The following is a 57,671-nucleotide window of genomic DNA, read 5'->3' on the forward strand; positions in this document are numbered from 1 at the left end:
AGAGCATACCCATGTCATAATTGTATACTATGGAAGAATCCTTGATGATATTACCGGGTTCATAGCAGTCGCGCAGGATTTCGTAGGTCGGCGCAAACGTGGTAGGCGAAAAGCTGTTATCAGTAGCATAAAACAAATTATCAGCAGCTCCGACCCCACTGCGCACCGGCATCCTGGCGGCTTTAGGAAGAGCCAGCAGGGAGCGGTGGTCTTCGATATTACTATTGTATTTAAGCGCTTCCGTTACAGCTTCCAGTGCCGCCGGATAGTTACGCATGGACATTAGTATCTTCGCTTTTACCGCATAGGCAAATGCTTTACCTATACGCATGCCATTTTTAGGCTGCTCCGGAAGTGATTCCAGTGCCAGTGCGGCATCTACATCTCCCAGTAAATTATCATAAACCTCCTTAACGGTGTTCTTGTTATTTACCGACTCAAAATCAATATCCTTTACATAAGGTACTCCCCCGTCGGTAGCCGCTGTAGCCGGGTCATAGGCTTTGGCGTATATATTTACCAGCAAGTAATGTGAGTAGGCCCGAAGTATGTATGCTTCGGCTTTTAATTGTTTTAAGAGCAGCGGGTCGCCACTGGCTTTATCGGCATTAGCCAATACAATATTTGCCACTGTTGAGATGAGGCGGTACAAGCCTTCATAAGGGCCGTCCGTGAGCGTTAGGGCGGCCCTGTTGGCCGACTCATCATACGTCAGCAATATTTTATTTATCGTTTGCACATTCGATGAAATGGTATTGGGCACATTAACCGCCTGTAAATACATGTCATTATCCAGGATTGCCTGCTTTTGAGCAGTGAACGGCGTGCCTGAATAGTTTACATTTAACAGCAGATCTAAATCAGCCGCCCGGTTCAACAGGTTTTGGCCCTTGGGAGTGATGTCTGTATACTTTTTGCAACCGCTGGCTACTAACAACAGCACTGCCATTGCCCATCCGTAAAAATAATTTCTCATAAAAACTCGAATTAGAAATTAGCATTGATACCAAAAACAAAAGAGGCTGGTATTGGCGCAGCACCGGTTTCAGGGTCCACGTGTACATCTTTTTGCTTTATCCAGATGGAATTGGGATTATTTACCTGTGCCCTCACCCGCAGTTTAGTGGCTTTGATTTTTGACGAAACAGTTGCGGGCAGCGTGTAGCCAAGTACGATATTCCTGATTTTTATAAAATCGGCCGGCCTAACCAGATTATTGGAGTAATAGTATTGGTTAGTAATTGGCACCTGGTAGTATTGGCCACTGCCGGGGATGTCAGTATCAGTGTGGGTAGGCGTCCAGCTGTCCAGCAAATACGCCGGCAGCGGGCCATAGTTAGCATAGGGATAAGGCACAGGTACCGGGCGTGCCCGGTAATAGTGACCGCCGTAGTACACAGCGAAAATACCCAGGCTGATGCCTTTAAAACTGAAGTCGTTATTCAGTGCAAAATTCACTATAGGATCGGCGCTACCGGAATACTCCACGGCGTCTGCATCATTGGCTCCCAGGGAAGCCTTACTTGGTATCCCCTTGGCATCATACCATTGGGGTACACCATTGGCATCAAGCCCTGCAAAGCGGAAGGAGAATAATGAATGTACCGGATACCCCACGCGGTAAGAACCTCCACCTGCGAGCGTTAAAGGATTTCTCGTCAGTTCATCTACCTCCGTAATTTTATTTTTGTTCCAGCTTCCCGTTACATTAGTGGACCACCTGAAGCCTGCTGCGCTGGCTGGTCTTAACCAGTCGTATGCCAGGTTTAATTCAATCCCGAGATTAGTCATGCTGGCGTTGTTGATGACCATGGAAGTAAAGCCTTCTGAGGGATCGAGGCGTTTCTGGGCAAACAAATCGGTCCCTTTTCTGACATACCAGTCCAATGTGCCTCTCAGGCGCTGCTGACACCAGCTGAAGTCGACTCCGAAATTGGTGGTAGCCGTTTTCTCCCATCTCAGCTTTGGATTGGGGGGATTGGCAACTGTTGCGTTGGGCAGTTGGGTAATATTATTTACGCCGGTGGTTGCTGCCAGTACTGCGGTCACGTTGCGGATATTGCCGGTGAGCCCATAAGTAGCGCGCAGCTTCAGGTAATCCAGGTTAACCGCGTTTTTCAGGAACGATTCATTGGAGGCTACCCACGATGCACCAACGGACCACAATGGCTTTCCGCGATACTTTTCATCCCCACCGAAGAGGTCCGCATAATCTTTTCTTAACGAACCAAAGAGATTATATTTTCTATCAAAGGTGTAAGTGAGGTTGGCGTATCCGGATGCGAAGCGGTGCACTTCGTCACGGACCAGGCCCATATCGGCTATTTCGTTGAAGTGATATTGCCGCACAGGATAACTGGGATTCCAAAAGGTACCGGTATTGATACTGTACAGATTTCCGAAGTTCACATTTTGGGTAGACTGTGTTTGTAACTGATCATCATAGCCCAGTAAGATGTTGTTGTTACCATTCGTCCGGGTTTGCCTGAACTCCATACCAGCAAGAGCAATAAAGCCATTGTTACCAAATTCGCGGTTGTAGTTGGCCTGAAGCCTTGCCGTGTAGTTCGGGCTCTTTACTTCTGAGGTGGCCAGTTTGCCACCTTTGGGCAATAAGTTGGTGTATTTGTAGCTGCCGGCAGTACCGGTACGGGTGGTGTACACATCCTGTAGCCACCGCATGGTATAGCTTTCCGCTTCCGCGTAAGCGCTCACGCTCCTGCGCAGGTCCTCATACTGGATCATTGGCTGTATAGAAAGGCCGCTAAATACTTTAAAATTCATATTGAGGTAATAGCGGGTATTCAGGGTGGAGGTATTTGAAAAATCCCTTTCCAGTTCATCCAGGTGGTTAAATTTGGCGGAATAGAGACCAGCAGTGGTTTCCATCAGTGGGTTATAACTATTGAACTGGTTAGTGGAATATTGTGCCCTGCTCCCATCGGCATTAAATAAGCTCAGGTAGGTGGGCACGGAATATGGCGTAGTGGCGAAGTCGTTATTATGCGCACGTATTTTACCTATTACACTATTTACACCATAATCCAGTTCCAGCCATTTGGCGATATGATACCCCCCTTTATAAAAAAGATTGATCTGGTGATTGCTGGCATTAATTATGCCGGTATTATCTGTGGTATAATTCACTACCAGGCTGTTTTGCGATTTCCCATTATTGGTACGTAAAGCGAGGTTATACTGTTGCAATACCTGGCGCTGTAGTGCATTTTCCCGGTACTGGGCCACGAAATTATTTTTCCGGTAGGCGTTAAGTAGATCATCCAGCTGTTTCTGGTTGATTTTACCGGTTCTTACCTGGTACCAGGCATACTGCACCGGAGAAACAGGTACGCCTGTGGCAATATTATTTTCAAAACTCCCGACAGGGTTGGTTACGGTACCACTACCACCATCAAACCACCAGCTGTAGTAATCTGATTCCCAGTCCACCTGCTGTGTGGGTGTCATGTAGTTCTGATAGCTATAATCCGGTTTATCCGTTACGGTTATATTGGAAGATAGCTCAACAGCAATTTTATTATTTTCCTTTGCCTTTTTGGTAGTCACCACCATTACGCCGTTGGACGCCCTGGCACCGTAGATAGCTGACGCGGCTGCATCCTTCAATACAGTCACATTTTCAACTTCATAGGGATTGATTTCTGCAATCGATCCTTCAATCGGCAGGCCATCCACCACTACCAGGATATTGGCATTTGCCTGGATGGTGCTTACGCCACGGATAGTAGCATTACCGCGATATTGCACGAGGCCGGGCACCAGCCCTTCCAGGTTCTGCAAAATATTCTGGGTATTACGTTTTTCAAGCTCCTGGCTACTTACACTGGTAACGGCGCCGGTGAGGTTACCCCGGCTAATCCGCTGGTAGCCGGTGTTTACCACGGCTATTTCTCTCAGTTCATTCAAAATTGGCTTTAGGGAGATAACAAGGCTGGTGGTATCAGAAAGTACCAGTTCCTTAGTTTCATACCCGATGAAACGTACCACCAGCATATCGCCGCGGCTGGCGGGAAGTGTGAACTCGCCACTTTCACCAGATACGGTACGGTCGTGCGTGGATTTATTACTGATGGACGCGCCGGTGAGCGGCTTACCGGTGGAATCAGTGATATGTCCGTTCACCGGTGCCGTTTTAACCCCTTCGTTGGGGCCGGGTACATTAGTTGTTTTTTTAGAGATAAAAATTGTTTTGCCTTTGATGACGTACTGTAATTGTTGGCGGGCCACTACTTCGGTGAGCACTTCGGTTAATGGTTTATTGACCACATTTAGTGTTATAAGTTTAGCTCCCGTATATATATTCCGGTTAGCCAGCACGCCATAGCCCGTTTGCTGCTGTATAGAAGCAAACACCTGTTGCAGGCTAAGGTCCTTCCCGCTGATGGTAACAGTTTGCGCGTTAACAGCAAGACTACTGATGCAGATAAAAAATAACAATAACAATCTTTTGTACCCTTTCCATTGGGCTTGTTGAGATCCGGGCATAGCAAGTCCGGACCTGAAAGTAGTTTCTGGCATACCTTCGGTAATTTGGTTGATAATTAATTACTGTCCTGCAGATTAGCTGCTGCCCGGTAGGGCAGCCATGCATAGTCAGATAAAATAGTGATGGTTGGTTTTAATTCATATATATAAATCATATATATATAAAATATCACGGATGCTGATGTAAAACAAGTAATTTTCTTCCTTCGAGCCTGGTATATAATCCCAACTTTTCCAATCCTTCCATCAGGTCGTGGAGCGATACGTCCCTTGTCATATTACCCACCAATTCTACGTTTGGCACTCCCTGTTCGTATACAACTTCTATATCATACCATCTTTCCAGCTGGCGCATAGCTTCGGCCAGACTCACATTTCCAAAATCGAAATAGCCGTTTTTCCAGGCGAGTACGTTGGTCATATCCGCTGCTGCCAGCTGTTTTACAGTTATGGAACCGGCTATGAATTGTGCCTGTTCGCCAGGATGCAGTTGTAAATATTTATGGCCTGCCCATGCCGTTTTAATGCTTCCGTTTACCAGTGTGGTTTTGATAGCCGGTTCATTGGTATAGGCATTTACGTTAAAGCTGGTTCCCAGTACCTGAATGGTGACGCTGTCGTTAACCACTACTTCAAAAGGCCGATGCGAATTTTGCGCTACTTCAAAGTATACTTCTCCGGTAATGTTTACCTGCCTTTGTTTTCCTGCGAAAGTTGTCGGAAACCGGATGGAGCTGGCTGCATTCAGCCAGGCGATGCTACCATCTGGCAATCCTACGGCAATTTGGCGGCCTTTGGGTGTGGTTAGGGTGTTATAAATCAGGCGGTCGCTGTTTCCTTCATATACGATCTTACCGTTTACCATGCGGGCCTTAACGCCGCCCTGTAAGGCAATGAGTCCATTTTGTACCGTATCCAGCAGCACCTGTGATCCGTTGGCTAAGGTTAAAATGGCGCCGGGCCTGCCCGCCGGGATATCCTCCTGAGAGGTGCCGGACTGATTGTGTAGCGAAGGTTGATCCTTCCACATGTACCCTCCGGCCGCGATCAACAGCGCAATTACAGCTGCCGCGGCCCAGCGTACTACCATCCTGCGGTATCGGCCACTGGCGGTTCTTCTGCTATTCACATAGGCCGCCCAAGCGGTGCCAGCGTCAAATTGCTTCATCAGCCGCAGCTCTTGTTTCAGTGTGGCAGGGCTTGTGAGGTCCATAAACAGTTGTCCATTTTCCGGCGACGCTTGCCGCCACTGCTCCACAAAAGCCCATTCGGCGTCTGTGACCGGCTCACTGTTTAAATGCCTGATGATGATGTCGTCAATCTGCATACAATAATATTAGCATTGCGCTTCTCATCTATAAATAGCAGAGAAGCGCATAAATTCCCATGGAATGTTCAACTTTTTTTTTAGAGTTTGCCCCAGATAGCTATGAAAACCGCCAGGAGCCCCTGTTTCAGGAGGGCAGCTTTCAGGATTTTAGCTGCGTTGAGCTTTTGGTTGAGGACAGTTTTAACAGAAATCCCTAACATTTCCGCCACTTCATTACTGCTCCTTCCTTCAAAATAGATGAGTTTAAATACTTCGGCGCATCCTTTCGGCAACAGTTCCACCTGCTCATAGATAGCCGCAATAACGGTAGCACGTACCTGCTCCACGTCCGACTGCCCGGCGAACAGCTCCGTCAACTGTCCCAGCTCATCGTAGGTGGCTTGTTCTTTTTTTAACTGGCCCAGCAACCGCAAGCTGGCATGGCGGGTGGCCAGAAATAGGTAATTTTTGAGATGGTATTCGCTGTCGAATGTTTTTGGTTGCGATGCTACCCAGATCAGCAGGTCGGAGACTATGTCCTTGGCTGCTTCCGCATCATCCAGCAGCTTAAACGCATAATAGCTGAGTGATGTGAAGTATTTCAGGTAAATAAACTCCAGCACACTTTCGTTACCCGCTTTTAAAAGGGATAACAACTCCTGTTCCTCAATTGGTTTACTTACTGTCAATGTTGATAGGAATTTAGCCGGGGCGCAAACTAAAATAAATAATTCATAAACGATAATTGTCCTACCACTCCCGCCATTCTTCGGTTATATCCTCCTCCTGGGTATTGAATCCTTTCTTAAAGCCTGCATTAATAATAAGTTCAGCTATCATTTCCCGCTGGTCAGTTTCAATTAGCTGCCCGCCAGATTTTTCATTCAGGTCATTTAGTTTCAAAACAGTTTTCTTTACTATATCTAAGCCTGAAGATGGGTCCGCCGCACTCCCTAAGGTGGTTAAATATTCTTCAAGTATCACCACGCAATGATCCACATCAGCTGCGGTATATTCAGGATGGGCTATTTCCATATAACCTAACATGGATGTTTTGATATCCCCAATCAGGGAAACCATAGCGCTATCATGGCGCAGATCTAATTTTGTATTGACAGACATATGCTGATGGGTGTTTTCGTTTGAAATATCATTGTTTCTCGTTTGTGTACAAGAAAACAGATAAATGGTGAAAAATAGGAATAAATAACGTGTCATGGAAATATAAATATTTGTAAAGATATTTAATTCAGGGTAACTCCTTACAACCTCAGATACCTGCAAGTAAGCAATTACTACAAACCACTTGACAAGAATACACCAACCACGTCTCTCCCCTTCTCCTCAAAATTCATCTCGATAACCCTACCGCCTACACGCGCCACTGCTGGCAAAGCCGCCTATCCACCGTCAAATTAGCCGCAGCAACGAAATTTACCATTCACTTTTTTCTTTATCTTAATGATGCCGGAGAAATGACCGGCAGCAATCAGCACGGAACAGTAACAATGTAAATATGAAATGTACTTTGAATGTGGCAACACCTGGTTTTCCTTACCTACTAATTGTGAACGCCTCATCATGTTCATCTCTCTAATACCCAATATTCATGTACAGCAGAATAATCGGAACCCTACTTCTCCTGGCAGGCTTTATGCTTCCGGCACTCGCACAAAACAGCGTGATCAAAGGCAAGGTGGCTGACAGCAGTTTAAACATCCCGCTTACGCAGGCCACCGTAGTGCTGCTGCAGGCAAAAGACTCCTTTATCATTGCCAGCACCAGGGCTGCAACAGACGGCAGCTTTGCATTCCAACAACTCTCCGACACAGGCAGATACGTAGTGTATTTCTCCTACCCTAAATATGCCAACTACGCCCACATCATTGACATGCGGCAGCTTCCTGAAAAGCTGGCAGATATGAAAAGTGTTTACCTCATCCCCAAAGGCAAACTATTACAGGAAGTAATCGTAAAATCCCAGGTGGCCGCCATCAAAATTAACGGGGACACCACCGAGTACAATGCCGGCAGCTTTAAGGTACAGCCCAATGCCTCTGTAGAAGAGCTGTTGCGGCAACTCCCGGGCCTGCAGGTGGATCAGTACGGGAATATTACCGCCCATGGGCAGAAAGTAAAAAAAGTACTGGTAGATGGAGAGGAATTTTTTAGCGATGACCCTACCCTTGTGACCCGTAACCTGCGGGCCGACATGATTGATAAAGTGCAGGTCTACGATAAAAAGTCGGATGCCGCAGCCTTTACCGGCATCGAAGATGGTATAAAAGATAAAACCATTAACCTGAAAATTAAAGAAGATAAAAACCACGGCATTTTCGGAAAAGCAGAGGCCGGGGCCGGGCCGGACGGTAAATATAACCTGCAGGCCATGGTCAATTTCTTCAAAGGTAAACGCAGAATGTCCGCTTACGCCACCACCGGCACCATCGGGCGCACAGGACTGGGCTCGGCCGACAAATCCAAAATCGGCGATGATACCGATGGAGACGATACCTACAACGGTAAGGGCCTCCCTAACAGCACCAATGCCGGGTTTCATTATGATAAAAAATGGAATAAGGATAATAGCTCCTTTAACGGCAACTATAAATTCAGTCACATGGATATTGACGGCACGGAGGAAACGATTTCCCGCAACAACCTGCCCACCGGTATTATTCTCAGCAATTCCACAGGCAGCTTCGCCTCTTCCAGCTGGCACCACGAGGCTACCGGGAAATATATTCATAAACTCGACAGTAACACCACCTTTACATTGCTGGCCGGCGGGTCTGATTACCAGAGCAACAACCGCAACATCAGCGCCAGGCAAAACCGCAGGGGCGATTCCAGTGTGCTGTACAATAACGTGGCCTCCTCCGGCAACGAGTATAACTTTAATAAATTTGACTTAAATCTCTCCCTGGAAAAAAGATTGAAAAAGAAGGGCCGAACCATTTCGTTTTACCTGAACAACAACTTTTCCCATGATGGCGGCTCGGGTAACAGCAGCTCCTATAGCAGCTTTTATGATCCTGCCGGCCATGAGGATAGCACCGCGCAGCTCCTGCTGGCAAAAGAAATGCACGACAACTGGCGTACCCTTCATTTCCAGACGCTGTTTACAGAAGCCTTCAGCACCAAATTTTCCATGGTCATCAACTACAGCCTGGATAATGAAAGTGCGGACGACAATAAACGCTCCTACAATACCGCCGCTGCAATTCCCAAAACACTCGATACAGCGTTTAGTACCCGCATATCGTCCTCGGCACTGGGTAACCAGGCAGGGCTGGCATTTAATTTTAATACCAGGAAGATGAATGTGAAACTGGGAAATAATGTAAAGTTTTTTCAACAATCCATCGATAATCTGTATTCCGGCGAGCACCTGCACAAACACTATACAAACCTGAACCCATCCGCCAGGTTTGATTATAAATTCAGTAACTACGAGAGCATGAGCATGGGGTATAACGGTTACGCCACTACGCCGGGGCGCACACAACTGATGCCATTCAATTACAATAATAGTCAGTTGACCACATCCCTGCCCAACGCCGACCTCCACAACAGCTTCACCCACAGTCTTGACGGCCGCTATCAGGCCAGCAGGGTTGTAAAACAGGTGTACTACGGATTTAACGGGAGCTATAATCTTACAACCAGCGCCATAGTACAGTCCACCGAGGTGGACCCTTCCGGCGCCTACACCTATCAGTTCATTAACATGAACGGTTATACGAATACCAATTATAATCTGACTACCTATTATTCCAAAAAAATAATTCCCCTGGATTTGCAGGCCGGTGTAGGCCTGAGTACAAATGGTGGCAACACCTACAGCTCCATTAACCACGCCGTGAATAAACTGGATTACAGCACCTACAGCCTCTCCGCGGAATTATTCAAAAACAAACCTTATAAATACAGCATCTACCTGGTGGCAGTGGGCGGCTATACAAAAAATACCTCCTCCCTGCAGCCGGAATCAAAAAATAACTATTTCTACTACACCCTCAATCCATCCGTGGATATCCACTTCGGGAAGAAGTTCCAGCTGCATACAGATGCCACTTTCCTCTGGCAGCAGCAGTCGCAGGCGTTTTCCGACAACTTCAGCCGGCTGACCTGGAATGCCTGGATCGGCAGGAACTTCTTCAAGAATGATCAACTGACGGTGAAAGTTTCCTGTAACGATATCCTGAATCAGAATAACGGCTACGACCGTACGGCTACCAATACTTATTATTCCGAAAACAGGTATACCACCATCCGCCGGTTTTTTATGCTGGGCGCCACCTGGAATTTCACCCGATTCAACAACATTAAACAGTAAGCTACTTGAAAAAGATCCTATTCATATATACGTGCCTGTTATTAACTATCAGTGCATTTGCACAACAGGCCAACTTTGTAGGTAAGGGGAAAATTACCTTTGAGCGCAAAATTAATACTTTCGCTACCATGCCCATTTTCCTGCGGGAAACAGGTATGATTAAGGGAGATGACGTAGCCACTTTTATGCAAAACTACCGTAACGGAACACAGTTCTGGACGGACACCTTCGACCTTTACTTCGATCAGACCCATAGTTTCTACCAACCCGCCAATCCAGATATTGATTTCTGTAAAACCTTTGCGGTACCGGTATCTTACAAGAACAAAGTCTATAATAATTTTGAAACTTCGGTGGTAAATATTGAAAAGCAGGCGTTTGAAAACGCTTATTTCATCAGCGATACTATTCGGCGGCTCAAGTGGAAGCTCACCGATGAAACCAGGGAAATTGCGGGTTTTGAGTGCCACCGCGCCAACGCACTGGTGTTCGATTCCATTTATATCGTTGCATTTTATACGGACCAGATCCCCACAAAGTCAGGCCCGGAAACATTCAACGGCTTACCGGGAATGATACTCGGCATTGCCATTCCGCATCAGCACATTACCATTTTCGCACAAAGCGTAACAGGTGTAAATACAGAACCGCAGCAATGGGCAGTACCGGTGGCTGGCAAGCGTACAACCATGGATAACAAAGCGTTTAACACCATGACGATGAAGCTGCTGAAGCAATTCAACCTTTCATCCGCCTGGGTACAGTTTTTTATGGACCTGTAAGTTTAAAAAAGGGCCGCCTCCCCGAAAGGAAGCAGCCCACATTCACCGTTAGTCTATCGACTTATTTTACATCCCACCAAACGCGGGTGGTCGCATTATTTTTCGCAGCAACCTTACTGAAGTTCTCCGAATTATTGGCCGCTTCAGCGGTAGGATACCAGTATCTCACCGGGTAAGTGCTGTTGCGCTGTTGCCCTTCGTAGATATCTGCAGGCAGCTTGGGAAGGTCCAGCCTTCTGAACTCTGCATACGTTTCTCCCATTTCCATAAAACCGGTATTCAGGTATTTCTGTAATGCTATCTGCTCCATCGCCTTATTGGGGTCAAAGGTATAGGATGAGGAGGCCAGCAGGGTATTGATCACTGTTGCATTTGGCTGGGCAGTAACTCCCGGCTTCTTAGCCACCGGGCTATTCAGGTAAATACTGTAATACCATTCAATGGAGGCTTTCACACCGTTTTCATAGTACGTTTTGGCGTCGCCGGTAGTAATCAGGTTCTGCTGCCGCGCTTCGGCCAGCAGGAAATACACATCCGCGGCATTGATGGTAACACCGGTGGGCAAATTGGTATTTCGTACGAACGTTACCGTATCCAGCACCGCCGCTTTAGTAATCGCAAAGGTGCGGTCGGCAAAAGTAGCAGGCAGCCCTACAATGGCAGTAGTATCGCTGGAGCCACGGTAAAATACCTGTAAGCGTGGATCGCCCGACTGCGTCATCTGATCTACTATAAACTTAGGGGCGTACTGATAGTTGATGGCTTCGTAAAACGCACGCACCAGTGTACCTCCGGCGCTGGTGAAGGCTTGCCCACCCTGGAGCAATGCCCCATTGTCCGCGTTGGTAGTTATCAGGGGTTTATTCCCACCTACCAGGTCGTCCAGCTCCTGTTTGGCACGGGCCGGGTCCACCGCGGAAATACGCATGGCATAACGCAGGCGCAGGGAGTTAGCCATCTTCTGCCAGCGGGCCAGATCCCCTTTGTACAGGATATCCTGCACCGCAAGCGATTTATGACTTTCATATAAGGCAGGCTGCAAAGTGGCAGTGCCTAAAAATTCAGCAGCGGTTTTAAGGTCATCCAGAATACTGTAATAGATGCTTTTCTGATCATCGTACTTCGGATAGTAGTTTACCGGCTGACCATACAGGGAGTTTTGTGCATCAAAGCCCTGGGTATAAGGCATATCATCAAACAAATCCGTAGCCTGCGCGGTGCTGTAAGCTCCCAGTACTTTGGAAAGGTGGTAATATACTTTATACTCTTCCTGCTGACTCTTGTCGATTTTATAGTTATAATAGTTCTGAATACCGATTACATTCAGCATTCTTGTGAGGTAGTAAGCACTCCATTCCGCACGGTCGGAAGTAATGTTATATACGTTCCCGCTGATCGGGTCTACTGTGGATGCATTTAACTGCATCATTGGGCCGAGCTGGCGGAAGCTGTTGTTGTAAGCCTGCACATATTCCTGCCTTACCACTGCTTCGATGGCGGTAGGCAACAGGTATTCTATCTTCGTATTGGTGAATGTTTCCGGGTTGGCAAACAGGTCATCCATGCTTTTTTTACAACCGGTACCCACCGTAGCCACCAATAATCCTGCTAAAATTAATTTGCTGTATTTCATGTCGGTTGATTTAGAAGTTTACTTTAACGGAACCGCCGAGGTTGCGTACAGAAGGGAATGCACTGTATTCAAAGTTGCTGTTGATCGCATCTGTACCCAGGCCACTGTTAGGCGTTACATTTGGCAGCGACTTATACAGGAACGCGACGTTGCGGGCAATGAGCGAAAACGTTATATTCTGTACTGACAAGCGCTGGCAGATATTATTCGGCAGCCTGTACGCCAGGGAGATTTCACCGAGGCGGATGTAGTTATTGTCGAATACCGCATCCTCTGTAGCAAAGCCACCATAGCGACTATTATAGTAGTTAGCAGCCGATACGATCATATCGTTTGGTGTGCCATCCGGCTTAATACCATCGATGAGCATACCATCCGTGCGGAGCACCTTGCCTGCTGGTGGCTGTTCTCCATTGGCCAGGCGAATATTTTTACCGGCATCGTTGGTGTAGAAAGAGATACCACCATGTTCTGTATCACGACCGTACAGGGATTCTTTTGAAACACCGGCACCGTTCATGAGGGTATTGGAGTATGATACAATCTTGCCACCATAGCGGTAATCAATGGCAATGGTGAGCAGGAAGTTTTTATAGTTGAAATCATTGATGAAGCCACCATACCATTTTGGCAATGCATTACCCATATTGGACAGTGTTCCTTCAAACTTCCAGAGTCCGTTAGCATCTACCAAAGGCTTCCCGGTTTTTTCATCACGGGCAATTTTATTCATGTAGATATCATATGGCGCATCGCCAGGTACCGCCTTAAATACAGCACTAAACGGATTTCCAATCACTCTTTCCTTAATGCCATCTGCCAGGGACAGTACTTTTCTTTTGATCTGTGTACCGTTGAGGGTAGCCTGCCAGCCGAAGTCCTTACCACGAATGATATCCCCTTTCAGCTGGATTTCAATGCCTTTGTTGGATATGGAACCGGAGTTGATACGAATAGTGGAAGCGCCACTGGAAGGTGTTACATTCACCGCATTGATCAGGTCCACTCCCTTATTGCTGTAGTAAGTCAGGTCCAGTTTGAGGCGGTTATCAATGAAAGCCGCTTCCATACCAAACTCCAGCGAGTAGTTTTTTTCTGCCCTGATATCCAGTGGTGGTACGCTGGTGGCTATGCTTGATTTCACCGCGAAGGTGCCATCCGCACGCTGGTAGTTGGAATAGGTATATCCTTCATTGGCAAAGTAGCGGGAAGGCACGGTATTACCCACCTGCGCATAGGAGCCACGGAATTTCATATAGTTGATTACTTCCGGTAATTTCACTGCTTCCGACAGGATGTAGCTCAATCCTACAGAAGGATAGAAATAGCTGCGGTTTTGAACAGGGAGCTTGCTGGACCAGTCGTTACGCCCCGTCACATCCAGGAACAACCAGTCGCGGAAACCTAACTGGCCAGATCCGAATAGGGCCATGTAACGCTCGCCGCCATCGCTGCCGCGAGGAGCGTTGTTGTCTACTGCCTTGTTATTGTTCAGTGAGAAGATATCTCTGAAGCGCAGCCCTCTCACATAGGCAGTATTGACGTAACCGTAAGAATCGTCGCCGGAAGCACCTGCCGTGAGGGAGAGTTTGAAATCTTTGCTGAGTGATTTGTTATACGTCAGCAAGGCTTCCATGTAGTTACGGTAGCTGTTATCGAGGGTACGTACATAGTTCCCCTGCAGGTCGGTGGCGTTGGTAGGGTCGGAAGCCTGCAGCCATTTTTCCCTGGTTTCATTGAGGTTAAAATACCGGTTGGTACCATAACGCAGGCGCAGGCTCAAGGGCTTTGCCAGCTCAATGGTAGCCGTTACGCTTCCCAGTATTTGCTGCTGATTGGAAGTATAGCGGTTTTCCAGCTGGTCCCAGAACAGCGGGCGCAGGATGTTATCCCGGAAATTACTGGAGATCTTGCGGATAGAATCGGTCATATAATACCCCAGCGCATTTTTGTAGTTGCTTTCGAAGAGCGACGTGATTTCGTTTCTCGGCATGGGATAATTGGATGCACGGTCAATCCTTTGCGGAGGATTGGTGTTGTTGATGTTGTTGTACATCAGCTGTACATCCACTTTAATCCTGCTGGATACCTGGTAGCCGCTGGCAAACGACAGGGAATTTCTGCCCTGCTTCATATTCGGCATAAATCCGCCATAGTTGAAGTTGGTAAACGACAGGCGGAAGAAGCTCTTGTCGTTGGAGCCGTTCACACTTACGCGGTTGGAGTTGGTATAACCATCCTGGAAAATATCTTTGAAGTTATCAGGCTGCCCTACCCACGGGCGTTTCTGACCATCCCACCACTGTACCGTTCTGCCATCCAGCTTAGGGCCGAAATTGAGTGTAGACGTACCCGTGTAAATCGGCGTTCCGTCTGCAGCGAACGTAGTGAAGTAAGGCGTGGTGCCGGAGCCGAACTCATTCTGGTATTCCGGCATAAAAGCACGCTGGTTGTAGGTATAATCCGAATATACTTCTACACCCAGGCCTTTCTTATCGCTCTTACCTTTTTTGGTAGTAATCACCAGTACACCGTTGAGTGCCTGTGAACCATAGAGTGCGGCAGCGTTTGCGCCTTTCAATACCGTGATGGTTTCAATATCATCGGGGTTAATATAGTTGAGCAGGGAGCCCTTGGCGTTGTTGCCACCACCACGGCCTGCAAAGGAATCATCGTTATCTGTGATGGGGATGCCGTCGAGCACAATGAGCGGGCGACTATTACCATCAATGGAGTTGATACCCCGGATATTGATGCGGGTACCGTTCATGGGTCCGCCCGTCATCCCTACCAGGTCCACACCTGGCAGCTTACCTACCAGGGCACTGCCGATATTATCAGCACCAGCATGCATGATTTCCGCCGCTTTCACTTCGCTTACAGCATAGGTTAGCGAGCGTTTCTGGCGGGTAATGCCCATGGCCGTAACCACTACTTCATTGAGGCCTTTGGTATCTTCCTGCAAAACAACATCAATATGCGGGCGATTTTCTACCGGTACCCGCTGCGGCAGGTAGCCGATGAAACTGAAGATCAGCGCGCCTTTTTCGGAGGCTGCCAGCGTATAGGCACCCTGTGCGTCAGTGGTGGTACCCACGGCGGCGCCATCTACTTTAACAGTAACGCCAATCAGTGGCATCCCGTTTTTATCGGTAACTTTTCCGCTCACTTTAAATGCCTGTTCCCCATCCGCTGAAAGGATGACAATCATTTTATCGGACATGATTTTGAAATCCAGTCCCATCGGCAGCAGCACGCGGGATAGGATTTCCGGAACGGTCTTTTCCTTTACCCTGACGTCAATCTTTGACGTATTCAGCGTAAGCTTGTTGTTGTAAACAAAAGTATAATCACTTTTTTTCTCAATACTGTCCAGAAGACTGTTCAGACTTACATCTGAATAATTCAGAGAGAGTTTGACCTGGGAATAGCTCTTGGCGGATACCTGCATCAAAGCGCCGCAGATCAGGAACGTTGTCAGCTTCATAAGCAACAAAATCTTTTTAATTGCCTGCTTTTTCTTCATTATCTTTAGATTCTGGGTAATAAAATGCCATTTACATCTCCCGGTGTTCAAGCATGGAGATATATGTAGATGGTGTTAATCCTTTGGGCGGGGAGTGGGCCAACACTTCCTGCCTTTTTTCATGTAGAATGTTGGTGGAATCTGCGTTACAGCATAGTAATTTTTATTTGGTTAATAAATGTGGACTCCCAAACTGTCAGTATGAAATTTGAATCCTGCAGAAAGTTGCAGGGCTTGCAAAACCTGGTATAGGTCTTTGTCTTTGAATGTTCCGGTGATAATTTCCTGGTTGTAGCTATCGTTTTTCAGTTCTATATGAATGCCATACCACCTTTCTAATTCCTGAAGGATTTCGGGCAGACTTTGTTGTTTAAAGGAAAGCTGGTTATTTAACCAGCCGGTTTCTGCCAGCTGGCCGGTGCTGGTATCTGTTGCCATATTTTTGACGGAATAGTCAACAGTTGCAGGCTGATCTGATGTGTTGGCGCTATTGGTGGCAATCACCGCCTTCTGACCTGGCAGCAACAGAATTTTTCTGCCGTTGCCTTCTTTCAGGTCCACTTCCAGTTTACCCTGTATCAGGGAGGTTTCAACTGCCCCCTGACCCGGATAGGCTTTAATATTCAGGGTGGTTCCCAGCACACGTACATCTATTTTCCCCACATGTACGATAAAAGGGTTATTGGCATCACTCACCACATCGAAATAGGCTTCACCGGTAAGCGTAACTTCCCTTTTGCCCTGTACAGATGCAATACGGCTATCTGCATTTAACCATACCCGTGTACCGTCTTCCAGCACTACATTCGTCCTGGAACCAGGCCTGGTCGATATTTCCCGGGCGGTGATAGATTTATAATTCTTCTTTCCATAGAAATGCCAACCGGCAGCACTTACGATCAACGCTGCTACGGCAGCTGCTGCAGCCCATTTCAGGAAAGGCAACAGGCGGCGGTGTGGTGCAGGTGTTTCCTCACTTAAGTGGAGTTGTGCCAGGCGGGACTGCAACATCCGCTCTTCCTCTCCCTCTGCGAGCATAGGTGTACTGTCCAGCTCTTCCAGCAGGGATGCGCTGTATTGCATGGCTGTATCCTGCTTCAACAGTGCTTCCAGCTCTTCCAATTCGGAAGGCGTGGCTTCACCGGCGAGCTTACGTGTAATCAGATACCACCCTCTTTCGTTTTCCATATGCATAAAGGAGTGTGAAATCTGAAAAAACCCCTAAAAGAATTTTAAAAAAACAAAATAACATCAGGTTAGGACAATCAAGCATTATCCTGCAAGGCATAATAATGATTACTTTACAGCCGAGATGACCAAAATCGCTATTAGTGAATTAATTGAGAAGATTGTTATGTTTGATGATCAGCAGGCATTTAAGCTGATCTATCAGCATTACTTTATCCGTTTGTTCCGACTAAGTTTTTCTATTGTTAAAACAAAAGAGCTGGCAGAAGAAATTACCAATGATGCCCTGGTAATGCTGTGGCACAAGCGTACACGACTGCCCGCCATTCACAACCTGGACATATATCTTTACACAGCAGTAAAAAATGATTCTGTTACCAAACTGAATAAGGAGCAGGCAAAATACACCACCGACATCAGCACCGTGATGGGTGAAATGGTACAGATCACCGCTGATCCGGAGAAACTTATGATTTCCGCAGAAATGGCCAAACAACTCACTGCTGCCATTGCCAGTCTCCCACCCCGCTGCCGGCTGATCTTTAAACTGATCAAGGAAGATGGCATGAAATATAAGGAAGTTGCGGCATTGCTGGATTTATCCGTTAAAACGGTGGAAGCACAACTGACCATTGCCGTGAAGAAAATTATGACTGTCACACAGCTGCGCGTCAACTCCCGGAAAACATCCCAACTTTAAAAATATCTTGGTGACGCCACTCTCGCCCGTGGAGGGTTGAAGAAATAGCTGATTGAAATTTCATTCGTGGGATACCCTCCCATCCCCACTACATTCGTTGTATATTCATAAGCGTAGCCCAAACGTATTTTATCAGCAATAAACACCTGTGCCATGCCTATGATAGCACCGGATTTATTCAGGTCCTTCTGAATCCGCTCCTTTTGAAAAATGGCCGTGCGATAGCCGGCGCCGATCCAGAACATACTCTTGAGTATTAAAAAGGCATTTACATCCAGGCTGGTGGGGCCTGCGAAATCCTCCTTCACCAGCATAGCAGGCTTTAATTGCAGATTTTCCGAAAAAGTGAGTAATGCACCTGCTGTAGCGTACAAGTGTACTTTACGCTCCGCAAATATATTCCCGGGGTCTTTTTTGGCATCATAGGCGGAGGTGAGCAGGTTATCAACGGACAATCCGGCAAAAAAGGTATTGGAGCTATAATATATCCCAAACCTTGCATCGGGAGTAAACTTATTCCGGAGTGAGTTATGGAGTAATGGATCACTGTCAACCGGATCAGTAGGATCATATTCATCTACCCGTATCCTGCTTTGTATAAAACCAGCACTAACGCCAATGGATAAACGCTTTTCCAGTTCATATGCGCCTATGGGTATCCGGAAGGCGAAGCTGCCGTAGAGGTTGGTGGTACCCTGCAATCCAATTTCATCGTTGGACATATTGAGTCCAAGGCCGTATTTGCCTTCACGCGCCACACCGTCAACCGCCAGTGCCACCGACCGTGGTGCACCCGGGAAACCGGTCCACTGGTTGCGGTAAAATGCATTGATGTTCCAGGTTTCCCTGTAGCCTGCATATGCCGGGTTGATATATAAGCCGCTGAAAACATACTGGCTAAGCTGAGCATCCTGTTGTGCGTTTGCGGATAGTCCGCAACCAATATAAAGTAACAACATCATCAGGCTCTTTTTCATAGCTTACGATTTAACTATAATCAATAATGACTTACTTTCTTAAGATCAGCACATTCCCTTTATAGGTATGCCAAACATTATTACTGTCTTTCACTTTCAGAATATAGAAGTAGGTACCCTCATTCAGGCCGCTGCCGTCCCAGTCGTTGCGGTAGTTTTTCTGGTGGTATACGTTCGCATTCCAACGGTTAAAGAACAGGATTTCATTTTCTGAATAGAGCTCCAGTCCTTTGATCACGAACCTGTCGTTTTGCCCGCTGCCATTAGGCGTGATCACATTCGGAATATGGAATGGAATCACTTCCTTCACTACCGAGGCTTTATTATTGGATAGATCCTTATCTACCTGAGGACTGGTTACGGAAACGGTATTGACGATATTGCCCATTGCATCCGCCTGTACTTTCAGGGTAAGCAGCTCACTGGCGTTGTTAGGCAGCGAATCCAGCGTCCAGGTGAGTACGCGGTTACTGTTGTTGTAACTGGCCACACCCTTGCTGGCAATACTGGTGATGTAAGTCAATCCCGCCGGCAGTGTATCCAGTATGATCACAGGATGTGCAGTTGCACCAGTATTATTAACAATAATCGTATAATCATACCTGTCGGGCACCGTCACTGGTTTATTTTCTGTTTGTTTGGCAATGCCCAGGTCTACTTCCTGAACCGGTGCAGTTCTTAACACGGGTATATCAATAAATGGCCTGATAATACAATCTGCTGTACCACCGGCATTGGCCCTTACTTCTGCCGTGTTATCAATTTTGGTTACGCCCTGTAGATCTGCATTGGCCTTTACAGTGAACACATAGTCACGCTGCTGCCCTGCGGCCAGGTTGGTATCATTAATGGTGAGTACATTATTTATTACCGTACCGGCGTTCGCGCTTACAAAGGTGGTATGTGCAGGTATTGCATCAGTAACAGCAATAGTACTGAGTGCAACCGTTCCGGTATTACGTACACGGATGGTGTAGGTAAGCGGTTCATTTTCTTCTGCCATATTATTACCACTGGCATCGGTTACCAGTTTAGATGCTTCCAGGCTGGCAGCCATTACGATGGTATTTACTTCCACCGCACAGCCATTGGCATCTGTTACCTTACAGGAATAATTACCCGCACTCAGATTAGTAATAGCGGCAGTGGTGGCGCCATTGCTCCACAGGTATGTGTATGGTAGTACCCCGCCGGTTACGGCAACGGTAGCAGTACCGTTATTGCCTGTGCCGCAATCAGCATTGGTACGAGTAACGGTGGCGGCCAGTACTGCTGGTTCCGTAACAATTACGGTACCTGAGGTATCGCAGCCATTAGCATCTGTAATGGTATAATTGTAGCTGCCGGCCGTTAAATTATTTACGGTAGATGTTGAAGCTCCGTTGCTCCAACTATAGGTGTATGGCGTAGTGCCGCCTGTTACCGTTAATGTAACGGTACCCGTATTACCGCCATTACACAGTACGTTGGTTTGTGTAACAGCTGTAGCAATTACTGCTTTTTGTGAGATGGTAATGGTAGTGGTAGTATCACAACCGTTCGCATCTGTAATGGTACAGGTATAAGTACCGGCTGTGAGTCCGTTGACGGTAGCGGTGCTGGCCCCGTTACTCCACAGGTAGGTGTACGGACTGTGTCCGCCTGCAGGCGTTACGGTTGCCGATCCGGTATTGCCTCCGTTACAATTAATGTCTGTTTGACTAGTAGTGAAGCGCAGTAATTCCGGTTGGGTAATAGTAGCACTAACGGTAGTATCACAGCCATTTGCATCTGTGATGGTGGCGGTGTAGGTACCTGCTGCCACGTTACTGATGGTAGCAGTGGTAGCGCCATTGCTCCACAGATAAGTATATGGTGTGGTACCTCCACTAACAGCCAGGGATATACGACCAGTACTAGCGCCGTTGCACAACACACTATCTACAGTGATCACCGTGGTGACAGCATCTTTCTCCGTGATGGTAAACGATGCGGTCGTATCACAACCCAGGCGATCGGTAATGGTGCAAGTGTAAGTGCCGGCTGTAAGGTTATTGATAGTGGCTGTGGTAGCACCATTTGACCACAGGTAGCTGTATGGCCTGCTGCCACCTTCAGGATTCACGGTAGCACTACCCGTATTACTACCGTTACAATTGACATTTACCTGGCTGGTAGTAAATCCTAATACCGGCGGTTCGGTAATGGAAGCGCTAACGGTACCGGTACATCCGTTTGCATCAGTGATGGTGCAGGTGTAGGTACCGATGGTTAATCCGCTGATAGCAGCAGTAGTGGCGCCATTACTCCACAGGTAGGTATACGGTGCGGTGCCACCGGTGGCAGTAAGTGTAATACTGCCTGTATTACCTCCATTACAAAGTACATTATCCTGTGTAACCGTGCCCGTTACTGCCGCCTTTTCCGTGATGGTGAAGGTAGCGGTGGTGTCACAACCATTTCTGTCAGTGATAGTGCAGGTATAGGTACCTGCTTTCAGGTTGGTGATACTGGCCGTAGTAGCACCGGTGGACCAGCTGTATTGATAAGGCCTTAGTCCACCATCCGCAGCCACGCTTGCGGAACCGGTGCTGTCTCCATTACAATTTACATCCACCTGTGTGGCAGTAAAGGTAAGCAGGTCCGGCTCGGTGATGGTAACAGTTAAACTGGTATCACAACCATTCACATCCGTAATGGTAGTGGTGTAGACGCCGGCAGTGAGGTTATTGACGGTGGCGGTAGTGGCGCCGTTGCTCCATGCATAAGTGTACGGTGCCGTGCCTCCGCTAACAGCCAGGGATATACTACCGGAGTTATCACCATGGCAGGATACATCCACCTTACTTACTACTGCGGTGAGTGCATCTTTTTCAGTGATGGTAAACGTAGCCGTGGTATCGCAGCCATTGGCATCCGTGATGGTACAGGTATACGTACCTGCGGTAAGATTATTGATAATCCTGGTGGTGGCGCCGTTGGACCAAAGGAAAGTGTAAGGGCGGGTGCCGCCATCCGGATTGATGGTAGCCACACCGGTGGCAGCGCCGTTACAATTTACATCCACCTGGGAAGTAGTATAAGTCAACAGGTCAGGTTCTGTAATGGTATCCGTAACAGTACCGGTACAGCCATTTGCATCCGTGATGGTGCAGGTATATACACCTGCCTGCAGCCGGATAATAATTGGTGTGGTAGCTCCATTATTCCATAAGTAGGTATATGGTGCCGTACCACCGGTAGCTGTAAGGTTCAACCTGCCGTTATCACCACCTTTACACAATACATTCTCTTTGCTAACCGTAGCCGTTACAGCATCCTTTTCTGTAATGGTAAAGGTGGCTGTTGTGTCACAACCATTAGCATCGGTAATGGTGCAGGTGTAGGTGCCTGCGGTCAGATTATTAATAGTGGCGGTAGTGGCGCCATTTGTCCACGCGTAGGTATATGGTGTGGTACCTCCGGAAACATTTACTGTTGCCGATCCGGTATTGCCTCCGTTGCAATTAACATCTACCTGTGAAGTAGTGAAAGTGATTACCGGTGGCTCCGTGATAATTACGCTGACAGTAGTATCACAACCATTGGCATCCGTAATGGTGCCCGTATAGGTACCTGCTGTTAATCCAAGCACAATCGCCGTGGAAGCACCATTGTTCCATGAGTAGGTATAAGGTGCTGTTCCACCGGTTACCGTTACCGCAATACGGCCGGTATTACCGCCATTGCACAACACATTACTTTGTGTGACCACCGGTGCTAATGCATCTTTTTCAGTGATGGTGAAAGAGGCGGTAGTATCGCAGCCATTGGCATCCGTAATGGTGCAGGTGTAGGTACCCGCCACCAGGTTAGCCGCGGTGGCCGTAGTGGCGCCGTTGGACCAGTAATAATGATACGGGCTGGTAGCACCGGTTACATTTACCGTAGCACTACCAGTACTTTCACCATTACAATTCACATCCACCTGTGATGGGGTAACCGCAAACGGCGCCGGCTCAGTGATGGAAGAGGTAACGGTGGTATCACAGCCATTGACATCTGTAATGGTAACGGAATAAGTACCTACCGCCAGGTTATTAGCAGTAGCTGTAGTAGCGCCGTTGCTCCACAAATAAGTATATGGCGCGGTGCTGCCACTAACGGCAACGGCTATACTTCCTGTATTGCCACCATTACATAATACATTGGTAGGTGTCACCTTCACGGTGAAGGCTGTTTTTTGTGTAATTGTAACCGATGTGGTGATGGTACAACCCTGTGCATCCGTGATAGTGCAGTTATAAGTACCTGCTGCCAGGTTACTGATATTTGCCGTGGTAGCACCGTTGGACCATGCATAAATATAAGGGCTGGTGCCGCCGGTAACGGCGAGAGTTGCCGTGCCTGTGCTTTCTCCGTTACAATTTACATTCACCTGTGAGCTGGTTACCTGCAGCTGATTAGGTTCCGTGATCGTTACAGAAGCTGTAACCGTACAATTATTCGCATCTGTTATATCACAGGTATACACACCCGCGGTTAGATTATTTGCCGTAGCGCCGTTGCCGCCGAAAGGCGACCAGCTATAGGTATATGGCCCTACCCCACCGGAAGCCACCACGGAGGCCGTACCGGTACTGTTACCATTACAATCCACATTCGTTTGAGAAGTAGTATACGTAATAGCCGCAGGCTCTGTAATAGTGACATCCAGAGTAGTATCGCAGCCATGAGCATCGGTAATAGTGCAGGTGTAAGTACCCGCCAGCAGGTTCGTGGCGGTGCTGCCAGTGCCACCTGAAGGCGACCAGCTATAAGTATACGGTACGGTACCACCGGTAACAGCCACTGTGGCCGAACCTGTAGCGGCCCCATTACAAAGTACATTCACTTGTGTAGTGGTAAACGCAATTAAATCCGGCTGGGTGATGGTGAGTCGTACAGTGGTATCGCAACCATTCGCATCCGTAATCTTACAGGTATAGATGCCTGGTATAAGGTTAGTAACAGCAGCAGTCGTAGCTGCATTAGACCAGAGGTACGTATAACCACTGGTGCCGCCGGACACAGTTACCCCCGCCGTACCATCCCCTGCCCCGTTGCAGGTCACATTTGCTTTAGCCACTACCACTGCCAGTGCGGTAGGCTGGCCTACCGTAGTGCTGGTGGTGGTGGTACAACCGCTGGAATCAGTGATGGTGCAGGTATACGTGCCAGCCGTCAGGCCCGTGGCGGTAGCAGTGGTTTGACCACCAGGCGCCCACAGGTAGGAATAAGGCACCCTGCCACCCGCAGGAACCGCCGTGGCGGTACCATTGCTGCCACCGTTACAGGAAACATCTGTATGAGAAGAAGTAGCGGTCAGTGCCGGTGGCTGATTTACATTGAATGATTGGTTAAGCGCACATCCATTGGCATCCACCACGCGGAACTGATGCGTGCCGGGTGTGAGCCCTGTTAATATCGAATCCGTTCCCGGACTTGACCAGGTATATGTATACGGAGCAGTACCGCCGGCCGGTACCAGTACCATTTTACCGTCCGCAGCGCCGTTACAGGATATTTCTGTTTGAATGGTAGTAACGGTAAGTGGGTCCGGCTCAGTGATGGTTACATTTATAATACCGGTACATCCGCGTGTATCCGTTACCGTACAGGTGTAATTGCCGGCAGCAAGGCCAGTGGCAATAGGGCCGGTGCCGCCTGCAGGCGCCCAGAGGTAGGTGTACGGACCCGTTCCGCCGGAAACCGCCAGGTTGGCGATACCATCGGACAATCCATTACAGGAAACATTGGTTTGTGTATCCACCGCTGTGATCGCGTCTGGTTCGGTAATATCCACCGTTACGGTGCCGGTACAACCTTTTGAGTCGGTAATAGTGCAGGTGTAGGTACCTGCTGCCAGTCCGGTGATACTTGCAGTGGTAGCGCCATTGGACCAGCTGTAGGTATACGGTGCTGTACCGCCGGTGCCGTTCAGCGTGATGCTGCCATTTGTACCAGCGTTACAGGAAACATTCACTTTATTAATACCGGCAGAAACAACCGCCGGTTCACCAATGGTTACACTGGTAGTAGCCGTACAGCCATTGGCGTCCGTTACGGTTACAGTATAGTTAGCCGGCGCCAAATTGCTGACAGTGGCAGTAGTTGCACCGGTGGACCAGCTGTAGGTATACGGCGCCACGCCACCGTTGCCGGATGCGGTGGCCGTACCGTCCGTTTCTCCGTTACAGGTGGTATTAGTATGAGTAGTACCTGCGGTTAATACAGCAGGTTGCATGATATCAGCGGTACCAATCACCTGGCATCCGTTTGCATCTGTTACAAACGCGGTGTATGTACCCGGCGCCAGGTTATTAATAGAATCCAGGGTTTGACCACCCGGCACCCAACTGTAGGTATACGGTGTGGTGCCGCCGGTTACCAGTGCACGTGCCATACCATCTGCCGCGCCGTTGCAGCTAACATTGCGTGTTTCCCCGCCGGCTACCAATGCGGTCGGTTGTGTAATTGTTACCAGCGCAGTATCGGTACAACCATAGATATCCGTTACTGTACAGATATAATCTCCCGGTGCCAGGCCGGTAGCCGTTTGACCACCGCCACCACCGCCGGACCAGCTGTAGGTATATGGTCCGAAACCACCGGTTACATTTACGGTAGCAATACCATCGTTATAGCCGTTACAGGTAACGTTGGTGCCGCTGCCCACAGCCACCACCTGGTTAGGTTCTTCAACAAAAACGCTGGAGGTGGCGGTACATCCTTTTGCGTCGGTGACGGTCACTGTATAATTACCTGCAATCAGATTTGCAATGGTGTCGTTCGTACTACCATTATTCCAACTGTAGGTATATGGCTGGGTACCACCGCTGGCTGTAGCTATAGCGGCTCCCTGGTTACCGCCGAAGCACAACACATTGGAACCCAGTGTAGCCGTAGCCGTTAGTGCGGATGGCTGTACTACCGTTTCAGAAATTGTTTGAGTAGCGCCTGCATTATCAGTAATGACACAGGTATACGTGCCAGGCGCTAAACCGGTGATAGTGGCAGTAGTAGCACCACCGGGCGACCAGCTGTAAGTATACGGCGGTGTACCACCATACGCAGTTACGGACGCGGTGCCGTCGTCAGCGCCGTTACAGGAAATATCGGTATGGTTGGAATAGGCGCCCAGTCCTGTTCCGGTAGGATCAGTGATCGTTACGGTTTCAGTAGTTGTACAGCCATTGGCATCAGTAACGGTGCAGGTGTAAGTACCCGGCGCCAGGTTACTGGCTGTTGCTCCGGTTCCTCCGGAAGGCGACCAGCTATACGTGTACGGCGCAGTACCACCCGTTGGATGTGCCGTAGCCGCACCATCATTATTACCGGCGCCGGTGGTATTGTGGTAAGTAATGGTTTCATCCAGCACTGCCGGCTCCGTAACGGTGACGGAGGAAGTGGCGGTGCAACCGTTGGCATCAGTTACCGTGGTGGTATAGGTACCCGGTGCCAGACCAGTAGCCGTAGCAGCTGTACTGCCTCCCGGCGACCAGCTGTAGGTATACGGCGCGGTACCTCCTGATGGTGTTACTTTTGCAATACCATCATTGGCGCCATTACAGGAAACATTGCTAACGAGTGTATCTCTGGCTACCAGCAATGGCGGTTCAATTACTTCTACTGTTTGACGTACCGCACAACCATTGGCATCCGTAACCGTACAGGTATAAGTGCCAGGGCCCAGGTTAGTAATGGTTTGCGTGGTTTGACCACCCGGCACCCAGCTGTAGGTGTATGGCGCGGTACCACCGGTTACCGTCGCTGTGGCCGAACCATCAGCAGCGCCTTTGCAGCTTACATTCGTAGCGGTAAAGTTTGGACTGAGCGAGGTGGATTGATTGATGGTGACGGTAGTGGTAGTAGTACAACCATTTGCATCTGTAATATTACAAGTGTAGGTGCCCGCAGCAAGTCCTGTAGCTGTTGCACCAGCACCGCCGCTGGGCGTCCACTGGTAGCTGTATGGTGCCGTGCCGCCACTGGCGGTGGCAGTAGCTGTACCGGTGCTCTGACCATTACAGCCCACATCAGTATGGGTAGAGCTGCCCGTTAACGTAGCAGGTTCTGTAATGGTTGCCGGCGTGGTTACGTTGAAAGTACAACCATTGGCATCTGTGATTACTACAGTGTAATCTCCCGGACTAAGATTGCTGATCGTTTGGGTAGTACCACCGTTTGACCAGGCATAACTGTAGGGAGATGTACCGCCGCTCGGGTGGACGGTAGCGGAGCCATTGGCGGCCCCGTTACAGCTCACATCTACATCCGAAGTAGTGCCCGACAAGGCAGCCGGTTGTGATACTGTAATATTCGTAGTACAGGTACAGCCTTTCGCATCTGTAATCGTGCAGGTATATGAACCGGCAGTAAGATTTTCCACTGTTGAAGTGGTAGCACCGGTGGACCAACTGTAGGTATATGGGGCCGTGCCACCTGTTGCCGCTGCCGTTACGGTGCCATCATTACCTCCGTTGCAACTCACCCTGGTGGCGGAGGAGGTGCAGGTGAGCGGAGTGGGTTCCACCAGCGACACCGTACCGGTAATGGTACAACCATTAGCATCCGTAGCAATACAGGTGTAGGTACCAGGCCCTACTCCACTCACGGTTGGCGTGGTTTCACCGCCAGGTACCCAGCTATAGGTATATGGCGCCACGCCGCCGCCAACAATGGCGTTGATGGTACCATCGCTTGCGCCGTTACAGGTGATGTCGGTTTTAGTGGCCGTCGCCGTTAAGGCAGGAGGTTCTGTAAGTATAATCGTGGCCGTGGTATCGCAGCCATTGGCATCGGTGATCAGGCAGGTATAAGTACCCGCTGGTAAACCATTGGCGGTAGCGGCAGTACCTCCTATTGGCGACCAGCTATAGGTATAGCCCGGTGTGCCACCGCTTACGGATACGGATGCTGAACCCGCTGTACCACCCTTACAGGCAATGTTGGTTTGGGAGGTGGTAAAAGTAATTTGTGGCTGTTGGTTTACCGTTACATCCGCAGTAATAATACATCCATTTGCGTCAGTAATGGTGCAGGTATAGGTGCCGGCTTTCAGGTTAGCAGCTGTTGCCGCTGTGCCACCACCGCCTGACCAGCTGTATTTATAAGGCGTTACACCACCGGTTACGTTTACGGTGGCAGAGCCGGTAGCATCATTGTAGCACTGAATATCTGTTTTAGTGGTAGTAGCTGCGAGTGCCGCAGGTTCCGTAATGGTTACCGTAATACTTTTCGTACAGGCGTTAGCGTCCGTAACAGTACAGGTATAGGTGCCCGCTGCCAGGTTACTGGCGGTAGCTCCTGTTCCTCCGGAAGGCGACCAGCTGTAGGTATACGGCGCCACGCCACCTGCGGCAGTAACGGTAGCCGCACCGGTGCTGTTGCCGCTACACAAAACATCTGTTTGTGTGCTGCTCAGCACTAATTGGGCAGCCTGTGTAATGGTTACTGTAGCCGAATTTTTACAGCCATTGGCATCCGTAATGGTACAGGTATAGGTACCTGCTGCCAGGTTACTGGCTGTGGCCGCAGTGCCACCGCCTCCAGACCAGCTATAGGTATATGGCGCCGTTCCACCCGTTACACTCACGGTAGCGGAGCCGGTGGAAGCACCAAAACAAAGTACGTCTGTTTGCGTGGTGGTAGAAGCCAGCGCAGCGGCCGGCTGCCCGATGGTGGCAGTAGCACTGGTGGTACAACCATTGGCATCTGTAATATTGCAGGTATAAGTGCCAGCTGCCAGGTTAGTGGCAGTAGCGTTGGTACCTCCACCTGGCGACCAGCTATAGGTATATGGCGCCGTGCCCCCTGTTACACTGACGGTGGCTGATCCGGTGCTACCCCCAAAACAACGTGCATCCGTATGCGTGGCTGTGGCACTCAGTACGGCGGCTGGCTCCGTTATGTTAAAGGTAACCGTGGTGTCGCAACCGGCATTATTGGTAATGGTACAGGTGTAAGTACCTGCAGCTAAATTAGATGCGGTAGCCCCTGTACCTCCGGATGGTTGCCAGTTGTAGGTAAATGGGCCTCCCGTCGGCTCCACATTCACCGTAGCGGTACCATTGCTTTGCCCTTTACACAATACATTCGTCTGCGCTGTGGTAAATGAAATGGGCGTGCCATCGGCCACCGTTACATTCGCCACCACATCGCATCCATTGGCATCGATGATCACACAGCGATAATCTCCCGCAGCCAGATTACTGGCAGTAGCAGCCGTTCCGCCGGATGGCTGCCAGTTATAGGTATATGGCGGTGTTCCCCCACTGACAGTTACACCAGCAGTGCCGGTTGCATCTCCATAACATAAAACATTCGTGACGGAAGTAGTGAAAGTAATAGCCGAAGGTTGGGTAATAACCACAGAAGCATTGGCAGTGGCTCCTCCCAGCGCCGTTACCGTACAGGTATATAAACCAGGCGCCAGCCCACTGATCGTACGCGTGGTGGCACCGTTGGACCAGGAGTAACTATAAGGAGGAATCCCACCTGTTGCAGTGGCTGTAGCTGATCCGTCTGTCCTGCCCGAACAGCTGATATTTGTATGCGAAATACTAACCGTTAATTGCGCACTGGCGCCCAAACAAAACAATAAGGCAGCTACAAGAATGAGTAATTTTTTCTGCATGCATATACCAATTCGTGCTATGGAAAATGCGGCGAATGGATTAAGCACACGATGGTCACTAACCTTACCAGAACGTTTCCGTCCTGCGGATAAATGAATGATTGCGTGTAACGTAATCCATCCTGCCGGTGTATTCGGCTCAAATGGGATGGTGCTGATGCTGTATGCTATGGTAGGAACGGTACGCAAATAAAAAAACGACGTGTATTCAGTGGCGGTACCGAAACATAAAAACAGCCCGTAAGTCATTTTTGTTCAATCTCCCCCATCCTGCCTGCCTGCTCCGGTATAAAATATTTTTATTTAGGGAGATGTCAGCGCCGCGGGTACAACCGTTTCGTTCCCGGCACTAAATTTTTTTACGTCCCCGTAAAAAGTTAATTTGGCAGGTATTTCCTGACTGAGAATGCACGGCCCCTGAAATGAGGCTGGTAAAGGCGGGACCTGATCTCCCGAAGGATAAAAAGTATGCGAAATTTAATCACTATCAACGACGTTCATCAGCAGTTTGCTGATTACTTCGAACAGCCGGATTTGAAACCTTTTTTGTACCTGTTGTCCAAAAAGCTCAGTGAAGGCCACATTTGCCTGGACCTGACCCAGCTGCAGGCGGAACAGGAACAGCTCCCGGAATACTACAGCTTTCGCGACAACGGCCCTGCCGTGCTGGCCCATCAGCCACTCATTGGTACGGCGGAAACGCTCAATAAACCGTTTATCCTACACCGGGATAAATTGTATATGCAACGCTATTACCTATACGAAACAGCATTGCTGCAATATATCCGCAGCCTAATCGTGGCAGAAGAGCCACTGCGCACAGAAAGAGCCGCGGCATTATTGCAACAGCGCCAACTGGTAAAACAGCTCTTTCCCCCGGCAACCGACCTCACCCCGGACGATGATCCGGTGGACTGGCAGCTGGCAGCCGCCATCACAGGCATACTGAATAATTTTACCATCATCACAGGTGGCCCTGGCACCGGTAAAACTACAACGGTCGCCAAAATCCTCGCCATCCTGTACGCCATAGATCCGGAACAAAAGGTTGCCCTGGCGGCCCCTACCGGCAAGGCCGCCGCCAGGATGGCCGAAAGTTTACGCAACGCCGCCATCCCGAAAGACCCGCTCATCGCAGCTAAATTCCGGGAACTGGCACCATCTACCATACACCGGCTCCTTAAACCGGTAAAAGGCACGCCCTATTTCCGGCACAATAGCGAAAATCCACTCAATTACGACGTGATCATCGTGGACGAGTGCTCCATGATAGACCTTGCGTTGTTCACCAAATTACTCGCGGCCATCCGCCCGCATACCCGCATTATTTTGCTGGGAGATAAAGACCAGCTGGCCTCCGTGGAGGCAGGTAGCCTCTTCGGGGACCTCTGCCAGGCGCAGGAAACACTAAACTACTTTTCCGCTCCGCGGGCCGCACTGATCAATCAGTTCGCCGCACCGGCGCAACAGATTACCGCTATTGCTACTTCCACACACCCACTTTTCGAACACGTGGTGGAACTGCGCCGGAGCCGCCGCTTCAGCGGCCATACCGGCATCGGCAAATTCAGTAAGGCACTCATTCAGAATAATACCGCCGTAATTCGCGACATGATGGCCCCCGGCGCCGATGAACAGGTAGTGATCGACACCACTTATTCGGAACAGTTGTTCGAGCAGTTCATCACCGGCTACGCCTCCTACATACAGGAAAAGGACACGCTTACGGCCTTACGAAAAATGAATGAACTCCGTGTGCTGGTGGCCATCCGCGACGGCTCTCAAGGTCTGCCGGCCATTAACCGACGTATAGAAAAATATCTCTCTGATAAAAAATATATCCATCTTACTTCCGCCTTCTACGAAAACAGACCGCTGATGCTCACCCGTAACTACTACGAGCACGGGCTCTTCAACGGCGACACGGGCATTATCCGCCCTGATGAAAACGGAGTACTGATGGCATGGTTCGAAGACACCGATGGTCAACTGATCAGCGTTTTTCCGGGATACCTGACCCTCGCGGAAACCGCCTTCGCAATGACGATCCACAAGAGCCAGGGCTCTGAATTTGGTAAAGTGCTGGTAGTACTGCCCACCACCGAAGTGCCACTGCTCACCCGCGAACTGGTATATACGGCCGTGAGTCGCGCCAGAAACAAAGTATACGTACAGGGCAGCGCAGAAACGCTGCTCACGGCAGCACAGAAATTTGTGAACAGGGGCTCCGGGGTTAACACCCGCATTGCTACGGAGATTGGCAACAACTAAAAAACGACTATGGCATTATATCTGAAGGTTTCAAATTCGTTAAACAGCCTGGCAAAGGGGTTAATCGACGACCTCCGGCAGGCCGGCAATGGCGTATTTGACCCTCACTATATCATTACGCAAACAGAGGGGATGAACAACTGGCTGAAACTGCAACAGGCCCACCGTCAGGGGATTGCAGCCAACTCCCGTTTTCTGAAACCGAATGACCTGCTCTTCTACCTGTACATGTGGCTGGGTGGCCCGAGTATTGAGGTGATGTCGTCCCAAAACCTCAGCTGGCTGATATTTAAGCTGCTGGGCGAAAAAGAATTTACCTCCCAATATCCGGATGTAGCCAACTACTACCTCGACCATGGCGAAGAAAGCAACCTGAAAAAAATGGTGCTGGCAGAAAAAGTAGCGGATTTACTCGATCAGTACCAGGTATACCGCCCGGAAATGATACAGACCTGGAGCCAGGGCGATCCCGCCACCCTCCAAACGGAAGAATGGCAGGAATGGCTGTGGGCAAGGGTAAAGCAGCTCTCCGGCGATGCACTTCCCGATAAAACCTTAATCGGTAACTACATCCTCGACGTGCTTGTGCAAAAGGAAAAACACGCCATACTACAGGCAAGAATCCCTGCCGTGCATGTTTTCGGCTTGTCCATCCTCACCGCCTATCACATCAAAATACTGCATGAGCTGTCCGCCGTAATAGACGTGCATTTCCACATCCTCAACCCCGCCCCTGGCGTGTTTTGGTTTGAGGAACGCAATGAAAAACAGCTGGCACGCTGGCGTGCTAAAGGTCTGCGCGACCTGGAAGAGCAAGCCACCGTTGGTAACGCCCTGCTCACCGGCTGGGGCAAGGTGATCCAAAATAGTTTCCGCCTGTTTTTCGCCTATGATAATTTCATCAATGCTTATGAAGAAGTGGGTGTTACGCCGCCAGTGCCTACTACCCTGCTGCATAAAATCCAACACGATATTTTCACCAGTGCCACTGCGAGTCGCCATAAACTTACTATGAACGACGTGCGCGATGGTTCCATTACCATCAATGCCTGCTACACACCGGTGCGGGAAGTGGAAGCGCTGTACAACTACCTGGTGCACCTCTCCGACCAGCGCAAGGAGCTGCTTTCTCCCCGCGACATCGTAGTAATGGTGTCCGATATTGATGCCTATGCACCGTATATCAAAGCGGTATTTAACCACGCACCTTACAAATTCCGCTACACCATTGCGGATGAAAGCTATAACGACACGGATAATATCTTCAACGCCCTGCAGGCGATATTAACCCTTGATGAGGAGAACTTCACCGCCGAAACGGTGATGCAGTTGCTCGACTTTTCGTATATCCGCAACCGTTTTAACCTGCAGGACCCCGTGTATATCCGCCCCATCATCGAGGCGGCCAATATCCGTTTCGGTATTGATGGCACCCGCGATGATCAAACGCATTATGTAAGCTGGAAATATGGCCTGCAGCGGATTATGTACGGCATCTGCATGAGCGGCGAAGCTGAGTACGGGCACGACCTGGAAAGCTTTTTCCCGCTGGACCTGGTAGAAGGCAGAGACGCTTACGACATCATACGCTTCTGCCATTTTGCGAAGGTGCTCATCAACGCCATAGAAGGCCGCCGGCAACTGCGCACCATCACTGAATGGGTCACCTATACCGAGCAGGTGCTGCATAGCCTGATCTTTGAGCAACAGGATGAAACAGACGAAGACTATGCCTCACTGATCAAGCAGCTCACGGACTTCAACATATTACATGAGTATATGGAAGATACTATTCCATTCAATGTATTTGTGCATAGTTTACTCCACGTGATCAGCGGTGCTACGCGCACCAGCCTGTTTGCCAACGGCGGTATTACCTTCTGCTCGCTCATTCCCATGCGTTCCATTCCATTTAAAGTAGTGGCACTGTTGGGTTTAAACCATGATAAATTTCCAAGGAAAGAAAATAAATCGGGCTTCGATATTATGTCGAAACAGCCGCAGCGTGGCGACCGTAACATCCGGGAAAACGACAAGCACCTGTTTTTGGAAACCATCATTTCCGCGCAGGAATACCTCTACATCAGCTACGTAGGCCGCAATGTAAAAGATAACACGAGCATTCCCCCGTCGGCCATGGTGGACGAACTGCTGGATTATATTGAGTCGGGCGCCAAGGATACAACGGGTACCATACGCAAAGCGATGGTTACCCATCAACCCTTACAGGAATTCAGCAGGAAGTACAACCAGCCGGCCACAGGGCTTTACAGCTACCTTAATTTAAATGCCGGCGCCACATATCCGTTCATCAATCCACATAAGAAGGTAGAAATGCCTATGATGGAGGATTTCACACTGGATATGCTCACCGGCTTCTTTAAAAATCCTTTCAAGGCTTATTACAACAGAGTGCTTGGCATCTACCTGAATGATGACCCTATCCTGCTGAATGAAACGGAGATTTTTAGTTTGGACAAGCTGCAGCAATGGAGCCTGAAAAATACGCTGCTGCCTGTACAGGGCGTATCTCCCGCTACACAGGCCACCCTGGTTAAAAAAGGAAAGCTGCCGCTGAGCAACATGGCATTTGTGGCCATCCGCCAGGTGGAAGACACGGTACACCCCGTGCGCGCACTGCATGAGGCCTGCACAGCGGGCAAAGTGTCCGTACGACTCGACTTTGAACTGCTGGTGGATGACGTACTGATGAAATGCAGTATCGACGAAGTCTACGACGGAAACCTGGTTAAAGTTTCCTGGTCAAAAAATGAAGCCCGTAACCTGATCGACGCCTATATTACTTACCTGGCGGGTGTTGCAGCCGGTGAGCTGCATGGCCTGTTATTCATTTCAGGCAGTGCCAAAGAAAAAGTTTTTGTGGCCACGCCTGTTTCCAGGGAAACAGCGTTTAGCCGTTTGCGTGAGCTCATCGGAATTTACCAGCAGGGGATGCAGGAAATTCTGCCCTTCTACCCTGAGTTCAATATAGAACCTAAAAAAATTGAAAAGATAGACGCTAAAACTTTTGCCAAACTGGTACAGGATAACCTGGATCCTTCCAAACGCAGTAACAGCGACAGGTACGTGATGAGTGAGTATGAGAACGGCTACTTCGAACAGGAAGGGCTGAGCGACAAATACAAGCAGCTGTGTGAACAGGTGATAAAACCACTGGCAGAAATTTTTCCGGATTATTATAAATAAGCGATGACGACAGAGAGATATAAAAATTTTGAGGTCACCACGGTGCCGATGGAAGGAAGTAACCTGATAGAGGCCAGCGCAGGCACCGGAAAGACTTACTCTATTGGCATATTGGTATTAAGGCTGGTATTGGAAAAACAGATCTCTGTAAAAGAGATACTGATGGTAACCTTTACCAAAGCGGCTGTAGCAGAGCTGAAAGAGCGTATCCGTAAATTTATGCGGCAGGCGTACCAGGTGAGTTTTGGTTTTCCGGTAGATAATGATGACATCATTAACCTGGTGCTGGAGGCCGGAGAAAAATCCGACCCGGAGAGCGTCAACAAGCTGTTGCGGGATGCGGTGCTGTTACTGGATGAAATTTCTGTATTAACGATCCATAGCTTCTGTCAGCAAATACTGAATGAATACGCTTTTGAAACGGACCAGCTGTTTGGTGCCGAAATGGTACCGGATACCAGTCCGATCGTAGAAAGAGAACTGAATAAATTCTGGCGCAGGCAGATCACCACCCTGCACCCGGAACTGTTGCAGCTGATCTGGCAGGAAGATATGCGTGCACGCATGCAAAATGTGCTGGAACAGCATATGAGCGGCAAAAAGTACCTCGGCTATGAAGAGGGTTACAACTATCATGTAGGCGCGGCTAAGCAGGAAGAGTGGCAGCAGGCATACCAGCAGCTGGCCACACAATTGACGGACATCACTACGCAACTCCACGATTATATCTGCAGGCATACAACCGACCTCACTAACAGTTGTAATAAAAACACGCATGCCAAAAAAGCATTTGCGGAAGTAATTGCAGTGCCGGAGGCCTTTGTTGCAGCGGTACGTGCAAAGAAAAACTCCTCTAAACCTCCCGGCTACCTGACGGAGCTGTTTCCGGAGGTATTGGAATATATTGACCAGCAGGAAGCAGTGGAGGAAGAAATCCGCAAGCTGGTGGCCGGCATACATCACCGGCTGAATTGCTTCGCCATCAGCGTGGTGGCAAGCGGCGTAAATGGTTATATGACGCGGAATAATATCCTGGGTTATGACGACCTAATCATCAACCTCAATAATGCCCTGGTGAAGCGGGATAACCCGGAACTGGTAGCCAAATTGCAGGAGAAATACAAAGCGGTGTTTATCGATGAGTTCCAGGATACAGACCGCCTGCAGTATGAAATTTTTGACCGGGCGTTTGGCCGGCATACCACCCTGTTTTATATCGGGGACCCTAAGCAAAGTATTTACGCCTGGCGTAAAGCGGATATATACACTTACTTCAGTGCCCGGAATAATGTACAGCACCTGTACAACATGAATTATAACCGTCGCTCCTCAGAGCCGATGATCCGGGCAATGAACCAGTTTTTCATGCCTTCGCCTGATTTTGATACCTTCTGTTTCAAGGATGAAAAAGACAGTATTGAGTATATCAACGTAGATAGCCCGGAAAACAATAATAAAGGGCTGCTCTATAAGGCAGCGCAGCCTGACATACCTATTACCATTTACGAAGGCGGCAACAAATCTGAAATAGCTGCCGCAGTAGCTGCACAGATAGGACACCTGTTGATGGACCCGGGCTACCACATTGCGGCGGATGGCCAATCACGCGCCATCACACCCGCCGATATAGGCATACTCGTTAGAACAGGCAAGGAAGGTGCAGAGGTTAAGCAGAAGCTCGCGAAGCTGGGCATTCCCGCTGTTTCTATTGACGAGATAAAAATCCTCGGCTCTATGGAGGCACTGGAAATTTACTATTTGCTGGAAGCTATGGAAACACCTGACCGGTCAACGATCAACCGTGCGTTGTTATCCGCACTCACCGGTTTTAGTGTGGACGATATTTTGCACCTGGACGATGAACTGGTGGTGGTTTGCTTTGGCAAATACCGGGAACAGGCAGACCGTAATGGCGTGTATACGGCACTGATGGCCTTCCTGGCCGACTTCGGCGTGCGTAATAACCTGATGAAGGATAACAACGGGGAACGCATTCTTACCAACCTCCTGCAGGTGATAGAAATTGTGCACCAGGTACAGAGTCGCCGCAACCTTTCCATGCGCGACCTTATTTCCTGGCTGAAACGCGGTATCGACGGGATGTTTGTGGAAGGCGATGAATACACGCAACGCATGGAGAGTGATGAAGAGGCTGTGAAAATTGTAACGATTCACAAAAGTAAAGGCCTCGCCTACAATATTGTTTTTGCCCCGTATCTCGATTTCAGTCAGAAAGACAACCACGAATTTGTCAGCTTCCGCGACCCTGTTACCGGCGATTATATCAGCACCGAGGAAGAGCGGCAAACGGAAGAACAGCGCCGCGCCTACCACCAGCAACAGGAGCAGGAAAACCGGCGCCTGATCTACGTTGCCATTACAAGGGCGGTGTATAAATGTTATATTTTCAGAAACACTTACTATAAGGAATCGTCTTTAACAGCGTTCACCCAGGAGCTCAGCTCTTTTGGCAGGGACACTACGCTGATTGAATTTGCAACGAGTTTGCCGGAGAAACCGGAACATCACTATCGTAAGTATAAAGCGCAGGAAGCGCCTGTTGCCGCTAAGCGGGAGGTCTTCTTTCACCTGAAGGAGGAATACTGGCGCAAGCTCAGTTACACAATGCTGGCAGCAAAAGCTGAGCAGAAGCGGATTCCACGTGGCGACACCGCAGCTGATGCGTACGATGAATTTATTTTCAACACACTGCGCCGCGGTGCTAAAACCGGTAACCTCCTGCACTTTATTTTTGAGAACATCAGCTTCTCGGATAACAACAAGTGGGAGCACTGGATAAAGGCAGCCATAGAAAAGTTCCTGCCGGGGCAGGAAGAAACCTACCTTCCTATGTTGCTACAGCTGGTGCAGCATGTAGTAAAGGCGCCGTTACATGCCGGCAGCCAGCGCTTTCAGCTCTCCTCCGTATCACGGGATAAGCGTATGGCTGAATTTGAGTTCGACTTTCCTGTACCGGTGTTCCAGTTGAATGAGCTGAACGAGCTGTCAGAACAAGGGCAGGCGGTGAGCATCAAACGATTTGCAGAATTGGGCGGGCAGGAACTGGAAGGCATTATGAACGGGAAAATAGATCTCTTCTTTGAACATGATGGCAGGTATTATGTATTGGATTGGAAGTCCAACTACCTGGGGGACCGGCCTGAGGATTACCAGCGGGCTTCACTGGAAGCGGAGATGAACCATAATAACTATCACCTGCAATACCTGATTTATACCGTGGCGGTGAAAAAATACCTGGAAACCCGTTTGCCAGAATTTGACTATGAGCGGCATTTTGGTGGTGTATTCTACCTGTTTATCAGGGGCGTGCGCCATCATGGGGAGAGTGGGATTTATTATACCAAACCGGCGCTGGAGAAGATCGAAAGGCTGGAAAGGATTATTGCTGGTTAAGCTATAGGCTATGCTATTTTGGTCGAATTTTCATGTATTTCCGTTAAAAACTCCACCACAATTTTCTACTTTAGGTGAAGGAAGTGCAGGGAAGGATCAAATTACGCTTACTTATGAAAAAAAGAACGCTCATTTTAGCAGGATTCATCATTTTAAAATTCCTGATACAATACCTTGTTATTAGCCCCGCCTATGACCTGCAACGTGACGAATACCTGCACCTGGATCAGGCTCACCATCCGGCATGGGGGTACTTATCCGTTCCACCAGTAACTTCCTGGATTTCCTATATCATTCTGCTAATGGGCAATTCCGTTTTCTGGATTAAGTTTTTCCCTGCATTATTTGGCGCAATAACTATCTGGATCATCTGGAAGGCCATTGAAACATTGGGAGGAGATTTGTTTGCCCTGGTGACGGGGGCCACCTGTATTACCTTTTCCGTGTTACTGGGATTAAATACCCTGTATCAGCCTAACTCGCTGGATGTACTCTGCTGGGCGGCATTTTACTACTGCGTAATTAAATACATTAAAACCGAACAACCAAGGTGGTTGTACTTCGGTGCCGTTGTATTTGCAGCAGGGTTCCTGAACAAGTACAACATGGTGTTTTTGCTACTCGGTATAGCACCGGCGATGCTGATATCTCCCCAAAGAAAAATATTTACGCAAAAGCATTTTTATGTAGCGCTTGCACTGGGCCTGATACTGATTTCGCCTAACCTTTTATGGCAATACCAAAACAGCTTTCCGGTGGTACACCATATGAAGGAGCTGGCGGAACGGCAGCTGGTGCATGTGGACAGAGTTGGATTTCTGAAATCGCAGGTACTGTATTTTATAGGTTCATCAGTGGCTATACTGGCAGGCCTGTTTGCTTTATTGTTTTACAAACCCTTTCGACCATACCGCCTTTTCTTTGGGTCTTTTTTCTTTACGATTTTTATCTTCCTTTATTTCAGGGCCAAAGATTATTATGCCATTGGGTTGTACCCGATCTATATTTCTTTCGGGGCTGTTTATCTCTCCCATATACTGGCAACAGGCTGGCAAAGATACCTTAGACCCGTCCTGATTATTATTCCCCTACTCTTTTTTATTCCGATGTACCAGGTAGCTTTTCCGAATAATAGCCCGGAATACATCATGCAGCATCAGGAGCGCTATCAGCGCCTGGGGCGCCTCCGCTGGGAAGACGGCCGGGATCATGACATTCCGCAGGACTATGCCGACATGCTGGGCTGGAAGGAATTAGCACATAAGGTAGATAGTATATACACCGGGGTAGCTGCTTCCGGTAAAACGCTGGTGCTTTGTGATAATTACGGGCAGGCAGGTGCTATCAACTACTATACGAAACAGGGTATTAAAGCAGTTTCATTTAACGCCGATTATGTAAACTGGTTTGACTTAAGTGTGCCATATACCAACCTGATTCGCGTAAAGGATTATCAGGAGCAATATGAGGAATTGCAGGAATCGGCCCCTTTCTTTCAGACAGGGGTAGCTGCGGATTCGATCACCAACCGGTTTGCAAGGGAGCATGGCGCTACGATATTCGTTTTTACAGGTGCTAAGGTGGATATCAGGGAGCGGCTGCGGAGTGAGATTGAGGAAGAGAAGAATTATGAGTAGGTAATATTCGTTTACCGAACTTCTCAACAAAGCAGTCTGACCTTTTCAACAAACCAGGGAGTCCTTGTTTGATGGACCTTTGCTGTGGTTTAATACTAAATCACATAAAAGGAAAAATTTAAACAATGGACATACAATTAAATGGCAAACGGGCTTTAGTGACAGGTTCCAGCTCCGGACTGGGTGAAGCGATCGCAAAAATGCTGGCTGGTGAAGGTGCTACCGTGGTGATTCATGGTCGTAATAGTGAACGTGCCAGTGAAGTAGTGCATGCGATTATTAAGTCAGGCGGCAAGGCAGAAATGGCAATTGGCGATCTGGGCACCAACGAAGGAGCCGATGCAGTGGCCGCAGCGGCGCTTAAATCAGGACCAATTGATATCCTCGTTAATAATGCGGGTGCAACTTCGCATAAATCATGGGGGGAGGCCAGCGCGGAAGACTGGCTGGAGATTTACAACACTAACGTAGTGTCATACGTACGTATGGTACAGCGCCTCGTACCACAAATGAAAAATTTAGGCTGGGGCCGGGTGATACATATCGGCGGAGGCCTGGCTGTACAACCGATTAAGGAACAACCGCATTATAATGCCACGCTTGCTGCGCGACACAATCTCTCCGTATCGCTTGCAAGGCAACTCAAAGAAACAGGCATTACCTCTAACATCGTTTCTCCCGGTGCTATCATTAATCCTATGGTGGAAGAATGGCTGCAAAATGCAGCACCAAAATTCGGCTGGGGCACTGATCCGGAGGAAATAAAGTATAAAGCCGTACAGGATCTGATCCCGAATGATACCGGCAGGTTTGGTGAGCCGGTGGAAATTGCCGGAGCGGTAGCGTATCTGTGTAGTCGCTATGCGGATTATATCAGCGGGGCTACTATTCGTGTTGACGGGGGAACGATCAGGAGTCTTTAGGTGGTGCGGGGACGGATAACAGCTTCCTGATACCTTCCATATGTGCAATTAACTGGTGTTGCTGTTGTTTGTTAAGATTGCTGATTAATTGTTCGATTTGCTCATGGGAGGCCGCATTTAATGCATGGAAGCTCTTTAATCCCTTGGCGGTTAAGGAAATCAGGGAAACGCGTGCATCCTCACCGGAGCGTTGTTTGGAGATCAGTCTGCTCTTGGCAAACTGCTTCAGCACCTTACTCAGGTATCCTTTATCCATATTGACCTCCGACAGGATCTGCGAAGCGCTTACCGGCCCTTGCTGATGGATTTCATACAGAATGCGGGCTTCTACCAGCGAGTAAGGGCTGTTTAGCAGATGGTCGTCCAACAGGCCCAAAATACGGGTGTAGTAGCGGTTAAAGTCCCTGAATTTATCTATCACTGTTTTCATGCAGGAGATGATGATGGTAAAATAAGATCATAGCGCCGCTCTGTCACGGGCTTATCAAAGCTATCGGACGTACTTTCTTCAGTGAGTTGAAATCCGGATTTATTATACAGGGAGATGGCAGCCTGCTGCTCTGCGGTGGTCCACAGGTAGGCATGTTTGATGCCATTTTCCTGCATAAAACGGTTGAATTCCAGCATGAGGTGTTTACCCAGGCCTATGCCGCGGTATTCCGGCAGGAAAATGAAGTAACGGAGCTGCACTTTTTCCGCCCGGTGCTGGGCTACCAGCGATCCGATGATGCGGTTATGGTGTAGGCAGATCCAGACTTTGTCCTGCTGCGGGTTGTATTCCCTGGCAAAATCCCCGAGGCCGTCCAGCACATAGGCTTCAAAGTTGAGCCCGTAGCCGCATTCCTTGGCGTATAAGTCGCCGTGAATAAAGGCGATATAGCCTAAATCGCCCGGCTGCAAAGTGTTTCTGATCTGTATATCTGCTAGTGTGATGGCTGACATGATATTATTTCAATTAACTGAATTAGTTGATTAATTCAACCAATTACACAAAGAAACAAATTTAGTTGCATTTTTCAACTAAAACAATTTTCCGCAAAACTTTGAGATAAGCCATGCGAACCGCTTCATCTCCCTATAAAAATTTTAATAATACAAATAGCCGTAAATAAATGAAACAAAAGCTTTATCAAATTGCCCTGCGTACCAACATTTGGCCATTTGCCATTCCAATGGCCATACTTTTTATGCTGATGTCATTTTATCTGATTCCTAACATACAAATACTGTTGGGCAGCATGCCATTACCAGATACGATGTTTAACGGATATGATGCTGTTTATATACAGCAATTGTTTGAAAAGTTGGAGTCTGACGGGAGGAGCGCATACCTTCAGCTGGAATTGTATGCAGACATTCCTTTTATTCTACTGTATGTGGCTACCTTTCTGCTTGCGATAGCGAAATTACTGATTCACAATCGCCTGTGGAACCGCATTTGGTACTGCACGCTGTGCTTTCCAGTGCTCGCCGGCATCTTTGACATGGCAGAAAATACCGGTATCATATTTATGCTTCAGACCAACCGGATTGGGGCGTTGGCATCGATTACTTCCTGCTTCACCAGGGCGAAAGGATATTTTTTGCCATTTACGTTATTAACACTGCTTGTGCTATTGGTTGTGATGGGATATAATAAAATACTCATTGCTAAGCGTGCTTCGTAGGTCAGTTCACCACACACGTAATCACCATCTGCACCTCATTGCCTACCATAAAAGTACCGGTCCCCTCACCTATTTTGTAATCCAGACGATTGATCGTTAGCTTACCTTCAAAAACATGATTATTGTAGGTAAACGGTATGGTAACTTCGCGCGTTACACCGTGTGCGGTGAGCTTACCGCCTGCATTATAGCCGGTGGCAGTTTTTGTTATCTGGGAAGATGTAAAACAAATTTCCGGATACTTTTCCGTTTCAAAAAAATCTTTTTCTTTGAGATGGTGATCCCGCTTTTCATTGCCGGTATTGACAGAATTAGCGGCTACACATACTTCAAAATGCGCAGTGGAAAGATTTTGGGGATTAAAGTCAATGGTACCTTTCATTCCTGAAAAGGAGCCTTTTACTTTTCGCATTCCCATGTTGCTGACTTCGAACTTCACCCCTGAGTTACCTGTATCAATGGTTTGCGCTGCGGCAGTTACATAAAATATTGCCGTTGCCACCATTGTAAGGATTAATTGCTTCATAAAATCTGATTTTACAGCAAAGAATACCCGGTTCGTGCGCTCGCGGGGCCACAGCAGTAGCTCGTTCTTTGAAATATATTTAGTGACAGCCACTTCCCGACCCAATGATTCAACCAGTGCGTGCATAAGATCCAGTTTATTTTACTGTAGCGAAGGTAAAGCTTTAATATTGCAGCAGTAATGGCAACCAACAATTATTGCAGCCGCCATTACCCGTCTATACCCGCTACGGCAACGCAGCAGCAGCCCTGGTCATCTCCCTAAAAAAACTATTGTATTTCCTGAAAATTCCATTATATTCGTTAGCGGAATTGCAGCTAACCCCAAATCATTAGCCTTCGCAATTCCGACACCATATTTTTTATAGTTCTGCCCCAAAAAAGAACAAGACGAGCAATGGTTTCGGCCAGAACTTCTTTCGTATCGTACCGTAGTTAATTACTGAAACATCACATCATGGCCGTTCGTAAAACTGAAAGCCGTATTCCGGCCGGTTTACAGCCATCGGATCTTGGGCAGGCCCTCGTGGCACCTGATAACCGCTGCTGCATGGTTTCCTTCATTCATTCCCCACTGGTGCTCAACCGGGAAAACACCTACGTGGTGTTTGTTACCGATGCCGCCCTCGCAGGGAATATAAGCAACTATGAATGGACCTTTACGGAAAACGCCTCTCCCCCTTCCGTACAAACTACCGAAAGCGGTGAAATCACTTACATTCCACAAGCTACCGGCGATCTGGAAGTAAAAGTTCGCCTGCTGGACGCGGGCGCTACAGAACAAGCCAGCCTTACCATCTCCCAAAAAATATTTGAATTAAATGAGGAACTGGAAACCCTGATAGCTGCCGCCAAAAACGCAGCCGGTGCTGTAGAAGGTAATATCGAGGTAGAACGGGAACTCATCAACGATTTCAATACCTATTACCAGGAAGTAGCCCTGCAAAACGCCGAATCGGGAGAAGGCTTTAAACAGTTCGTTTTTTCTATGGTATACGACGGGGCACTACAACAGCCTCCCGCTGCGCGCAAGCAACGCCTGGCCGACCTGGCCGCCGCCATAAACGACGGCGCCGGCGACTATGCCACCCTCGCCACTGCAGGTGCAGGTGTTTGCAGTATACGCCTGTCATCACTGGCCATGATCGTACCGCTGGGTGGCGCCAAGTGGCTCCCCTGGCAGGAACTGCCCGAAGATGCCAACCAGCGCGCCTTCGCAGATCAGCAGCTCCGCGATGACCTGGGAAAACTGGAGGAAGCCAAACGTATCGACCTGTTTAATATCGTGCGGTTTCCTAAAAGTAATATCAACTTTTGTGGTCACCTGCTGGAAGCGCTGCGCGACAAATACTTCAGCGGTACCAACTTTTCAGATGTGCTCAGCGGCATGTCCGGCACCAGGTCACACTGGATCATGCGCCACTATCGCGAAGGACCGGTAGCACATAGCTAATCCCCCCTTTTTGTTCACCGATTAAAGACAACAACCTTCCATGTGTAAATCTTCAAAAGGTACAAAAACAGCCAACCCGGCATTGGAAGAAAAGCGTAAAATTAAACCGGCTACCGACAGTGGCGGCGGCGGTGGGAATGGTGGCGGAGGAAACGGCAGTGGTGGCGGCAGCCCTAACCAGGAAGCCGGCTCGCCTCCTGCGATTATATATGAACCGGACTTCGCTCCTCAACTGACCTTTATTGCCTACGGCCCCAGCGATGGGTTTATTAAAGTGGCCAAGAAATACCATACGCAGGCAGGACTTAACCCCGTAGATGTCACTTCCTTTGAGGACATGGTGATGAAGCTGTCGCAGGATACCGGCTTAATTAACCGGATGCGCATCGTGTCGCATGTATATGTTTCCACCGACGTGCTGGACGATCCCGCCAACATGAAACTCCCTTTCCTGCAAGGCGCCTCCCGCAACTCACTGAAAAGATATTTCACCGGCTTTGCCGGCACCCCTATGGAAGCACTGCGGGCCATGATGACATTTGAATATACTTCCTTCTCCGACCTCACCATCTACATATGCCAAAACACGGGTGGAGAAGTGATGATATCCGCAAAAAATGCCGGCAACAGCACCATCTTTAATAAAATACCAACCGACCCGCTGGGAGAACCCACCAGCGCTCAAATGAACGATTTCCTGCGGATTTGTATGAGCAAGTGGTTAATCTCCAAACAGCCTGCACAGCCCCACTACGCTGCGTTTAATCAGGCTTACGACCTGCTGCTGGCAGATGTAATGCCCAAGCTGGTGGGCACACTCACCGCTGCTGAACTCAATACCATCCGCGACGCAATAATGGCCATCGCTGCCGCTTCTTTTAAAGAAGCATCCCCCGGCAAACCTGCCATATTTGCCGCAGACCTCATCAAGGCTATCGCCGTCATACAGGCAGGCACCTTTCAGGCTAAGCTGAAGGACGTCAGAAAACGCTTTGATAAAAACAGCAAAATAGATATCCGCGGTTGCCAGATAGGACGAGACCAGGAGTTCCTGAAAGCCATCCAGTTGTTCTTTGGTATGGACGCAGTGAACCGCCCCGCAGTATCTGGCCCTGAATGGTATCAGCATTTTAATGCACTGGCACCCGCACCACAGCAGGATGACGGCAATATCAAATCACTGTATAACAGTGGCATTTCCGGTGAATATACGAGCGCGGAAATGCAGGCGTTCTTTAATAAATGGGCAGATGCCGTTGGCATTAAAAATAATCATCTCACTTTTTGGCAAACCACGTTCGGTAAAGGTGCGCTGGAGTTCACCGCGTTAGACTGGCGCAGTGGATTACCCACCACTACCGTGCCGGTGCCGCGACTACAAAGTATGGGCACCGCCAACTACGGCGACCTCCTGAAAAAAATCGGCTCCACATTTTTCCTCGCCGCTTCTACCGCACTCACCGCGGGTGATCTCAGTGGCATTACGCCATTGCTGCCACAATGCAGTACCTGGAGTACTCAGCTCAATGCGGAGGTGCCGGATGCCGCCACAGAAACAGATCTGAAGGCCACCCTGGCGAACTATAAAGTCATATACGAAAAACTGGATAAACGTTTCGGTGGGGGTACCCCACCAACAGAAGCACAACGCATTATTCCATCCACCGTGCCCACGCCATTAACGGTGACGGATGTACGTAATTTTCAAACGAAGCTGAAACAATTTATAGACACCAATACCAATTCCCGGCTGTTGAAAGTGAAGAAACTGATGGACGCCGCCCTGGCCAAAGTACAGGATGGTCCTGCAAAAATGCGCTACTACCTGGGACTCGGACTGGCATTTCTCGTTTATAACGCCGCAGCCACCAACGTAAATGTGAACCGGTTGATTTTCGTGAAGGATTCCGGCGCTGATGCCGCAGGCCGGCAAACAGATGCCGTTAAATTCTGGATAAGGGCACAGTGGAAAGGCATTATCCCGGCAGACATTGGAAAGAACGTCGTATATCCGGATGGGTTAGAAACGCCCTGGGTGGTGGAAAAACACCAGCCTGGTGCCGGTCTCACCCTTCCTCCCTACCTCATTAGCCCCACACCTGAGTTCCAGGCAAAAATAATTACGATTAATCCGTAAATCATCCGCATGTCACAGCAAGCATTACAGTCCATACTCACACAGGCAGCGCTGGCCATCTCACCATTGCGGGGCCTTACCACTCCGGAAAAGGCCATCGCCTTTTTCCAGAAGATGGGATATAACTTCCCCGGCGGCGCTTTTGGCAATGCACTGGGAGGCGCCGCCACACAAGGACGGGAGCTGGTAAACGCTGTACAGCAGCTGGCTGCGGCCAATACGGAAACCGCAGTGCTGGCAGCCATCGCTAACCTGTTTGTAAAATTTGGCGCCACTGTTCATGCCATCCAGGCACTGCAATCACAACTGCAATCAGGCCCCGGCGGAGGACTACCGCATATCGGCGATCTATCTCTCCGGCTTACCGACTACCTCCTGCTGGACTATCTCGACAATAAAATGCCGCAGCTCCACGCGACCATGCTGGTGCTCGGACTCATAGAACATGACCCCTCCCCGCAACCCAATCAATCGCAACGCGTAGTACACTGGGATCGGCTGGGATTGCTCTTTAGTCACCCGCAGCAATTATTTGATGCAGCCTATCAATGGAATACCGCTTTCGACGCTGAGAAATTTTTGTCGCGGCTGGAACTGCTGATGCGCGCAGCACAGCTACCGGGAGGCTTATATCCACAGGCAGATACCACCCGCACCATACTGGGCAATACCACCCCCAACCTCCCGGAACTCCGGTTCCCGCTTTTCCAGAAAGGCCTTACCAAAGCCACATACAGCCAGTTTGGGCTTACCTTTTCGCCCGCAGAAGGTGTGAGCGGCAAAAAGAAAGGAATGGCCGTACTACCTTATCTCATGGGCGGCGCAGCCTTTGATTTTGATGTGTGCGACCGCGGGCAACTGCTATTTGAATCCACCGCAGATATAAAAGGTGTAGGCATAGTAGTTAGACCTCCCTTTGATGTACAAGGCATCCTGAACCTCGTAAGTGCGTTTCATGCAGCCATTACCATCAAAGAAAAGCCGGAAAAAGCTGCCGAAATGGTGCTGATAGGCTCCGCCGGCGGCACCAGGCTGGCGATACAGGGACTCTCTGCCAAATGGTACCTGGAAAATCCGCAGGGGAAACTGGACGTAGGCGTAGAAGGTGAAATACAAGCCATCCGGCTCGTAGTCAAAGGAGGTGAAGGGGATGGCTTCCTCGCAAAAGTATTATCCGCCCTCAACATACAGGCCGAAGCAAATATCGCTTTAGGTTTTAGTCTGCTCCACGGATTTACCATCCGCGGCGGCGCCCAGCTGGCCATAGAACTGGCCGTGCATATCGACCTTGGCCCACTCAGCATCAACAGTCTGCGACTTACCCTTAAACCTACCGGTGAACAAATAGGATTAGATGCCGGTGTGGTATTGAAACTGGCGTTAGGCCCGCTGACGGCCACAGTGGAAAACATCGGGCTCTCCGCCGCACTACAGTTTAAGAAGGGTAATCTTGGCCCCGCCAACCTGGACGTAGGCTTCAAGCCGCCAAATGGTGTAGGACTCGCCATCGACGCAGGCGTTGTGAAAGGTGGCGGCTACCTCTTTTTTGATTTCGACAGGGAAGAATATGCCGGTGCACTGGAATTGACCTTCAGCGAAATCGTGTCGCTGAAAGCTATCGGTATCATCACCACCAAAATGCCGGATGGCAGCAAAGGCTTCTCGCTGCTCATTATCATCTCCGCGGAATTTGGCACCGGCCTCCAACTAGGCTTTGGTTTCGTACTCCTCGGCGTAGGCGGCCTCCTGGGCCTGAACCGCACCATGAAGTTGCAAGCCCTTGCCGATGGCGTGCGTACGGGTGGTATCAATGGCATCATGTTCCCAACCAACATCGTTGAAAATGCACCACGCATCATCAGCGATCTCCGCAACTTTTTCCCGCCGGAAGAAGGAAAATTCCTCATAGGCCCCATGGCCAAACTGGGCTGGGGAACACCAGCACTCATCAGTGTATCCTTAGGAATTATCATAGAAATACCCGGCAACATCGCTATCATAGGTGTGCTGAAAGTAGCGCTGCCAGTGGAAGATGCGGCGTTGATCGTATTACAGATCAACTTCATCGGCGCCATTGAATTCGATAAAAGCAGGTTATGGTTTTTCGCCAGCCTGTACGACTCCCGTATTCTCTGGATCACTTTACAGGGTGAGATGGGATTGCTGGTAGCCTGGGGCGACGACGCTAATTTTGTGGTGAGCGTAGGCGGATTCCATCCGGCATTCAACCCGCCACCATTGCCATTCCCGAATCCTGTACGCCTCTCCCTCAACATCCTCGATACCAGCTGGGGTAGAATACGCGTGATGGCCTATTTTGCCGTAACCTCCAACACCGTGCAGTTTGGCGCACACGCTGAATTATACTTTGGCTTCAGTGCTTTCCATATAGAAGGAGAACTGGGATTTGATGCACTCTTTCAATTCTCGCCGTTCTATTTCATCATTGAAGTATCGCTTTCCCTCTCGGTGAAAGTATTTGGTATCGGCCTCTTCAGCGTGCGCGTACGCATGTCGCTCGATGGCCCTACGCCATATCATGTAAAAGGTACCGGCTCCATTTCCATCCTGTTCTTCGACATTGATGTAGACTTCGAATTCAGCTGGGGCGATAGTGCCAACACTACCCTGCCACCGGTAGAAGTGATGCCATTGGTGAAAAAAGAATTTGATAAGCTGGAAAACTGGAAGGCACAGTTACCGGAAGGCAACAACCTGCTGGTATCGCTGCGCACCATCGATACCAATGCGGAACTGGTGTTGCATCCGCTCGGTGTTTTACAGGTGAGCCAGCGCTTTATTCCGCTGGAATTACCGCTGGATAAAGTAGGCACCCAAAAGCCATCTGACGCTAACCGGTTTACCGTTACTGCTGATCCGGCAGCCGGGCTGGCACCGGTGAATAAGATGAAAGCACCGTTCGCCATGGCACAGTTCCAGAACATGAGCAACGATCAAAAGCTTGCACGACCATCTTTCGAAAAAGAAAACAGCGGGCTGGAACTATCTGTAGCAGGACCTTTGCTGAATACCGGCCGTGCCGTGAAACGCATAGTACGCTATGAGCTGATTACCATAGACACCAATTATAAACGGTTTGTGAAAAAGTATTTCCGCTTTATCAGCGGTACGCTCTTCCGCCACTTCCTCAAAGGCAATGCAGCAGCACTGAGTACACTTTCTAAAAAGTCGAAGTCGCAGCTGCAACCATTTGAAGATAAAATCAAAACGCAACAATCAGGTTACGCGGTGGCCAATCAGTCCGACAACAAAGCTTTCCATGCTGCCACTTTCGAAAGTGAAGCACAGGCAAGGGCTTATATGCAGCAACAGGTAGCCCTGCATCCTAACCTGAAAGAAGCAATTCACGTTATTCCCCAGCACGAAATAAATACAGCCGCATGAGTAATATAGCCACATATACTTTCCTGCCCTGGATGCGCTCCGGCGTGGCCAACAAAATCAGCAGCGCCGATAAGGACCCGGGGGTGCGCGTGCGTGCCACCATCGCTATTAAACTGAAGGTAGAAGGTAATAAGCCCGACGGCGGTGTACTCACGGAGCCTATCACCAAAAACATCCAGCTGTACGGCCCGGGCGATATTATTGGTATTGAGGCGAGAGCCATCATCAAAACGGACCCGCATAACTGGATCACCAACTTTGAGCCGAACTACCTGCCGTATGTTGATTTTTATGATGAGGACTTTCCGTGGAGATATACACCCGCAGCACCGGATAACAAGGATCGCCTGCGTCCATGGATCACGCTGGTGGTGCTGGAAGAAGGCGCTTTTAAAGAAGCGACCAATATCAAGGATAAGCCGCTCCCCTATATCACGGTGGACAAGGCCGCGGAAAAATTTCCGCCCGCAGATCAGTTGTGGGCATGGGCACACGTGCATGTAAACGAAAGCATGCTGGACAGGATTGTATCGCAACCGGTGGACCACAACGCCGTGGTGAATACGCTGAACAATATATTGAAAAATGATCCTGATCATGCAAATTCCCGCCTGTTGTGTCCTATAAAGCTGAAAGAGAATACAGCCTATCATGCGTTTATTATCCCAACCTTCGAAACTGGCCGCCTGGCAGGACTCGGGGCTGACATGACAGATGACAATATTCCCGCCGCCGTTTTTGCTACGATGTCCGCCTGGGCCGACTACAACGGCCGGCCTGATACCGCCAGCTTTCCTTATTACTACCGCTGGCATTTCCGCACGGGCAGCAAGGGCGATTTCGAATACCTGGTGCGCCTGCTCAAGCCCAATCCGGTTGATAACCGCGTAGGCCGCCGGGATATGGATACCCAGGCACCAGGCAGTAATATCCACGGCATTCCTGAGCTGGGTGGTATATTGCGACTGGGCGGCGCCTTGCAGGTACCTTTTAGTACCATGAAGCCGGCGGACAAAGAAGAAGTACTAAAGTACAATAACTGGGATCACCCCGGTTATCCGCATGCGTTTCAGCATGACCTGGCACAATTCATCAATCTCGCTGACGACTATACGAAAAATACTTCGAAGGACGCTAACAGCAATACCTCGCTGGAAAACGTGCAGGATGACGTGGACCCGTTGATTACCGCGCCTCTGTACGGCCGCTGGCATGCGCTGACCGAAAGGCTCCTCTATAAAGATGATGGCAGCAATGCCCCCAATAATCAAAACTGGATTCACCAGCTGAACCTGGACCCTCGCTGGCGTGTAGCCGCCGGGTTTGGAACTAAAGTGATTCAGACCAAGCAGGAAGACTATATGAGCGCCGCCTGGCAACAGGTGGGCGACATCCTGGAAGCCAACCGCCGCCTTCGTTTTGGCCGCTTTGCACAACGAACATCCTATAGCTGGTATGAACAACATATTGCTACGCATATTTACAACAGGCCGGATAAGGCGTTACAATTTACCGCTCCACTGCAAAAGCGTTTGCTGGCCAATAATGTTACCGTCTATCACCAGGTGGATAAAAGCGTATTATCCCGCTCCCTCACGTCCACCACAATACGAAAAGTTTTAAGACCCGGTGGCAGGGTGATGAAACTGCAGCCATTTACAGATGCGGCCACAGGTGATAATATCCTCACTCGGGTAAATAGTGGAGAAGTGCCGCTGGTATTACCTAAAATTGATCCGCCGGCATTACCCACTCCCTCACAACTGGCAGATGCAGCGCAACCAGCCACCAAGCTGCCACCCTGGCTGGTGAGTGTGTTAAAGCAGTTTAAAAAATGGCGCATAGCCGTGATTATATTGATACTCCTGTTGCTGCTGGTAATGCTGCTCAGCGGCTTCTCCCCTGCTGTTACCGCAATAACGGGTATAGCAATTGTAGCGCTGATTTGGTTTTGGTTATTGGCTGGGAAGTGGGAAAAGGCAAAAGCCGGCGCCGATTCCATACGACCGGAAAACCAAACGCCGGAGTCGGTGGACGATATGCCGAAGGTGCCCAACTTTGAGATCACCTTACCGGGAGATAATACCGTATTCACGCCAGGTGCTACTGACAGCGCAGAAGCAGTAATTTACAAGGAAGCAATTAAAGAAGCGGCCATCCTCATGCAGGGGAACCGCGAAGAAGGAAGAATTCCCACCAGGCCTACCCTGGATTTACCCGTACTGGCGGATACGATCTTCAAAGCAATTGATCCCGGTGTGACCATTCCTAAACTGATTTTCGGCGGTATCAGCATCCCTGAAAGGATCCGCATCAGGATGGTAGAATTGTTTGATGAGGTAATGGCCTATCCTGTCATCGATGTGCCGATGTACAAACCGCTGACTGATATTTCTTCGGAACTTTTTCTCCCCAATATCAATCTCATCTCCCAAAATACTATATCACTGCTGGAAACAAACCAACCGTTTATAGAGGCTTATATGGTTGGTGTGAATCATGAGTTTGTACGTGAGCTGGTATGGCGGGAATACCCTACAGATAACCGCGCCAGCAGCTTCCGGCAGTTCTGGGATGTGAGTACCTTCCTTAATGTGGACGACTCCCTGAACAGCGAACAGTTGAAAGAAAAGCTACGGGATATACCACCTTTGCATAAGTGGTCGCGATACTCTAAAATAGGCACCCATGATAACCGGGAAACCAATGGCCCGCAGGAAGAGGATGTAGTGCTGGTGATACGCGGCGAGCTGTTGAAAAAATACCCTAACGCTGTTATCTACGCGCAGAAAGCACAGTGGCAGATGAAAGACGGTAAAATTGATAATAAGGTAGAGCGGATACTGGTGCCATTGTCGGACGCGGAAGAAGACAAGCCTCCATTAAGCAAAGTAAAAACGCCTTTGTACGAAGCAAAAGTTTCACCCGATATCTACTTCTTCGGATTTGACCTGACGGCCTCCGAAGCTAAAGGGGGCGATGGTACTAAGCCGGAAGACATCAACAACGCCGGCTGGTTCTTCTGCATTAAGGAAAGACCTGGTGAATGCCGTTTCGGACTGGATATTGATGCAGACAAAACACCGAATGTATGGAACGACCTCGGCTGGGACAACCTGGTGCCTGGCGCCAAAGGTGGAGAAATGATTAAGATCAACAGCAGTCTGGGACTTACGCCTCCTAACCTGGCAAATGAACCCGAAAAGAAAGACCAGTATGACGACGACGTCAATGTTACCTGGAACGCCGATATGAGCGCCGCTGAGGTGGCCTACATCCTTTACCAGGTGCCGGTACTGGTAGCAGTACACGCTTCCGAAATGTTACCTAAAACTTCCGCGTAAACGAAAAATAACATGGCAGAATTTGATAGCTTAAGACAAGAACTGGATGATGCGCGTAGCGGCCAGGCCGCTGCACATCTTTCGTTCCTGGCCGCAGGTGAACAGCTGAAACGCATTGCAGCCGAAAAGGAAAACCTGTTAAGGTCTTATAACCCCAACGATCAAACGCAGCAGGCAAAACTGCATGCCCTGGAAAGCCAGGAGAAAACACTGAAAAATGCGGTAGGCCAGCTCCAGGAGGAAGTGAACAGCAGTAAAGCAAAAGCGGCAGACCTCTATAAAAAATTCAGTGTATTTACAGATCCTCGTCAACAGATTTCCCGGCTTAACGATGCCTATCCGTTCCTGTTAATGCCGGTACGTATAGAAACCCGTTTCAAGAAAGTGATGGGTGAGCGACAGGTGCTTAAAGATCAGCTGTGGATCAGAATTTTCCCGGATGATTTTATGATAGACTCATTTGAGGAGATGCTATCTGAAGCGGAGGTAAAAAATGCCGCATACTATTGGGCAAAGTACTGGGAAGCCGGTGGGCTCGAAAGCATGGAACGTGCGGCGTGGAGAGTGATGGTAGATGGCTATGGTTCCGGAAGGGCAGGTTATATCCTGGATAACTATAAGCCGGCGGACCTAACGGGCAGGCCTGAACGGTTGTCGGTCAACGAAATTATTCTCGTGATTACCACCGCCCAGCTGCCGGGGGACATCGCACAGGACGCTTTGAAAGCATACTGGACCAGATCCTGGGTAGGCTACGCCGACCTGGCAGAACAGCAGGGCGCTTTTGAAGACCTGGTGGATGTAGTGGGGCCAGAAAAGGCAAATGAGTATATCACGACTTATAAGCCGGTGAATATTACTGTGCTGCCACCGGAAGATTTGGAGCGGGGAGATGTAGTGGTAAAGGTGGAATTTCTCCAACTACAAAATACAGCAGCGGTAAATACCAAACAACAGTCGTGGTCGCAGGCACCGAAAGTGTTTGTAATGCCGGATCGCTTTGTAGTAACAGGCTACCAGGGGAATAATGTAGGTTTTGAAGTTTTGGGAGAACCTATCCCATCTCCATTAATAGTGGGACCTGACCCGAGCGCCAAGCCGGAAAAACAATTCATCCGCCATGACAATGGCGACCTTACCCTGCACGATGACATCCGGTGGATGTCGGACTTTGAAGCGGCCATTAAAATAGGGCTGGGCTTTAAAATTGATATTACAGCGGAGCAGGTTGCACAGGGTTTCAGCAGGATCAGCGCACTGGGCATCCGCATGAGCGGCAGTGCCGCCAAAGGTCAGGAGTTGCTGGAAACCTTGCTGGAACATCATCGCATCAGCAAAAAAGGCTGTATCATTTTACCGCAGGGCACACCTACTAACAATACAGAAGAGGAAGGCACTTCGCATCAATATATCGATGATCCGGATGAGAGCTACGACAACAGGAAAAAAGATCATCTCTTTGACCTTACTGCCAATATACTGGAAAAGCGTGATGGCCAGTGGCTGGCAGAGGCACTTGGGATCAATCCTGCTGCCTTGCAGAAAGTGCTGAACAGCGATCATACGGATCAGAAGGAAGCTCGCCTGATGAATACGGCACTTTGGCCGGCTACGCTGGGTTACATGATGGAAACCATGATGCATGGCGTATTTACGAACGAGGACATAGCCGCTACCCGCACCTTCTTTAACCGCTATATTTCAGGCCGCAATACCGTTCCTGCCATAAAGGTGGGCAAACAGCCGTATGGTATTCTCCCTGTTACCAACTTTTCCAAGATAGGCTGGTTTAAGCCACATACCCCGGTACCGGGCATTACCGTTGATACAACTGGTATTCCAACCACCGCAATCAACACCGGAAATAACTACCTGCAACGGTTATACGAATTATTGAAAAAGGTAGATGCCGATTTTCTTAAATTATTACCTGCAGTTTCATTTGTAGGCAAAACGAAAGCAGACCCGCACCGCGTACTGCTGGATGTACTGGGCCAGAATGCAGGTACGGTGGAGTTTTACCAGCGGCAGGGCCAAAGTAAGGAAGACTTCATGAACCGTTTCAAGCTGGAAGGCATCTTCTCAGAAATTATTGCGGCGCTACTGGCCGGTGCCTATATTGAAACAGGAAAGGCTTTGCTGAAGCAGCTGGGTTATACTGGTGATGTAACACCTGACATCCTAAATAAATTTTTCTGGGAACAGGCCAATAAACTGAAAGGCCCTGTGGTGGATGATCAGCCCTTATCTGAAACAATGGCTATACGTAAGTATGTAACCGGTGCGGACAACAAAAATTATATCCACTGGCTGATACAGGCAGCACAAACCTCCCATGATGCACTGCGCAAACAGCAGGGTTTCCTGGATGATAAAATTCCTGTCTCGTTACTGTACCTCGTGCTGCACCATGCACTTGACCTGAGTTATGTTGAAGTGAGTCGATTCCTTTACCTGCGGGAAGCCCTGATCACACCCGAGCATGCGAAAGTATTACAACAGGAGCCTCCCTTCATTAACATACAGCAAAAAGCGCCCGTTTCAGAAAGTAAATATCTTTTCCTGTACCAACCCGCGGAGAAAATTACCGGCAGCCCTCATCGCCTGTTAGGAGATCATATTCCCAAGCTCATCAAAATGGATGTAGCTACCGAATATCTCGGCGATCAGCTGGACGCACTGGAATGGCTGAAAGATGTGCCTACCGCCAGGCTGGAAAGGTTATTCACGGAGCATATTGACTGCTGCAGCTATCGGCTGGATGCCTGGAAGAATGGCCTGGTAAATTACCAGCTGACGAAAGTACGTGGGCAGCAGCAAGCTGCCAAAGGAATTTACCTGGGTGCATATGGCTACCTTGAAAATGTAAGATCAGAAAATAAGGTACTTACACCTTTTGTGCCGGAAGGAAAAGAATTACAGGATATTTTTATAAAGGAGGATCCCACACCCATCGTAAAAGATAATACCAACGGAGGTTTTATACTGGCACCATCCGTGAATCATGCCGTTACGGCCTCTATCCTGCGTAACGGGTATATTTCCAATGGCAATCCGGATGCCTTCCGGATTAATCTTTCTTCGGAGCGCGTACGGAAGGCGTTGTCGGTAATTGAAGGTATTCGTGGCGGACAGTCGCTCGGGGCTTTGCTGGGATACTACCTGGAACGTGGGCTGCATGAGTCGCACCCCGGTGTAGAACTGGACTACTATATTTATCAGTTGCGCAAAGCATTTCCCCTGGTGGCCAATAAAGATAAAGATACCAAAGTGGATGAAAGCAGTGACATTCCGATTGATGCCGTGGAGGCTATTGAGGCGAGGAATGTAATAGACGGGCTGGCACTGATCACGCACATTAAAAAAACGGGGCACAGCAGCTATCCGTTCGGCAAGGCCTGGCTGCCGGATTTTACGACGCCTAACCAGGGCATAGCCGTAGCCGCCGAAGTTAAAAATATCCTGGACATCAACGATGCCATCGCTGACGTAGCCATGGCGGAAAGCGTACACCAGGTAGTACAAGGCAATTACGAACGGGGCGCTGCCTCCTTTGATACTTATGCCAAAGGCAACTTCCCTCCCATTCCGGATGTAATCCAGACACCCCGCAGCGGTATTAACCTCACCCATCGGGTGGGACTGCATCTGGAAGCAGGGCTGGATGGCACCCTGGAAGCCACGCCACGGGCACAGGCCGAACCTGCCGTCAACAAATGGCTGAAAAGCATTTTACCCCCTACTGATAAGATCATCTGCCTGGTATCCTACAATGGGGTTACCGATAAGAAGATTACCGCAGCAAACCTGGGCTTGCAGCCAATTGACATCCTCTACACCGTGAACCTGGACAGCGAGCAACAGATGAAAGAGCTGGACGACAGGATCACCTTTCTGGTGATGCAGCAACCTGGCATCCGCCCGGACACAGTGGTGGAGATCAACTACATCAAAGGCATCAGCGGGCATTTCACCTTCTTTGAACTGGCGCCGCTGCTGAATAGCGTGGCTACCTTATTACTGAAATCAAGGGCACTCACGGCAACGGATATACTATTACCAGCTGCTACCAGCCCTGTGGAACCTGGCAAG

27 protein-coding genes (2 of these 27 running past the window's edge) are annotated in these 57,671 nt (G+C 49.2%); 14 read left to right on the forward strand and 13 right to left on the reverse strand.

Translation table 11 applies throughout. The features are described 5' to 3' along the window. The 5 genes from BUB18_RS23305 to BUB18_RS23325 all read right to left on the reverse strand — a co-directional run. A protein-coding gene (locus BUB18_RS23305; protein ID WP_083550650.1) for a RagB/SusD family nutrient uptake outer membrane protein crosses the window boundary here: on the reverse strand, positions 1-976 show its 5' portion. Its footprint begins 428 nt before the window's first position; 976 of the gene's 1,404 nt are visible here — the first part of the coding sequence; the start codon lies at positions 974-976; its stop codon lies beyond the left edge, outside the window. An 11-nt stretch (positions 977-987) separates the two neighbouring features. Next, positions 988-4,539 (reverse strand): SusC/RagA family TonB-linked outer membrane protein, encoded by a 3,552-nt coding sequence (locus tag BUB18_RS23310; RefSeq protein ID WP_083550652.1) that lies wholly within the window; start codon positions 4,537-4,539, stop codon positions 988-990. A gap of 136 nt (positions 4,540-4,675) precedes the next feature. Next, positions 4,676-5,833 (reverse strand): FecR family protein, encoded by a 1,158-nt coding sequence (locus BUB18_RS23315; protein ID WP_073085682.1) that lies wholly within the window; start codon positions 5,831-5,833, stop codon positions 4,676-4,678. An 80-nt stretch (positions 5,834-5,913) separates the two neighbouring features. Then, positions 5,914-6,504, reverse strand: a complete 591-nt coding sequence (locus tag BUB18_RS23320) for an RNA polymerase sigma factor (protein ID WP_073085684.1) — start codon at positions 6,502-6,504, stop codon at positions 5,914-5,916. 61 nt (positions 6,505-6,565) lie between these two features. Continuing rightward, a complete protein-coding gene (locus BUB18_RS23325; protein ID WP_143160071.1) occupies positions 6,566-7,033 on the reverse strand; it encodes a hypothetical protein in 468 nt (155 codons plus the stop codon). 391 nt (positions 7,034-7,424) lie between these two features. Between BUB18_RS23325 and BUB18_RS23330 the strand changes: the two genes are divergently transcribed. Next, positions 7,425-10,154: an outer membrane beta-barrel protein gene (locus BUB18_RS23330; protein WP_073085686.1), complete on the forward strand. Its 2,730-nt coding sequence runs from the start codon at positions 7,425-7,427 to the stop codon at positions 10,152-10,154. Positions 10,155-10,159: 5 nt separating this feature from the next. Beyond that, the gene (locus tag BUB18_RS23335; RefSeq protein WP_073085688.1) at positions 10,160-10,936 is read left to right on the forward strand and encodes a GLPGLI family protein; all 777 of its coding nucleotides are present in this window, start codon (positions 10,160-10,162) and stop codon (positions 10,934-10,936) included. A 61-nt stretch (positions 10,937-10,997) separates the two neighbouring features. On the opposite strand, the gene BUB18_RS23340 is transcribed toward BUB18_RS23335, so the two are convergent. The 3 genes from BUB18_RS23340 to BUB18_RS23350 all read right to left on the reverse strand — a co-directional run bounded on the left by BUB18_RS23340 (position 10,998) and on the right by BUB18_RS23350 (position 17,283). Further along, a complete protein-coding gene (locus BUB18_RS23340; protein WP_073085690.1) occupies positions 10,998-12,569 on the reverse strand; it encodes a SusD/RagB family nutrient-binding outer membrane lipoprotein in 1,572 nt (523 codons plus the stop codon). Positions 12,570-12,579: 10 nt separating this feature from the next. Continuing rightward, positions 12,580-16,056, reverse strand: a complete 3,477-nt coding sequence (locus BUB18_RS23345; RefSeq protein ID WP_178372191.1) for a SusC/RagA family TonB-linked outer membrane protein — start codon at positions 16,054-16,056, stop codon at positions 12,580-12,582. 210 nt (positions 16,057-16,266) lie between these two features. Beyond that, on the reverse strand, positions 16,267-17,283 hold the full coding sequence (locus BUB18_RS23350; protein ID WP_178372192.1) for a FecR family protein: 1,017 nt from the start codon (positions 17,281-17,283) through the stop codon (positions 16,267-16,269). A gap of 124 nt (positions 17,284-17,407) precedes the next feature. On the opposite strand from BUB18_RS23350, the gene BUB18_RS23355 reads away from it, so the two are divergent. After that, on the forward strand, positions 17,408-17,983 hold the full coding sequence (locus tag BUB18_RS23355) for an RNA polymerase sigma-70 factor (RefSeq protein WP_073085695.1): 576 nt from the start codon (positions 17,408-17,410) through the stop codon (positions 17,981-17,983). Here the strand turns inward: BUB18_RS23355 and BUB18_RS23360 are convergent. Together BUB18_RS23360 and BUB18_RS29490 are read right to left on the reverse strand one after the other, a co-directional pair. Next, positions 17,980-18,960, reverse strand: coding sequence for a PorP/SprF family type IX secretion system membrane protein (locus BUB18_RS23360; RefSeq protein WP_073085696.1), 981 nt, complete (start codon positions 18,958-18,960; stop codon positions 17,980-17,982). The genes BUB18_RS23355 and BUB18_RS23360 overlap by 4 nt on opposite strands. A gap of 31 nt (positions 18,961-18,991) precedes the next feature. Then, positions 18,992-29,596 (reverse strand): T9SS type B sorting domain-containing protein, encoded by a 10,605-nt coding sequence (locus BUB18_RS29490; protein ID WP_178372193.1) that lies wholly within the window; start codon positions 29,594-29,596, stop codon positions 18,992-18,994. 468 nt (positions 29,597-30,064) lie between these two features. Here BUB18_RS29490 and recD point away from each other — a divergent pair, with 468 nt between their 5' ends. The 5 genes from recD to BUB18_RS23390 all read left to right on the forward strand — a co-directional run bounded on the left by recD (position 30,065) and on the right by BUB18_RS23390 (position 41,048). Then, positions 30,065-31,867, forward strand: a complete 1,803-nt coding sequence (gene recD, locus BUB18_RS23370; protein ID WP_073085701.1) for an exodeoxyribonuclease V subunit alpha — start codon at positions 30,065-30,067, stop codon at positions 31,865-31,867. A gap of 9 nt (positions 31,868-31,876) precedes the next feature. Beyond that, a complete protein-coding gene (gene recC / locus BUB18_RS23375; RefSeq protein ID WP_073085703.1) occupies positions 31,877-35,074 on the forward strand; it encodes an exodeoxyribonuclease V subunit gamma in 3,198 nt (1,065 codons plus the stop codon). 3 nt (positions 35,075-35,077) lie between these two features. After that, complete coding sequence (gene recB, locus BUB18_RS23380) at positions 35,078-38,488, forward strand: exodeoxyribonuclease V subunit beta (protein ID WP_083550658.1); 3,411 nt, start codon at positions 35,078-35,080, stop codon at positions 38,486-38,488. Between the two features lie 113 nt (positions 38,489-38,601). Continuing rightward, complete coding sequence (locus BUB18_RS23385) at positions 38,602-40,125, forward strand: glycosyltransferase family 39 protein (RefSeq protein WP_073085707.1); 1,524 nt, start codon at positions 38,602-38,604, stop codon at positions 40,123-40,125. Positions 40,126-40,250: 125 nt separating this feature from the next. Beyond that, complete coding sequence (locus BUB18_RS23390; protein WP_073085709.1) at positions 40,251-41,048, forward strand: SDR family NAD(P)-dependent oxidoreductase; 798 nt, start codon at positions 40,251-40,253, stop codon at positions 41,046-41,048. On the opposite strand, the gene BUB18_RS23395 is transcribed toward BUB18_RS23390, so the two are convergent. Next, a complete protein-coding gene (locus tag BUB18_RS23395; protein ID WP_073085711.1) occupies positions 41,035-41,478 on the reverse strand; it encodes a MarR family winged helix-turn-helix transcriptional regulator in 444 nt (147 codons plus the stop codon). The genes BUB18_RS23390 and BUB18_RS23395 overlap by 14 nt on opposite strands. Next, positions 41,475-41,990, reverse strand: a complete 516-nt coding sequence (locus BUB18_RS23400) for a GNAT family N-acetyltransferase (RefSeq protein ID WP_073085712.1) — start codon at positions 41,988-41,990, stop codon at positions 41,475-41,477. The genes BUB18_RS23395 and BUB18_RS23400 overlap by 4 nt, the downstream gene beginning before the upstream one ends. 170 nt (positions 41,991-42,160) lie before the next feature. Between BUB18_RS23400 and BUB18_RS23405 the strand changes: the two genes are divergently transcribed. Next, positions 42,161-42,715 carry a hypothetical protein gene (locus BUB18_RS23405; protein WP_073085713.1) on the forward strand — a complete coding sequence of 185 codons (555 nt, stop codon included), beginning with the start codon at positions 42,161-42,163 and terminating at the stop codon, positions 42,713-42,715. Position 42,716: 1 nt separating this feature from the next. Here BUB18_RS23405 and BUB18_RS23410 read toward each other — a convergent pair whose 3' ends face one another. Continuing rightward, complete coding sequence (locus BUB18_RS23410; protein ID WP_073086040.1) at positions 42,717-43,241, reverse strand: YceI family protein; 525 nt, start codon at positions 43,239-43,241, stop codon at positions 42,717-42,719. 456 nt (positions 43,242-43,697) lie between these two features. Here BUB18_RS23410 and BUB18_RS23415 point away from each other — a divergent pair, with 456 nt between their 5' ends. The 5 genes in view from BUB18_RS23415 to BUB18_RS23435 are tightly spaced (at most 40 nt apart) and all read left to right on the forward strand, a layout consistent with a single transcriptional unit that may run on beyond the window. Beyond that, a complete protein-coding gene (locus tag BUB18_RS23415; protein WP_073085714.1) occupies positions 43,698-44,693 on the forward strand; it encodes a hypothetical protein in 996 nt (331 codons plus the stop codon). Positions 44,694-44,733: 40 nt separating this feature from the next. Continuing rightward, positions 44,734-46,830, forward strand: coding sequence for a hypothetical protein (locus BUB18_RS29725; protein WP_073085715.1), 2,097 nt, complete (start codon positions 44,734-44,736; stop codon positions 46,828-46,830). A 9-nt stretch (positions 46,831-46,839) separates the two neighbouring features. Then, positions 46,840-50,235 (forward strand): DUF6603 domain-containing protein, encoded by a 3,396-nt coding sequence (locus BUB18_RS23425; RefSeq protein WP_073085716.1) that lies wholly within the window; start codon positions 46,840-46,842, stop codon positions 50,233-50,235. Then, positions 50,232-53,579, forward strand: coding sequence for a hypothetical protein (locus BUB18_RS23430; RefSeq protein WP_073085717.1), 3,348 nt, complete (start codon positions 50,232-50,234; stop codon positions 53,577-53,579). The genes BUB18_RS23425 and BUB18_RS23430 overlap by 4 nt, the downstream gene beginning before the upstream one ends. A gap of 12 nt (positions 53,580-53,591) precedes the next feature. Next, on the forward strand, positions 53,592-57,671 hold the 5' portion of the coding sequence (locus tag BUB18_RS23435) for a hypothetical protein (RefSeq protein ID WP_073085718.1). The gene runs 1,488 nt beyond the window's last position; the window shows 4,080 of its 5,568 coding nt (coding positions 1-4,080); the start codon lies at positions 53,592-53,594; its stop codon lies beyond the right edge, outside the window.

Source organism: Chitinophaga jiangningensis, from assembly GCF_900142605.1.
Classification (GTDB): Bacteria; Bacteroidota; Bacteroidia; order Chitinophagales; family Chitinophagaceae; genus Chitinophaga; species Chitinophaga jiangningensis.

Bases quoted from the DNA above. Each gene is read 5' to 3' on its own strand.
- BUB18_RS23310 (WP_083550652.1), bottom strand. From the start codon at position 4,539: ATGCCAGAAACTACTTTCAGGTCCGGACTTGCTATGCCCGGATCTCAA.
- BUB18_RS23315 (WP_073085682.1), bottom strand. From the start codon at position 5,833: ATGCAGATTGACGACATCATCATCAGGCATTTAAACAGTGAGCCGGTC.
- BUB18_RS23325 (WP_143160071.1), bottom strand. From the start codon at position 7,033: ATGACACGTTATTTATTCCTATTTTTCACCATTTATCTGTTTTCTTGT.
- BUB18_RS23330 (WP_073085686.1), top strand. From the start codon at position 7,425: ATGTACAGCAGAATAATCGGAACCCTACTTCTCCTGGCAGGCTTTATG.
- BUB18_RS23340 (WP_073085690.1), bottom strand. From the start codon at position 12,569: ATGAAATACAGCAAATTAATTTTAGCAGGATTATTGGTGGCTACGGTG.
- BUB18_RS23345 (WP_178372191.1), bottom strand. From the start codon at position 16,056: ATGAAGCTGACAACGTTCCTGATCTGCGGCGCTTTGATGCAGGTATCC.
- BUB18_RS23350 (WP_178372192.1), bottom strand. From the start codon at position 17,283: ATGGAAAACGAAAGAGGGTGGTATCTGATTACACGTAAGCTCGCCGGT.
- BUB18_RS23355 (WP_073085695.1), top strand. From the start codon at position 17,408: ATGACCAAAATCGCTATTAGTGAATTAATTGAGAAGATTGTTATGTTT.
- BUB18_RS23360 (WP_073085696.1), bottom strand. From the start codon at position 18,960: ATGAAAAAGAGCCTGATGATGTTGTTACTTTATATTGGTTGCGGACTA.
- BUB18_RS29490 (WP_178372193.1), bottom strand. From the start codon at position 29,596: ATGCAGAAAAAATTACTCATTCTTGTAGCTGCCTTATTGTTTTGTTTG.
- recD (WP_073085701.1), top strand. From the start codon at position 30,065: ATGCGAAATTTAATCACTATCAACGACGTTCATCAGCAGTTTGCTGAT.
- recC (WP_073085703.1), top strand. From the start codon at position 31,877: ATGGCATTATATCTGAAGGTTTCAAATTCGTTAAACAGCCTGGCAAAG.
- recB (WP_083550658.1), top strand. From the start codon at position 35,078: ATGACGACAGAGAGATATAAAAATTTTGAGGTCACCACGGTGCCGATG.
- BUB18_RS23385 (WP_073085707.1), top strand. From the start codon at position 38,602: ATGAAAAAAAGAACGCTCATTTTAGCAGGATTCATCATTTTAAAATTC.
- BUB18_RS23390 (WP_073085709.1), top strand. From the start codon at position 40,251: ATGGACATACAATTAAATGGCAAACGGGCTTTAGTGACAGGTTCCAGC.
- BUB18_RS23395 (WP_073085711.1), bottom strand. From the start codon at position 41,478: ATGAAAACAGTGATAGATAAATTCAGGGACTTTAACCGCTACTACACC.
- BUB18_RS23400 (WP_073085712.1), bottom strand. From the start codon at position 41,990: ATGTCAGCCATCACACTAGCAGATATACAGATCAGAAACACTTTGCAG.
- BUB18_RS23405 (WP_073085713.1), top strand. From the start codon at position 42,161: ATGAAACAAAAGCTTTATCAAATTGCCCTGCGTACCAACATTTGGCCA.
- BUB18_RS23410 (WP_073086040.1), bottom strand. From the start codon at position 43,241: ATGAAGCAATTAATCCTTACAATGGTGGCAACGGCAATATTTTATGTA.
- BUB18_RS23415 (WP_073085714.1), top strand. From the start codon at position 43,698: ATGGCCGTTCGTAAAACTGAAAGCCGTATTCCGGCCGGTTTACAGCCA.
- BUB18_RS29725 (WP_073085715.1), top strand. From the start codon at position 44,734: ATGTGTAAATCTTCAAAAGGTACAAAAACAGCCAACCCGGCATTGGAA.
- BUB18_RS23425 (WP_073085716.1), top strand. From the start codon at position 46,840: ATGTCACAGCAAGCATTACAGTCCATACTCACACAGGCAGCGCTGGCC.
- BUB18_RS23430 (WP_073085717.1), top strand. From the start codon at position 50,232: ATGAGTAATATAGCCACATATACTTTCCTGCCCTGGATGCGCTCCGGC.